Raw genomic sequence first — 56850 nt, 5'->3', positions numbered from 1 at the left:
ACCACGTTGGGATTGATCAGGCCACGCCCGGCCTCGCTTTCGTGGAAATTCTCGCCGAGCGCCTTGACGATGTCGGCGCGTGCCGCACATTGGCCGGCTGCATTCGCCGGCCCTATCGATAGCGCCGCCGCGGCGCATAGCAGCATGGACATGAGACGTTGTGCCATCGGACACCTCCTTGCGCCCGACGATGCGATGCTAACGGTCAGCCGTCGGCGCTCTGGTTGCCTGCCATGCCTCCTCCAAGGGCAGGATCGTAGCTCTAAGTCCTGGCGCCCTCGCCGGTTCCATCACATTAGCGTTTGCAAAATAAACGGCCCGAGCCAGGGGACTCGGGCCGTAGATTTTTGGGTGGTCAGTTCATCGTGGGGATGACGAACTCGGCCCCGTCCTTGATGCCGGACGGCCAGCGCGAGGTGACCGTCTTGGTCCTGGTGTAGAACCGGAACGCGTCCGGACCGTGCTGGTTGAGATCGCCGAAGGACGACGCCTTCCAGCCACCGAACGTGTAGTAGGCGATCGGCACCGGGATCGGCACGTTGACGCCGACCATGCCGACCTGCACTCTGGAAGCAAAGTCTCGCGCGGCGTCGCCGTCGCGCGTGTAGATGGCGACGCCATTGCCCATCTCGTGGTCATTGGCGAGCTTGATGGCGTTCTCGTAGGTCGGCGCGCGCACCACCGACAGCACCGGCCCGAAGATCTCTTCCTTGTAGATGCGCATGTCCGACGTGACGTTGTCGAACAGGCAGCCGCCCATATAGTAGCCGTTCTCGTAGCCCTGCATCCTGAAGCCGCGACCGTCGACGACCAGCTTGGCGCCTTCCTTGACGCCGATATCGACATAGCCCTTCACCCGCTCCAGCGCCTGAGCGGTGACCAGCGGGCCAAAATCGGCGGCGGAATCCGTCGAGGGGCCGACCTTCAGGCTTTCGACGCGCGGCACCAGTTTTTCCATCAGCCGGTTGGCGGTGTCGTTGCCGACAGGGACCGCCACCGAGATCGCCATGCAGCGCTCGCCGGCCGATCCGTAGCCGGCGCCGATCAGTGCATCGACGGTCTGGTCCATGTCGGCGTCGGGCATGATGATCATGTGGTTCTTGGCGCCGCCGAAGCACTGCACGCGCTTGCCTGACGCAGTGCCGCGCGAATAGATGTAATGAGCGATCGGCGTCGAGCCGACGAAGCCGATAGCCTTGATATCGGGGTCGTCAAGGATGGCGTCGACGACTTCCTTGTCGCCGTTGACGACATTGAGGATACCGGCAGGCAGGCCCGCCTCGATGAACAGTTCGGCGATGCGGATCGGCACGCCCGGGTCGCGTTCGGAGGGCTTCAGGATGAAGGCGTTGCCGCAGGCGATCGCCGGCGCGATCTTCCACAGCGGGATCATCGCCGGAAAGTTGAACGGCGTGATGCCGGCGACGACGCCGAGCGGCTGGCGCATCGAATAGACGTCGATGCCGGGGCCGGCACCGTCGGTGAATTCGCCCTTCATCATGTGGGGCGCGCCGATGCAGACCTCGACCACTTCGAGGCCGCGCTGGATGTCGCCCCTGGCATCGGCGATGGTCTTGCCGTGCTCGCGCGCCAGGATGTCGGCCAGTTCGTCATAGTCGCGGGCGACCAGTTCAAGGAACTTCATAAGGACGCGCACGCGGCGCTGCGGGTTGGTCGCGGCCCATTTCGGCTGCGCCGCCTTGGCGTTCTCGACCGCCGCGCGCAGTTCCGCCTGCGAGGCCAGCGCCACCGTGCCGCGCACAGAGCCGTCCATCGGCTGCATCACGTCCTGCTTGCGACCGCTGGTGCCGGCGACACGCTTGCCGCCGATGAAATGACCGTATTCGATCATGATGTCTCTCCCTGGGTTTGTGATGGTGCATTGTCCGCCTTTGGCACGCCGATGGCAACGCGAGGGAGAACGCAACCGTTGTGCGGAAAATAGACAACGGTTGACGGGAGAGCATCAATTCTCGCAAATGGGAAGGATCACGAAGACGACGCCCAAGGATTGGCAGGTTGAGTTCCTTCACCACAGAACGCGACATTGAAAATTGTCATCCGGACCATCCCCATGAACTGGGATGACGTCCGCATCTTTCTCGCCGTGGCGCGCGCCGGGCAAATCCTTGGCGCGGCGAGGCGCCTGGAACTCAATCACGCCACCGTCTCGCGCCGCATCGCCGCACTTGAAGACGCGCTGCGCACGAAACTCTTTCGCCGGCTGACCACCGGCAGCGAGCTGACGCCCGCCGGCGAGCGCTTCCTCGACATTGCCGAGCGCATGGAGGGCGACATGATCGCCGCCCGCTCGACAATATCAGGCGAAGGCGACGACGTTTCGGGCACGGTGCGGATCGGCGCGCCGGACGGGTTTGGCGTCGCGTTCCTCGCCCGGCGCCTCGGCGCACTGACCGCGCTGCACCGTGAATTGACGATTCAGCTCGTACCAGTGCCGCGCTCCTTCTCCCTGTCTCGCCGCGAGGCCGACATTGCCATCACCGTCGAGCGCCCGACCGAGGGCCGGCTGGTAGCGGGCAAGCTGGTCGACTACTCGCTCGGCCTGTTTGCCTCACGTGCCTATGCTGAAGCCCACGGCCTGCCCCAGACCGCTGCCGAGCTGGGACGGCACACATTGATCGGCTATGTGCCGGACCTCATCGTCAGCCCATCGCTCGACTACGCCGCCGAATTCAGCGCGGACTGGCGCACCAGCTTCGCCATTTCCTCCGCGCTCGGGCAGGCCGAAGCGGTTCGGTCGGGCGCCGGCATCGGCATCCTGCACACTTTCGTCGCCCGCTCGATGCCGGAACTGGTGGCCGTCGACGTGGTGGCGCCCATCCGCCGTGCCTACTGGCTGGTCTATCACGAATCGGTCAGGCCGCTGCGCCGCGTCCAGATCGTTGCCTCCTTCATCACAAAGGCGGTGGAGCGGGAGAGAAATCTTTTCGTCTGACGCATGTCGGCCATCGCAGCTTCTTCCACGACACGGAGAACGGCATGATGGTGCTCGACCCCGCCTTCTACGCCAGGATGAAGCCGATTTATGACGAGTATCTCGCCCACTCCAACCCGGTCGCCACCGATGTGACGATCCCGTGGGCCTACCGGCTGCTGTTCGACGAGGGCTGGGTGAAACAGGCGTTCTGGCGCGATATCCCCCGGCCGCGCCCGCCGATGGCGAGCGGGCGGCGTCTATTTCAGATAGCGCTCCTGCGCCAGCGCGCGGGCGTCGATATCGGGCACTTTGTTCGAGATGATGTCGGCCAGCACCTTGGCCGAGCCGCAGGCCATGGTCCAGCCGAGCGTTCCATGGCCGGTGTTGAGGTAGAGGTTGGAAAGCTCCGTGCGCCCGATCAGCGGCGGCCCGTCCGGCGTCATCGGCCGCAGGCCGCACCAGAACGTCGCCTCCCGCATGGCGCCGGCTCCCGGGAACAGGTCGCCGACCGAGTGTTCGAGCGTGCGCCGTCGCGATTCGTGCAGCCGGAGGTCGAACCCGGAAATCTCGGCCGTGCCGCCGACGCGGATGCGGTCGCCGAGCCTCGTGATCGCGACCTTGTAGGTTTCGTCCATCACCGTCGACACCGGCGCGGCGGCGGCATCCTTGATCGGCACCGTGATCGAATAGCCCTTGACCGGATAGACCGGGATCGGCCGCTTCATCCGGCGCATGAAGTCCGACGAATAACTGCCCAGCGCCATCACATAGGCGTCGGCGGTCAGCCAGCCCTTGCTGGTGCTCATATTGTTGACGCGGTTGCGGCTGCGGATGACGCGCCATATCGTCGTGTCGTATTCGAACTTGACCCCGCGTGCCACGCAAAGCTCGGCCAGCCTGTCGGTGAACATCTTGCAGTCACCGGTCTCGTCGCCCGGCAGCCTCAGGCCGCCGACGAATTTTTCGCGCACCGCGGCCAGAGCCGGTTCCGCCGCGATGCAGCCGTCCTGGTCGAGGATTTCGTAGGGCACGCCATATCTCTTCAGCACCTCGACATCGCCTGATGTGCCGTCGAGCTGCTTTTGCGTGCGAAACAGCTGCAGCGTGCCCTGCGTCCGCTCGTCATAGGCTATGCCGGTTGCCTCGCGCAGCGCCTTCAGCGTGTCGCGGCTGTATTCGGCCAGCGGCACCATGCGCGATTTGTTGACCGCGTAGCGTTCGGCGGTGCAGTTGCGCAGCATTTTGACCAGCCACGTCCACATATGTGGATCGAAGGCCGGCCGCACCACCAGCGGACCATGCTTCATCAGCAGCCATTTGATCGCCTTGAGGGGGATACCGGGCCCGGCCCAAGGCGAGGCATAGCCGGGCGAAATCTCGCCGGCATTGGCGAAGCTGGTTTCCAGTCCCGGCCCTTTCTGGCGGTCGATCACGGTCACCTCGTGGCCAGCCTCGGCGAGATAATAGGCCGTGGTCACCCCGATCACGCCACTGCCCAGCACCATGATTTTCATTCATTCACTCCTTGCCGCGCCGAGCGTCCTCAGGACGCCCGTGGACGCGGCCGTATTTTCGATTTGCGCATGATCCCGAGCGAAAATCGATGTCGATCTTCGAGACCACGCGCCGTTGCCTATTCACGCCGCCGAGGGACCGGGGTCGTCTTCTTCTGTCTGCCGCATTCCGGCCGTCTCGCCAAGAGGCCGCCAATCGGCTGCGGCACTGTAGACGAGCCTGGGCCCGTGCGGTCGCCGCGCGTCAGCCTGGTCTTTCTGCTTGATCGTGCGCCGGGCAGCTTCAGGCTGGTAAAGCACGGCCTTGATCAGGATCGACTCCCGCCTGCCGTCGGCGTGTTCGACCGTTGCCGTCTGGCCTTGCGCCATGCCAAGCATGCAGAGCCCGCGCCTCGTTGCGACCGACAGGCTCGAGCCGACCGGCCCGCGCACCTCGTGCTGCACCAGGGTTCGCGTTTCGGCGGGACCGGCATCGACGCCGAACACCACCCTGCTGTTCAGCGTAACGATGTCGGGGCCGACCGAATCGATCGGCACGACATCGGCGCCTGAAAGCTTGTGTTCGAGCATGCGCACGATCGGATCCGCGAACGCCCGTCGGCGCTCCAGCATGACTTCGAGAACGGCGAAGTCCTTCGTCGTCAGGCAACAATTCGTGCTCGTCATCACCGCCTCGCCATCAAGCTCGTTGCGGGCCGGAAGCCGGCGCATCGACGGCCTCGACGGTCACTGACAGTTCCCGACCGCCACGACCGTTCCAGCAAACCGCCTGCCCAACACTCGCGCCAATGAGCGCGGTTCCCATCGGCGTCAGCACCGAGATGCGGTTCTCGGCTATGTCGGCCTCACCCGGGTAGACCAGCATGATGCGCTGGGCGTCGCCGCTTTCGCCGCGCACGATCACCGTCGAACCCATTCGCACCACACCGGCCGGCATCGCCGCCGCGTTCGTGACGACGGCCCTGTCCATTTCCGAAAGCAGCTCCTCGGCCGTCTCGGGCGCGCGATCGAGCAAAGCCCTGGCCAAGCCCGTCAGCCTGTCATGGTCGGCGTCGCTGATCAGAAGATGGCTGTTTGGACGCAGTTCTTTCGCGTGTTGCATGGCAAACCTCATGGACCGGCGCATCGAGCGGATGCGCGCCTGCCGGCGCGCTGGCGGCGGCGTGATGAAAGGCCGGCAGCCGCGAAGGGCTGTTCGGCTTGATGGCGATTGTGGATGTATGGATGCCCCGGTACGGACGGACGCCGGAAGGCGGCCGCGCCGGGGCTACGATCCCGCGATCGGGCAGACCCTGAAGAAGGTTTTGATATAAGCGAGCTTGCTCATGTGCCAAAGCTTGCCGAATGGCGCCCGCTTGTCAAGCGCGGCCAAACCGCTCAACCGCCCAGATAGCGCCGGTGAAAACGCGTTCCGAGGCTGGCCAGGATTTCATACCCGATGGTGCCGGCATGGTCGGCAGCATCGTCGACGCTCTGTGAGGGCCCTAGCAACTCCACCAGGTCGCCCTCTCCGAGCCGGCCGGGCGGCAAGGCGGAAATGTCGAGAATGATCGAATCCATCGACACGCGCCCGAGGAAAGGCAGGCGCACCGCCTCGAACCATGCGGCCGAAGCGGAGCGGCGCAGCCAGCCGTCCGCATAGCCGAACGAAATCGTCGCCAGGCTGAGCGGGCCCTGCGCATGGTAACTGTGGCCATAGCCGACGCCAGTGCCCTTTTGGACACTGCGCGTCTGCGCCACCTTGGCCTGCAGCCCGACCACGGGCAGCATCGGGTTGGCTTGGCCAGGCGTCGGGTTGATGCCGTAGAGGGCGGCACCGGGCCGGGCAAGATCGCAATGATAAAGCGGGCCTAGAAAGATGCCGGAGGAGTTGGCAAGCGAGGCCGGCGCCACGGGTAGCATGGCACGCAACCGCGCGAATGCCAGCCTCTGCTGTTCATTGGCCGGGTGGCGCGGTTCATCGGCGCAGGCCAGGTGGCTCATCACATATCTGACGTCGATGCCATCGAAAGCGCCGACATCCCCGGCCGCCGCCTCGACCTCGGCTGGCGCCATCCCAAGCCGCGACATGCCGCTGTCGACCTGGACGGCAGCCGGGAGCCGGCGCCCGGCGCGGTGTGTCGCTGCGCGCCAGGCTTGCAACTGTGCGCCACTGTTGATGACAGCGCACAAGCCAGCCGCCACCGCTTCCGGCTCGGAACCCGGCGGCAGCCCGTTCAGCACGTAGATGTCCGGTCCGGCCCCCAGCGCCTTGCGCAGCGCGATGCCTTCGGACAGCAGCGCGACGAAGAAGATGTCGCAGCCTTCCTTCATCAGCGCCGATGCCACTTGCGCGGCGCCGAGACCGTAGCCGTCGGCCTTGACCACGCCCGCGCAGCGCACGCCGCCCAGCCGCGCCTTCAGCCGCCGGTAATTTTCGCGGATCGCGCCAAGGTCGATGGTGAGGATGGCCCCGGCAGCAGCCTCGCTTGTGGCGTCGGCTTCCTCGGGCAGCGATCTTTTGGGGGCGTCGTGCATGGCGGCCCTTCTTGTGGCGGATGGACATCAATAAGACGGTCGAACCGGCGCGGCAACCGCTGGCGTTTGAACCGCGGCCTCGGCCCGTCCGGCTATGGCACAAGGTGACGGAACGCCGTCACCACGTCTTCATAGACCTTGCGCTTGAACGGCACGATCAGGTCGGGCAGCTCCTGCATCGGCCGCCACGACCATTTGTCGAATTCGGCGGTGTGGCCGCCGGGCGGCGGATTGATCTGGATCTCGCTGGTATCGCCATGGAAGCGGAAGGCGAACCATCGCTGCGTCTGACCCCGATAGCGCCCCTTGAAGGCGACGCCGACCAGGTGGTCCGGCAGATCATAGTTGATCCAGTCCGGCGCCTCGGCGAGCAGCGAGACGCTGCGCATGCCGGTCTCCTCATAAAGCTCCCGCTCCGCCGCCTGCAGCGGCTCCTCGCCCTTGTCGATGCCGCCTTGCGGCATCTGCCAGAGCTGCGTGGTGCCGGCGAATTCGCTGTCCGGCTCGGCGATACGATGGCCGACCCAGACCAGGCCCTCGGCGTTGAGGATCATCAGCCCGACACAGGGACGGTAGGGCAGCGTCTCGCGGTCGACCTTCTTCGTCTTCGGCATCATTCAGTCTTTCAAGCTGTTTCCCGGTGGCTAGCCCTTTTGCGGATCGATCGCCACCGCTGAAATCGGCACGATCTCGATGCCGCGTTTCTTGGCCTCGGCCGCCCATGACGACACCGTGTCGACCGTCAGGTCGAAAGCGGAGCCGATGCCGACCGCAGTGCCCTTGGCACGGGCGGTCGCCTCCAGGCTGTCCAGTTTCTTCAGGATGGCGCCGCGATCCTGCACGGCGTCTATCGCCGTGTCGCCGGCGACGAAGGGCACGCCGTCCTTCAGCGCCAGATCCGGCGCCAGGCTGCGCGCCGACGAGCCGTCGTCGATATAGGCGAGCCCGCGCTTGCCGAGCTCGGCCATGAAGGGCTCCATTGCCGCCGGGTCAGCGGAGAACCGCGCGCCCATATAGTTCATGACACCGGTATAGTTCGTCGTCCGCGACAGTGCCCAGCGCAGGTTCTTCAGGTTCTCTTCCGCGCTCGCCGCCACCGTCAGCGTGTTGCGCCCGGGGTTGACATTGGGATAGTCGAACGGTTCGAGCGGCACCTGCATGACGATCTCGTGGCCGCTCTGCCGGGCGGCCTGCATCCAGCGGCCGATGCTGTTGCCTTGCGGCGCGAACGCCAGCGTCACTTCCGCCGGCAGCTTGGCAATGGCCGCCTGGGTGCCGGTCTGTGAAACCGCGAGCCCGCCGATGACGATCGCCACGCGGGCGCCGCGCGCGCCTGACCACGGCCGCGCGTAGACATCGAAGGGCCGCCGCCCGTCTGCGGCGCGCACCGGCAAGGGGCCGGCATCGCCGGCCTCGATCAGCGCCCTGTCGGGAATATGCGCGATCTTTAGGTTTTGGCCGATGGTCGACGGATCACGGATGACGATTGCCGCCTTGGGCGGACCATCGCCTTCCTCTGTCTGCACATGGATGATCTGCGGGCCTCCAGCCTTGGCCGGCATTTCCGCCTTTGGCGTCGTGACCGGCGCTAGAGCGGACGGCGCAGCGGTCGGCTCCGGCACCACTTTCGGCGTCGAAACCGCGACTTCCTGCGGCTTGCGAAACGGCTTGTCCCTGAGCGCGATCGCGCCGGAGACGCCGACAACGGCCAGCACGACGAACGCAGCCACGAGCGCACCCACGCTGACCTTGCCGGCGGCGCGCGGCGGACGGACAGTCAGTCCGAGCGGTCGTTCGATGTCCTTGCCGATATCAGCCAAGCCCTGTCCCCGTCCGCATGGCTTCGAACATGGAACCTTTCGAAGAGACATGCGCGAATTCTTCATGCCGGCGCACCCCTGGCGCCCTGTATCGAGGGATTCGCGTTACCCCCGAATCAAACTGCCGGAACCTTTCGGTCCCGGCAGCATCGCATTGCTTCCATCGGGCGGCCAGACCCGTTGTTGGCCGCCACCTGTTACTGGTTGAGGACAGCCTTCTGCGGATTGGGCGGGAAGGACGGATCGGTCTTCTGGCCGCGCAGAAGCTGCTCGGCATAGATGAGCTGGAGGTCGTTCTTCGGATCCGGCGGCACATAGGCTGCCGAGCCCGAACCGGTCGAGCTCTCGTCGGCACCCTTGATGTGGCCCTTGAGGTCGGATTCGCCGCGCGTCAGGTCCCTGCCCTGCAGTTCCGGCGGCAGCGGCTGGTCGACCTTGATGTCGGGCGTGATGCCCTTGCCCTGGATCGACTTGCCGGACGGCGTGTAATAGAGCGCCGTCGTCAGCCTGAGCGCGCCGTTCTCGCCAAGCGGGATGATGGTCTGCACCGAACCCTTGCCGAAGGACTGCGTTCCGACCACCGTGGCGCGGCGTAGGTCCTGCAGCGCGCCAGCGACGATTTCGGACGCGCTCGCCGATCCGCCATTGACCAGCACGATCAGCGGCTTGCCGCCGATATCGTCGACCTGCTTGGACTTGGCGTCGAAGCGGGTGACATCCTTCGGATCGCGACCGCGCGTCGACACGATCTCGCCGCGGTTGAGGAAGGCATCCGATACGCTCACCGCCTGATCGAGCAGACCGCCGGGATTGAGGCGCAGATCGAGCACATAGCCCTTGAGCTTGTCGTTCGGCACCTGCTTCTTGATGGTGTCGATGGCATTCTCGAGGTCGTCATAGGTCTTTTCGGTGAAGGAGGTGATCTTCATGTAGCCGATGTCGTTCTCGACCCGGAACTTGACCGCCTTGACCTTGATGATGTCGCGCACCACCGTCAGCTCGATCGGCTTGTCGGCGCCCTGGCGCAGGATGGTGAGCTTGATCGGCGTGTTGACCAGGCCGCGCATCTTGTCGACCGCGTCGTTCAGGGTCAGGCCGCGAACCTCCTCGCCATCGATCTTGGCGATGTAATCGCCTGCCAGTACGCCCGCCTTGGCGGCCGGCGTATCGTCGATCGGCGTAATCACCTTGACCAGATCGTTCTCCATGGTGACCTCGATGCCGAGGCCGCCGAATTCACCCTTGGTCTGCACGCGCATGTCCTGCGCCTGCTCGGCGTTCATGTACGAGGAGTGCGGGTCGAGCGAGGCAAGCATGCCGTTGATGGCGTTCTCGACCAGCGATTTGTCGTCGGGGGGCGTCACATACTGCGCCCGCACGCGCTCGAAGATATCGCCGAAGATCGCCAGTTGCTTGTAGGTCTCCGACCCCGCAGCGTTCGCTGCCGAGCCGGGCGCGCCATAGACCAGGCTCATGGCGGACGCGCCCATCAGCGCACCGGCAAACAGAAGCGACAGTTTCCGCATCATTTCACGTCCTTCCAGAAAAACGGTCCGCCCACCATGGGGCCGGATCGACGGGTTTTCCATCCTTGCGGAACTCGACATAGAGCTCCGGCATGGCATTTCCATTCTTCGAAGCCGAGGTGCTTGCCACCCGGGCCTCTCCCATCGCACCGACCGGCTCTCCTGCGAGCACTGATTGGCCGGTTGCGACGCTGATTCTGCTCATCCCCGCCAAGACGACATGATAACCGTCGCCGGCATTCAGGATCAAGAGTTGACCGTAGGAGCGAAACGGCCCCGCATAAAGCACATTCCCATCCGCCGGTGCGGTGACGATGGCGCCCGATTGTGTCGCAACCATGTCCCCAAGCATCACCGCGCCGTTACCGTCTTCGGCGCCGAACCGGCGTTTGATGCGGCCGATGACCGGCAGCGCGATCTGTCCTTGCAGCGCCGAGAAGGGTGCCGCAGCGGCAAGCCGGTTGGCCTCGGGAACCGGCAGCGACGCCGTCATGTCGCCGCCCGCCTTATCCCTGCCCGCCTTGTCGCCGCCCGCCTTGTCGCCGCCGGCTTGGCCGGCCTCCGCGGCCTTTGCGGCATCCGCGGCCTTGCGGTTGCGTTCGGCCTGGGCTTCGAGCGAGGCGATCAATTCCTTCAGGCTGCTGGCCTTGGCCGCGAGCGCCTCGGAATGCTGTCGCTCGGCCGACAACTGCGCCTGCGTGTCGGCTTCGAGCTTCTGCTTGGCTTCCAGCAGCATGCCGAGCCGCTTCTTTTCCGCAGTCTGCTCGCCGACTGCCGCCGTCAGCCGTGCCCGCTCGGCCTCGATCGAGGCCGTCACTCGTGTCTGCTCCTTGAGGTCGGCCAGGAGCCTGTCGGTCTGCTGGCGCAATTCAGGCACCACGGCGCCAAGCAAGATGGCGCTGCGCACCGACGACAGCGCGTCCTCCGGCTTGACCAGGATCGCCGGCGGCGGGTTCAGCCCCATGCGCTGCAATGCGCCCAGCACCTCCGCCAGCACGTCGCGCCGCGCCATCAGCGAGGCGCGGATCTTCTGCTGCTGGGTCTTCAGCCCCTCCAGCTTGGCGCCGATGTCCTCGATGTCCTGCCCAAGCTTTTGCTCGGTCATTGCCGACTGGATCAGCGCGGCGGTGATCGAGGCGTGGTCCTTCTTGACCGCGGCGATGTCGGCGGCCAGCTTGGCCAGCCGCTCGGACGACAGGCTTATCTCCTTGGAGATCTGTTCGTATTCGGCGCGGCTCTGGTCCGGATCGGGGGCCATGTCGAGCGTGTTCTCGGCCCATGCGGCATTGAGCGAAAGGATGACCACCGCCGCCGCGATGCCGCAGCGCGCGCGCCAGGAGCCCGCTGTCGATGAGCCCGTCGTCGATTTCCAGCCTTCAGCCATGCGGGATGGACTCTATCTGCGGCTTCGTTAACGAACCATCAACCATATTAATGCGCATCGCCCAAAACTGTGCAGCGGTTTCGCACACCGGTGAGCAAAATAGGGAAAGCCGGCCCGAAGCCGTGATCTTGCGCGGCATTGGGGCGGAATTCGGTGCGATGCGACCTTCAGGTTCTGTGATAGGGGTGGCCGGACAGGATCGTCGAGACCCTGTAGAGCTGCTCTGCCAGCATCACCCGCACCAATTGGTGCGGCCATGTCAGCGCACCGAAAGACATCACCAGCTCGGCCTGGGCGCGCAACGACGGATCGTGGCCATCGGCGCCGCCTATGGCCAGCGCCAGCGCCTTGCGGCCAGCGTCGCGCAATTGGCCGATGCGGCCGGCGAAATCTTCCGAGGACAGGTTCTTGCCGCGCTCGTCGAGCAGGATCAGCGCCGAGCCGGGCTGCAACTGCGCCTGCAGCCTTGCGCCTTCATCGCGCCGGCGTTCATCGGCGTTCTGGGCGCGGCCTTCGGCGATCTCGGCGATGCCGGAGAATTCGAGGCCGACAGCCGGGCCGCTCTTGGAGAAACGCTCGAAATAGCGGTCGGCGAGTTCTCTCTCGGGGCCGCTTTTCATCCGGCCCACGGCATGAACGGTAATCTTCATCCTCGCCTCAGAGGGCGGCCGATGCGTGTCGCCCGAAAATCGTCAATGGGCCAGGAACCACGGCACGCATCCAAACCAACCGGCTCAGTGCAAGGTCTCTTCCTCGAGGTCCGGCGCCTGCCACATCTTTTCGAGATTGTAGAATTCGCGGACTTCGGGGCGGAAGACATGGACGATGATGTCGCCTGAATCGATCAGGACCCAGTCGGCGCCGGACAGCCCCTCGACACGCGCCGTGCCGAGGCCGGCATCCTTCAACGCCTTGAGGAGATGATCGGCAACAGCCGAGACATGACGGTGCGATCGACCCGACGCGACGACCATGTAGTCGCCGAGGCTCGATTTTCCCTGAATGTCGATTGAGACGATGTTTTCGGCCTTGGAGTCTTCCAGACTGGCAAGGACTGTCTTGATGGCGCGGGACACGGCGTCGTTTACGCTGATCCCGGCCGGCGAAGGCACGATGTCGGCCTTCTTCCGCAGTGCTGTTCTCAGTGTATTTCCTTTCGCAGCAAGAACAACCAAATCACCCCTGAAAGCGGGTGACACCGCTTAGATAGGCAGAGTTCCGTTGCAGTTTCAAGACGGAGCCCCGCTTCCATGCGAACTCATTGAGGCTCCGCTTGTTCCGCGCGACACGCAAAAGATCGGAACCCAGGCGTTCCGCAGGGGTTATCGGCTGATTGATCAACCGGAATCCCATTATGCCGATCGACCCGCAAAATGCCCTCCTGACCGTGCAGGCGGGGCTCTCTCAGCTCAGCGCGCTCATTGTCTCCTATTCCCTTTCGGCGGTCGGCGCCGTCATCCTTCTGGTTGTCGGCTACATCGTCGCCGGCTTTGCCGAGCGCTCGATTTTTGCCGGCCTGGGCCACATCCATGGCTTTGACCAGACGCTGCGGCACTTCTTTTCCAAGATCGTCCGCTATGCCATCCTCGTCCTGGTCGTCATCATGGTGCTCGGCCAGTTCGGCGTGCAGACGGCCTCGATCATCGCCGCGATCGGCGCCATCGGCCTGGCCATCGGCCTGGCGCTGCAAGGCACGCTGCAGAACATTGCCGCCGGGATCATGCTTTTGGCATTGCGGCCGTTCCGCATCGGCGAATCCGTCGAAGTCGGGTCCATTGCCGGCTCGATCGAGGAAATCGGCCTTTTCGCCACCAAGCTCCGGAGCGCCGAAGGCGTCTACATCCTGGCGCCCAACTCGACGCTGTGGAACCAGCCGGTGCGCAATTTTTCGCGCAACGGCGTGCGGCGCGGCGACATCACCCTCTCGATCGGCTCCTGGAACGACATCGACCGCGCCCAGAAGACGCTGCTTGCGATCGCCGCCGCCGAGCGCCGCGTCAAGCGTGAGCCGGCGCCGACCGCCTTTGTCGCGGCATTGGGCGAAAGCACCGTCTCGATCACCTTGCGTTACTGGACATCATCGGTGGATTTCTTCGCCGCCCAGGCCGATCTCACCAAGCGGGCCAAGCAGGAATTCGACCGCGAACGCATATCGATCCCGCTGCCGCCACCGCAGGCCCCGGCGCCGGAAACCCGCCGGCAATAGTCAATCGCCCCTGTGCCGGTGCTGTTCGTCCGGCGCGAAGGCGAGTTCCACCGGCAATGGCGCTTGCGCCGTCATCGGCGCGAAGCTGCCGGTTTCGGTTGCCGGCACCGGCCGCGCGGTGAACACGCGCAAAAGCACGAACAGGCAGAAGACGCAGGCGATGACCACTGTTACATAGATGAAGGCCTGCGTGCCGAAGACGGCTGACAGCGCGGTCACGATGCCCGGCACGATGAAGCCGGACAGCGACCAGGCAAACAACAAGGAACTCGACAGCGCCACCATGTCGTCCTTGCCGGCGCGGTCGGCGGCGTGCGCACTGGCCAACGAGTAGATCGATTCCGAGGCGCCGTCCCACATCACATAGATCACCAGCAGCACCGCCAGCGTACCGCCGTCGAAGCCGAGCGCAAACATCCCTGCCGCCGCGGCGATCGCGGATGCCGCGACCAGCACATAGCGGCGATCGGTGCGGTCGGAAATCCAGCCGAGCGGAACCTGCAGGATCAGCGTGCCCAGCGGCATCACCGAAAGCAGCAGCGCCACGTCGGCCTGGCTGTACCCCTTCGCGGTGGCGTGGATCGGCGCAAAACCGGAAATCGACATGGACAGGCCACCGACCGCCAGCATGCCGGCGACGCCGACCGGCGAAATCCGCCAGGCCCGGCGCAGCGCCACCGATGCCGCCTGCGGCGCCGGCGGCTGGGCCAGCCGGGTCATCCCGACGGGCAGGATGGATAGCGCGGTGAAGGCTATGCCGATCAGCGATGCATCCGCCGTCCTGATGTCGACCAGCGCCAGCGTCGCATAGCCGATGCCGAGCCCGCCGACATAGGCGACGTAGAAGACGGCCATTACCCTGCCGCGTATGGCGTTGGCCACGGCATCGTTGAGCCAGCTCTGCGCGACGATGAAAAGCCCGCATATGGCAAAGCCGTAGAGAGCGCGCGCCGCGATCCACAACAGGGGGTGCGGCCCGGCGCCGATTGCGGCATTCGACAGCGCGATCAGCGCCGACAGCACCATGAAGGCGCGGGCATGGCCAACCCTGCGCACCAGCGGTCCGGTCAGGATGCAGCCGGCGAGACCACCCGCCGACAGACCGGTGACGATCAGACCGGCCCAGGTCGGATCGAAGCCTTCCACGCCGAGCCGGACGGGGATGTAGGCGAACATCAGCCCGTTGCCGATGGCGATCAGCGCCATCGACACCACGACGCTGGCAATCGCGATCAGCGGCGTGGGCGTGTCGCCGTGCCTCGGTTCCGCTTCGGTTTGGTTTTTCACGAGAGTGGTCATATCAGCGCAAGATCATCCATTCGATGACGAAAGGCCGCCGCAAAAGCGACATTGCCGGACTTGCCTTCCTCCTTGCGAAGAAAGGGCGCTGTGCGTACCGATCAGCCCTTCGCCTGCTCGCGGATAGCCGTCGACGACAGCGACGAGCGCGGGCCGTGGATGAAGGTCCACGCGGGCGCCTTCATACGGGCGAGCCTTGGCGCATCGCCTTCGTCGATGCGGGCATAGTCGAAGGTCTTGGCCACGACCGACGACAGGAACGACAGCGTCGCGCCCGGACGATCGATGACCGCGATCGGGAAGGTCATGACGATTTCGCGCCAGCGCTGCCAGCGGTGGAAATCGCGCAAGCTGTCGGCGCCCATGATCCAGACGAAGTCGACGCCGGGATTGCGCGCCTTGACCAGCGCCAGCGCGTCGGCGGTGTAGCGCACATGATGCGCCGCTTCGAAGGCGGTGACCTTGATCTTCGGGTTCTTGGCGATCTTCTCGGACAGGCGCAGCCGTTCGGCCAGCGGCGCCAACTCGTGCGTGTTCTTCAGCGGATTGCCCGGGGTGACCATCCACCACAACTGATCGAGCGCCAGCCGCCTGAGCGCGATCTCGGCGACCAGCGCGTGGCCGGCATGCGGCGGATTGAACGAGCCGCCGAACAGGCCGACGGCAAGGCCTTTGCCGGCATGCGGCATTTTGAGGTAGCTGGACGGGATAGGTTGCTCAAGCAGGGAAAGCATTCGCTAGGCACCCCCCTCTGTCCTGCCGGACATCTCCCCCGCAAGGGGGGAGATTAGCAGCTTCGGTGAAGGCACAAATCTTGCAGCATTGAAGATCGGCGAAACCAAAAATGTCAGCCAATCTCCCCCCTTGCGGGGGAGATGTCCGGCAGGACAGAGGGGGGTGGCTGGGCGCAAGCTTCAGGCCCTTTGGACGAAAAGCGTCAAGGCCTCACCTGTCCCGAGCCGCGCACGCGGTATTTGAACGAGGTCAGTTGCTCGACGCCAACGGGCCCGCGCGCGTGCATCTTGCCGGTGGCGATGCCGATCTCGGCGCCCATGCCGAACTCGCCGCCATCGGCGAACTGCGTTGAGGCGTTGTGCAGCAGGATCGCCGAGTCGATCTCGTTGAAGAACCGTTCCACCGCCTGCGCGTCCTCGGCGACGATCGCCTCGGTGTGATGGGAGGAGAAAGTCTCGATATGCTCGATCGCGTCATCAACGCCGTCGACCAGCTTCACCGCGATGATGGCGTCGAGATATTCGGTGACCCAGTCGGCATCGGTCGCCGGCTTGGCGTCGAAGAACAGCTTCATCACCTCGGCATCGGCATGGATCTCGCAGCCGGCGGCGCGCAAGGCGTCGAGGATCGGCACCAGGTGGGTGGAGGCAACCGCACGGTCGACCAGCAGCGTTTCGGCCGCGCCGCAGACGCCGGTGCGCCGCATCTTGGCGTTGACGGCGATGCCGACTGCCATGTCGAGCTTGGCCGAGCGGTCGACATAGAGATGGCAGATGCCTTCGAGATGCGCGAAGACCGGCACCCGGGCCTCGGTCTGCACCCGCTCGACCAGGCTCTTGCCGCCGCGCGGGATGATGACGTCGAGATTGCCGCCGAGGCCTTTCAGCATTTCGCCGACGGCGGCGCGGTCGGCGGTCGGCACAAGCTGGATGGCGTCCTGCGGCAGGCCGGCTGCCTTCAAGCCGTCGACCAGGCAAGCGTGGATCACCGACGACGAGTTCAGCGAATCCGAGCCGCCGCGCAGGATCACCGGGTTGCCGGCCTTGAGGCAGAGCGCGCCGGCATCCGCCGTGACGTTCGGCCGGCTCTCGTAGATGACGCCGATGACGCCGAGCGGCGTGCGCACGCGTTCGATCCTGAGGCCGTTCGGCCGCTCCCAACTGGCGATCACGTCACCGACCGGATCGCCGAGTTCGGCAATTTCGCGAATGCCTTCGGCCATGGCGCGGATGCGGGCGGGATTGAGTTTCAGCCGGTCCATGGAGGACGCCGAGAGGCCGGCTTCATGCCCGTTCGCGATGTCGTTGGCGTTGGCGTCGAGTATGGCTCGCTCGCGGGCGATGATCGCCTGCGCCATGGCGGCAAGTGCCGCGTTCTTGGCGGCTGTCGTGGCGATGGCCAGCGGTCGTGCGGCGGCGCGGGCACGGCGGCCGAGGTCGGCCATGGTCGCCACTGTATCGTTCCGGGATTTTTCATGCAGCTTCAGCATGGCTCATCCTCCGCTCGTTACTTGGTCGCCCGCGAGGCTGACCACAAGGTCGTCGCGGTGGATCATCGCCGAACGCGCCTCGTAGCCGAGCACGGTCTCGATTTCGGTTGTCTTCAGGCCTGCGATCCTTACGGCATCCGCGGCATCATAGGCAACCAGCCCGCGGGCGATCTCGCGACCCTCGGGCGACAGGATCGCCACCGTATCGCCGCGCGAGAAATTGCCGCTGACCAGCTTGACACCGGCCGGCAGCAGCGACTTGCCCGATGTCAGCGCCCCGACGGCGCCGGCATCGACGGTGAGCCTTCCCGCCGGTTCGAGCTGGCCGGCGATCCAGCTCTTGTAGCCTTTCACCGGGTTGGCGCTCGGCCGGAAGAAGGTGGCGCGCTCGCCGCGCTCGATCGCCATCAGCGGCGAAAGCCGCGTGCCGGCGGTAATGATCATGGCCGTGCCGGCCGCGGTGGCGATCTTGCCGGCGTCGAGCTTCGTGCGCATGCCGCCGCGCGACAGTTCGGAAGCCGCGGCACCCGCCATCGCTTCGATCTCAGGCGTGATGCGATCGACCACCGCGACGAATTTGGCCTCCGGGTCACGCGCCGGCGGCGCGGTGTAGAGACCGTCTATATCCGAGAGCAGCACCAAAAGGTCGGCGCCCATCATCGTCGCCACCCGCGCGGCCAGCCGGTCATTGTCGCCATAGCGGATCTCGGAGGTCGCCACGGTGTCGTTCTCGTTGATGACCGGCACCGCCTTCATCTTCAAGAGCGTCGAGATCGTCGCCCGGGCGTTGAGGTAGCGGCGGCGCTCCTCGGTGTCGCCAAGCGTGAGCAGGATCTGGCCCGATTTCAACCCGCCCTTGCCAAGCGCATCCGACCAGGCGCCGGCCAGCGCGATCTGGCCGACGGCTGCGGCCGCCTGGCTCTCCTCGAGCTTCAGCGCCCTTTTTCCAAGATCCAGAATGGTACGGCCCAGCGCGATGGCGCCCGACGACACGACCAGGATTTCCGCGCCGCCTTGAGCCAGCACGGCGATGTCGTCGGCCAGCGACGCCAGCCAGTCGCGCTTCAGCCCAGCGGTGCGGTCGACCAGAAGCGCCGAACCGATCTTGACGGTGATGCGTCGGTATTTCTTCAGCGACTGCACGGTCATGCTATTTTTCCCAGCGCGTGTCGACCGGCGCCGCGATCGCGTCGCGCGCTTCGGCCACCACCGCCATCAGCGCGCGCAGCACCGCTTCGACCCCTTCGCCGGTGACCGCCGACAGAAGCATCGGCGCACGGCCGGCGGCGCGCTTCAGCGACGCGACCTTCTTCTTGCGCTCATCCGCATCAAGCGTGTCGACCTGCGAAAGGGCCAGTATCTCGGCCTTGTCGGTCAAGCCATGGCCATAGGCTTCGAGTTCGGCGCGCACGGTCTTGTAGGCCTTGCCGGGGTTCTCCTCCTGCGCCGACACCAGGTGCAGCAGCACGCGCGTGCGCTCGACATGGCCAAGGAAGCGATCGCCGATGCCGACGCCCTCATGCGCGCCTTCGATGAGGCCGGGAATGTCGGCGATGACGAATTCGCGCGCATCGATGCGTGCCACCCCCAGGCCGGGATGCAGCGTGGTGAAGGGATAGTCGGCGATCTTCGGCTTGGCGGCGGTGACGGAGGCGAGAAAGGTCGATTTGCCGGCATTGGGCAACCCGACCAGCCCGGCATCGGCGATCAGCTTCAGCCTGAGCCAGATGTTGAGCTCCTCGCCGGGCTGACCCGGATTGGCGCGGCGCGGCGCCTGGTTGGTCGAGGTCTTGAAATGCTGGTTGCCGAAGCCGCCATTGCCGCCCTTGGCCAGCAGGAAGCGCTGGCCGACCACGGTGAGGTCGCAGATCAGCGTCTCGTTGTCCTCTTCGAACACCTGCGTTCCAGCCGGCACTTTCAGCGTGACGTCGGCGCCCTTGGCGCCGGTCATGTTGCGGCCCATGCCATGAGTGCCGGTCTTGGCCTTGAAATGCTGCTGGTAGCGGTAGTCGATCAGCGTGTTCAGCCCGTCGACCGCTTCCAGCCAGACGTCGCCGCCGCGGCCGCCATCGCCGCCGTCCGGTCCGCCGAACTCGATGAATTTCTCGCGCCGGAACGACACGGAACCCGCGCCCCCGTCGCCGGAGCGGACATAGACCTTGGCTTGATCGAGAAATTTCATCGGACAGCAGTTTCTTTATTGGCCTTGCGGCATTGCTCTAAACCTTGCGCCTTGCTCTAAACCAAGGCGCGGCGAAGGGCGAGGCCGTTTTGTGACAGTGGCCGCGTGGGGTTGGCCGGAGATGTCGGCATGAAGCTTGTAACCTACAACATCCAGTACGGCATCGGCCTCGATGGGCAGTACGATGTCGGGCGTATCGCCGACGCCGTGCGCGGCGCCGATGTCATCGCGCTGCAGGAGGTCACCCGCAACAATCCCAGGAACGGCGGACGCGACATGGTCGCCGAGATCGGCGAGGCGCTGCCCGACTATTTCGCCGTCTATGGCAGCAATTTCGAGGCCAATATCGGCTCGCGCATCGAAAACGGCCGCGCCATCACCACCACCTTCCAGCTCGGCAACATGGTGCTGTCGAAGACGCCCATTCATCTGTCGCGCAACCTGCTCCTGCCGCGAAGCCGCAGCTTCGAGATGATGAACTTCCAGCGCGGCGCGCTGGAGGCGCTGATCGAGACGCCGCTTGGTTTCATCCGCTTCTATTCCATCCATCTCGATCACCGCAGCCCGGTCGAGCGCGCCAGCCAGATCCAGTTCCTGCGCCGGCGCCTGTTGAACTATGCGCTTGAAGGCGGCGCGCTGTCCGGCGTCGCCGAGATCGGCCTGCCGGAACTGCCGCACCCCGAGGCCTTCGTCGGCATGGGCGACTTCAACATGCTGGCCGGATCGCCCGAATATGTCGAACTCGCCGGCCGGCCGGACCACGAATTCGGCATGCCGCTGACCGCCGACTTCGCCGTCGATGCCGCCCTGCGCCTCAATGTCGCCGGCGACGATCTCGTCAGCTGGGTCGACCCCAAGGACCCCGGCAATACCGACCGCCACAAGCGTATCGACTATATCTTCACCAGCGCCTCGCTTGCCCGGTCGCTGAAGCGCCTGTGGGTCGACCGAAAGGCTGTTGGCTCGGACCATCTGCCGGTATGGGCCGAACTGGGCTGAGCCCAAATCGATGCACGTTTCTTTCCGAACCTTTGACCAGAGGCCCAGCGCCGATGTGTGCTGAGATTCAGGTCAGGCCGAGCCGAAAACGTTGGTTTTCGAGAACCGGAGCGGAGCGTACTTAAGGTACGCGAGCACCGGAAGCGCAGAAAATCAGCGTTTGCAGGCCGGCCTCACCTGAATATCGGCACACATCAAAAATGTACCCAGTTGCGCAGGCTGGTCCATGTCTTCCGGTCGAGGCGGTAACGCTCGACGGGCACCTGGCCGGCGACGATCGAGTTCAGCATGCCCTGGCCCGCATACTGGAAGCCGCATTTGTGGATCACCCGGCGCGAGGCCGGATTGATGACCCGCGTCGAGGCATGAAGCACCTGGATGTTTGTCCGCTGGAACGCGAGATCGACCAGGGCGTGCGACGCCTCGGTGGCGAAGCCGCGCTTCCAATAGGGCTCACCGATCCAGTAGCCGAGCTCCAGTCCGCGGTCGGTGGTATTCAATCCGGCGCAGCCAACGAAGGTTTCGGTGCCCGCCAGCGTCAGCGCATAGGCGATACCGGCGCGGCGCGACTTGGCCATGGCCAGGAAAGCGCGTGCCTCGGCCTCGCCATAGGGATGCGGCATGCGCGCCAGCATCTCGGCGACATGACGGTTGTCGGCGAGCTCGACCAGTTGCGCGATGTCGCTTTCGCGCGGAGCCCGCATCACCAGCCGCTCGGTGACCAGCACCGGGCAATCGATCGCATAACTTTCGTCTTCTGAGTCTTCCGCTTCGGCAACCATGTCAAAGTCCTCCAGGCACAAGAAAAAAGGGAGATGGAAACCCATCTCCCCTGATCCTTTTCCTGGCTTTGCCAAACCTTCTGGCTTCCAGACACCGGTTCCCGAGATGGGCTGCCGGTGTTGTGGCGCGGAACCGGCTACTCCGCTGCTTTGGTAATCGGGTTGACCGATACGTAGGTTCGGCCGTTGGCTTTTTTGTTGAACGTCACGGCGCCGGCTTCGAGCGCGAAAAGCGTATGGTCGGTACCCATGCCGACATTGACGCCGGGATGCCAGGTGGTGCCGCGTTGACGAATGATGATGTTGCCCGGGATGACGGCTTCGCCGCCGAACTTCTTCACGCCCAGACGCTTGGAATGCGAGTCGCGACCGTTGCGCGACGAGCCGCCAGCTTTCTTGTGTGCCATCTAACTAACTCCGATGCGCCCAGGGGCGCTTGAATGGTCTTATGAACGCGTTCGCGTTCCGTTTCAAGTCCGATCCGGCGACGTTTCGCGCCGGTTCGCCTTACTTCTTCGCCAGTTCCTTGGCCTGCTCGCGCCAGTCCTTGATCTGGTCGGCGCTGAACGGCATGTTCTCGTCGATCTTGGCCACATCCTTCTCGGTCAGCTTGGCGAGCTGCGCGAAGGTGATGATGCCCTGTTCGTTGAGATCCTTGGCGGCGACCGGGCCGATGCCCTTGATCACGGTCAGATCGTCCGGCTCGCCCTTCGGCGCCTTGAACAGCGGCGCTGCCGCGGTCTCGGCCTTTGCCTCTTCCTTCGGGGCGTCCTTCTTGGCCTTGGCTTCCTTCGGCGCCGCGTCGGCGGCTACCTCGGCCTTGGCAGCGGCCTTCTTGGCCGGCTTGGCGCCACCCAGCAGGATCTCGGAGATCCTGACCGTGGTCAGCAACTGGCGATGGCCGATCTTGCGGCGCGAATTCTGGCGGCGGCGCTTCTTGAAGGCGATGACCGTGCGGTTCTTGCCCTGCTCGACGACCTCGGCGGTGACAACCGCGCCGTCGACGAACGGTGCGCCGAACGTGACATTCTCGCCCTCGCCATGCGCGAGCACGTGGCCGATCTCGACGATATCGCCGACATTGGCTTCGACTTTTTCGATCTTCAGGAGATCGTTGGCGGCGACGCGATACTGCTTGCCGCCCGTTTTGATGACTGCGAACATTTTTTGCCTTTCGCTGTTCGGTCGGCCTCGATGAACCGCCTGTGGCGGTTCGGCCGTCTTTTTGTCAGTCTGCGGGTTCAAAAAACAAGCGGCGCGGAAGAACCCTCCACGCCGATTGCGCGCTGTCCCTAACCGAAGGTTTGTTGCGAGTCAAGGCAAACGGCCAGATTCTCAGGGCAACGAATCCGGGCTAACGGGTTCCTTCGGAGCTTTCGTCTGCGCGCTGTTGATGGAGCCTTGAACGGAAAAACCCGCCTGTGCGGCGGGTCCCTGGCGCAACTCAGCACCATAACCAGATCTCTACCATAGTTGCCTTCACCCAGTCAAGAAAAAATTCCTATCAGGAGGTCGCCGGCACCGCCGGACCGGCGTCCTCAGGCCTCGTTAACCCGAGTTCGAAATCTTGGCCGGATTGCTGGCCGGCGAAGTGGCTGGCATCGTCTACCGCGGTCGGGACCGCGTCGCTCCGGGCCAGCCTCTGACGCAAGCTGACTTTCCGGCGGATTTGGCCTTGTAACCTGCCCGTTCAGCCGTTATCTAGTGCGCCGCGCCGGCAACGGCCGACCATGACCGCGGAGAGGTGGCAGAGTGGTCGAATGCACCGCACTCGAAATGCGGCATGGGTGCAAGCCCATCGGGGGTTCGAATCCCTCCCTCTCCGCCAGTCCGAATTGATTTCCTTACCTTATTTGGCTTTTCCCGCCCAGCCATAAACGTTTGCTAAAGCGAAGCAGCCGCACCGGGGGAGTGCGTGCAGCCCTGAGCTCCTGCGGCGCTGTAATTGTCTGGCATCGGGATTGCCGTGTAATCATCTGACGATGAGCTTCGCCAGCGAGCCCGGTGCCGAAACCCACGGGTCATCGAGGCACGAAATAGCGGGCGCGGCCACCAGCTGCGTCCTCTCTCGCCAGTCCGGTCGCAACCAGCGTTTCCAAAACCTGGGCCACACGTCCGCTGCGCTTGCTGGTGTTCCTGCCATCGAACGATAAGGAAACATCATCCAAATGCGCCGGCGCCGGGAGCTTGGCGAACAGGTCACGCACGAGCCTAATTTGTTCCAACCGTCGGACGGCCATTTGGCCAGTCCGAAATCTCGATCACGGTTGCGTCCGCCTCGATTTGTTCTTCCCTCGCGCCGGGCCGACCAGCTAAAGCCGGGATCAAGTCCTCCCACCCATAGGCTGCAAGCACAGCCAAGACTGATTGAACGATTTCGGACCTGGTCGACACGAAAAGCGCCGTCCAAGCGGCGATGCAGGTCTATAGGGCGGGCACGGCGACGGCCGTTGCGCACTGCGCACTGACTGCCCCCATTTCGACGGTCTCGCCGCGTCTGGTAGGCTCGGCGGCTTACGGTACTGGCAAGCTCGCCAAGCAGTTGACAGGCTGACGCCGACACAGCGTCGCCTACTCAGTCGTCTGCTCGTCCAGGCGGGCCGCGTGACAGCGCCAGTCAGCGACGAGCAACGGAGGCAGCGCGGGTACTGATCGAAGCAACCCCGCTGTTAGGGCAGCGTAGCTGGGGCGTAGCAGCTCACAAAAGGCGCTTTTCCAGTGCCTGATATCATTGCGCAATGATAGGCTTTCCTCGACGCGGAATTGAACACCATCATACCGTCGCCGGGTGCCACTAACCAATCGGCTGGCGACGCCGCCAGCGGAGCTTGCGTCCTGGCGAGCATTCCACTGCCCAACAGAATAGCCGCTGCTATTATCAAGGTATCGGCTCGGATTTGCATTGGTTGTTGCCTCCCTTTCGTCGTTCGTCAGGGCGGTGCCTGCCTTGACGACTGCCAATCTAGCACCAGTGTCAAGGCATGGAAGACAGTCGAGAGGATGGTTATCGTTCTGGCGCACGGTCTTCCGTGATCTCGCCGGAACGAAGGAAGTCGATCATTGACGCGACGAACGCACCAGCCGCCACGGCAAGCGGCACCGAAAAGCAGACGGTGCCATATTGATCAGCTCAGACAGCGAGGTGACGTCACGAAGGCACTTCTGTCTGGATGGCCGCTGTAGCCTGTGCGTGACGCGTCGACCGGTTCAGCTCAATTCGGATGATGCCCGGCAATCGCGGCGAGAAAAATCTCCCCGAATTCCCTAAGCTTCGCCGCTCCCACGCCATTCACCTCGGCGAAGGCGTCGAGGTCGCGCGGGCGGCGTTCGGCCATGTCGATCAGCGTGCGGTCCGAGAACACGACATAGGCCGGCACCTGCCGCTCCTTGGCCAGCCGCAGCCGCAGCGCCTTGAGCGCGCCCAGCAGCGATGCATCCACACCCTCGGCGCTGGCGGCGGAGCCTTCCCCGGACCGCTTCCTGCCGCGCGCGAGAGGGTCCCGCATCTCGACGCGATAATGGAACGCAACCTCGCCGCGCCCGAGGGCGCGGCCGCTTTCGGAAATGGCGAGGCCGCCATGGCCGTCCGGATCCGGCACAAGGAATCCGCCGGCGACCAGTTGCCGGATAAGTGACAGCCAGACCGTTTTCCTGTGCGCCGCGCCGGCCCGGAAACTGGTCAGCGCTTGATGGCCTCTCGCCAGTACTTTCTCCGTCTCGTGGCCGAGCAGTATGTCGATGACATGGGCGGCGCCGAAGCGCTCGCCGGTCTGCGCGACTGCCGTCAGGATGATCCGCGCTTCCGCTCCGCCATCGGCGCGCGGCACCTGGTCGAGGCAATTGTCGCAATTGCCGCAGGGCGCTGCCTGTTCGCCGAAATAGCCGAGCAGGATCTGGCGGCGGCACTGTACCGCCTCGCAGTAGCCGATCAACGTATCGAGCCGGCGATGCCCGCGTCTCTTGTGTTCAGGTGATGATTCTTCGTCGTCGATGAACAGGCGCCGCATGCGGATATCGCCGAGCCCGTAGAGCATATGCGCCTCGGCTGCCCGCCCGTCGCGGCCGGCGCGGCCGATCTCCTGATAGTAGGCTTCGAGGCTGCCCGGCAGGTCGGTGTGGAAGACATAGGCGACGTCGGGCTTGTCGATGCCCATGCCGAAGGCGATGGTCGCCACCATGACGACGCCGGAGAGCGTCATGAAGGCGTTCTGATTCGCCTCACGCGCCTCCTTGCTCATCCCGGCGTGATAGGCGAGCGCGGTCACGCCGTTCTTCTCGAGGAAAGCCGCCATCTCCTCGGTCTTCTTGCGCGACAGGCAGTAGACGATGCCGCTTTTGCCCGCGTGACGCTCGACGAAGCGCAGCAACTGGCGCTTGCTGTCCTGCTTGGCCTCGAGGGCAAGCTTGATGTTCGGCCGGTCGAAACCCAGCACCACGGTTTCGGCGCGCCCGGCGAACAGACGCGCTTCGATATCGATGCGGGTAGCCTCGTCCGCCGTCGCCGTCAGCGCGATGATCGGCACTTGCGGGAAAATGGAGCGCAGCCGCGACAGATCCTCATATTCGCGCCGGAACGCCGGACCCCATTGCGAGATGCAATGCGCCTCGTCGATGGCGATCAGGCTGACGTCGAGCCTGGCCAGCGCGTCGAGCATCCGCTCCGTCATCAGCCGCTCCGGCGCGAGGTAGAGCAGGCGCGTCTGGCCGGAGGCGACACGGCGCCATGCCGCGACATTGGCCTCGCGCTCGATCGAGGAGTTGATCGTATCGGCTGCCACGCCGGCAAGGCGCAACGCCGCGACCTGATCCTGCATCAGCGCCACCAGCGGCGAGACGACGATGGCAAGGCCGCCCAGGACCAGCGCCGGAACCTGGTAGCAGAGCGATTTCCCCGCACCCGTCGGCATGACGGCCAGCACATGGCGTCCGCCCAGCAGCGCGTCCATGATTTCGGCCTGGCCGGGACGAAAATCGTCGAAGCCGAACACGTCCTTCAACACGCGTTGCTTGGGGTCTGGTACATCCGGCGGAACGCTCGCCGTCGATATTGCCATCTCGCAATGGTCCCCTGGTTTGGCTGAGGCAACGTTCTTAAAGCGAAGATCGCCGGAACGCTATCCGCGATGCGCGGGGTGGCATGTCCACCGGCTCCAATTCGCGCCTTCCCCTGCGACATCAGCACCCCTGCTGGATTCGCTCACGCGCTGCGATGTAAGCTTGCCCGGCGCGATCAGGGAGGGAGCGATGCTGCAGACCAGACAGGACGCTCTCGGCGAGCGCTTCAAGCAGCAGCGCGCCGCATTCGAGGCGCAGCCCTTTCCGGGCCTCGATGTCCGCAAGGATCGCCTCGTCCGGCTGCTGGCGCTCACGGAAAAGCATGAGGCCGACATCTGCGCGGCAATCGACACCGACTTCGGCGGCCGCTCGGCTCATGAGACCCGCCTTGCCGAGCTGTTCGTGGTGCGGGCCGGCATCCGCCACGCGCTGTCTCACCTGAAAGGCTGGATGCGGGAACGCCGCGTCGCCACCACCTTGCCGTTCCTGCCGGGCAGGAACCGGCTCGTCGCGCAGCCGCTCGGTGTCGTCGGCATCGTATCGCCCTGGAATTATCCTTTCCAGCTCGCCGTCGCGCCGGTCACCGCGGCGCTCGCCGCCGGCAATCGCGTGCTGGTCAAACCATCCGAATTGACGCCCGCCTTTTCAGCACTGCTGGCGCGCCTGGCCGCCGAGCATTTCGCGCCGGACGAACTCAGCGTCATCACCGGCGACGCTGAGGTCGGCAAGGCATTCGTGTCGATGCCTTTCGATCACCTGCTGTTCACCGGCTCGACGGCCGTCGGCCGCCAGGTCGCATTGGCCGCCGCGGCCAACCTGACCCCGGTCACGCTGGAACTCGGCGGGAAGTCGCCGGCGATCTTCGACCCCTCATGCGACCTCGATGCGGCGGCGGCCAGCGTCGCCTATGGCAAGCTCCTCAATGCCGGGCAGACCTGCATCGCGCCGGACTACCTGCTGGTGCCCAAGGGACAGTCAGGCATCGTGGCAGAGAAACTCGCGGCGGCTATGGCGAAGCTCTACCCCAGCCTGCGCGACAATCCGGACTATACCGCCATCGTCAGCGACCGGCATTATCAGCGCCTGCGGGCCATGATCGCGGAAGCCCGCGACGCCGGCGCCGATGTCATCGAAATCAACCCCGCCGGCGAGGCGTTCGGCGCCACAGGCCGCAAATTGCCGCCGACCCTGGTCAGGAACGCCGATCCCAACCTGCGGCTGATGCGCGAGGAGATTTTCGGGCCGGTGCTGCCGATCCTCGAATATGCCGGGATCGACGACGCCATCGCTCACGTCAACCGGGCCGACCGGCCGCTGGCGCTCTACTGGTTCGGGCGAGACGGCGGCAACCGGCAACGCATTCTGCACGAGACCATCGCCGGCGGCGTCACCATCAACGATTGCATGCTGCATCTGGTGCAGGAGAACCAACCCTTCGGCGGCGTCGGCGCCAGCGGCATGGGCGCCTATCACGGCGAATGGGGCTTTCGCACCTTCAGCAAGGAGAAGCCGGTTTTCCTGCAGTCGCGCTTGAGCGCGGGAAGCCTTCTGCGTCCGCCCTATGGCAAGACCTTCGAACGGCTTTTCGGCCTGCTCAGGCACATGACTTGAACGCCGTGCACCGCCCGCCGGTGCTATTATATGGCGGTCCGCGTTAAGCCTATCTTCACCATGATTCGGCAGGCTCCATCTCCTGCGGCCACGTTTCGAGTACCGCGGCGCGCAAGCGCCCAGGCAACAGACCCGCGCCTCTCCGGAGGCGCGGGTTTTTCATTTGGAAACAGCGCGCCGAAACGAGCGTCCATCGCTCATCGCATGGCCGCCCCTCAGGCAAGGAAATCGGCCCGGTGCGGCGTAAAGCTGTCGACCAGCCGGCCGGCTTCGAGCGCCTTGACGCCATGCACCAGGCCTGACGGCACGATGAAGCTGCCGCCTGTCTCGATGATTTCGGTCCGGCCGTCGATGGTCACTTCGAAGCGGCCTTCGGCGACGTAGCTTGCCTGTACATGCGGATGCGAATGCAGGGCGCCGACGCCGCCCCTGTCGAATGCGAACTCGACCATCATCAGTTCATCCGTGTGCAGGAGAACGCGCCGCCTGTTGCCATCCGGCGTCGCCGTCCAGGCGCCCGCGCCGGCCTGGGAGAAGATTTTCGTTTCGCTCATCGCAATATCCTCATCGCGCCAGCCAGCCGCCGTCCACCGGCACCACCGCGCCATGCATATAGTCCGACGCCGGCGCCAGCAAGAAGGCCGCCGCATCGCCAATATCTTCCGGCCGGCCCCAGCGGCCGGCCGGAATGCGCGCCAGGATCGAGGCGCTGCGGTCGGGATCGGCGCGCAGCGCCTGCGTATTGTTGGTTTCGATATAGCCCGGCGCGATGCCGTTGACGTTGATGCCTTTCGCTGCCCATTCGCAGGCGAGCAGCCGGGTGATGCCGAGCACGCCATGCTTCGAGGCGGTGTAGGACGCGACCCGGATGCCGCCCTGGAAGCTCAGCACCGAGGCGATGTTGACGATCTTGCCTTTGCGTCCGCCGGCAAGGACGCGCCTGGCAAAGCCTTGGCAGAGCAGAAAAGCCGTCTTCAGGTTGAGGTCGAGCACCTCGTCCCAATCGGCTTCCGAGAGATCGACGGCATCGGCGCGCCGGATGATGCCGGCATTGTTGACCAGCCCGTCGAGCGGCCCGCTTTCGTCCCACACGCGCTCCAGCATCGGACCTGCGGCGGATGTGTCGGCAAGGTCGGCCGCGACCGCCTCGAACCGCCCGCCCGCCGCGGCGATCCTTGCGGCCGTCTCATCCATCGAGGAACGGCCGACCCCGACGACCATGCCGCCGGCGCGCGCGATCGAAACGGCGATGCCCTGGCCGATGCCGGTGTTGGCGCCGGTGACGAGGATGCGCCGACCGGTCAGGCTGAAGGCGGAAAGATCGCTCACCGCAGGTCTTCCATCGCCACCGGATCCACATCGGTGTAGTCGACGTTGTCGCCGGCCATCGCCCAGATGAAGGCATAGCTGGAGGTGCCGGCGCCTGAATGGATCGACCAGCCGGGCGACAGCACGGCCTCCTCGTTGCGCATGACGATGTGTCGGGTCTCGTCCGGCTCGCCCATGAAATGGAAGACGCGCGCCGCCTCCGGCACGTCGAAATAGAGATAGGCCTCCATGCGCCGGTCGTGCACATGGCACGGCATGGTGTTCCAGATGGAGCCCGGCGCAAGTTGCGTCATGCCGACGACGAGCTGGCAGGTCCTGGCCCCGTCGGCATGGATGAACTGGAAGATGGAGCGTTCGTTGCAGGCCTCCTTGCTGCCGAGATCGAGACGCCGGGCGTCACCGATGCGGATCAGCCGGCTGGGAAAGGTTTGATGCGCCGGCGCGCTGAGCAGATAAAACTTTGCCGGCGCCGCCTTGTCGACTGAGGCAAACGACACATCCTGCGTGCCCATGCCGAGATAGAGCATGTCGCGTACCTGCAACTCATGGAGCTGGCCGCCGGCTTCGATCGTGCCGCCGCCACCGATATTGACGGCGATCAACTCGCGGCGCTCGAGAAAGCCTTTCGTTCCAGTCGGCTTGATTGCCTCCAGCCGAAGCGGCGCGCCGGCCGGCATCGCGCCGCCCACGATCATGCGGTCGTAATGTGTGTAGGTCAGGCTGACGCGGTCGGGCTGGAACAGGTCTTCGATGTGGAAATTGTGGCGCAACTCGTCGGTCCCCATGGCCGCGGCGGCGGCGGGGTCGATGGCAAAACGCGATGTATAGTCGGTATGGTTCTGGCTCATTGCTGTCCTGACTTGAGATGGATCATTCGCCGCCGGCCGCCTTGACCGAGTCGGAATAATAGACCTGCCGCGCATGCAGGCGCTCGCGATAGCGCTGCTGGCTGGCCGAGAGATGCGTGCGCATCGCCTCGCGCGCGGCTTCGGCATCGCCCGATGTGATCGCGTTCAGGATCACCAGATGCTCGCGCTGCAGCCCGCGCTGATAGCTGTCGGACTGCACAAGCTCGGTCGACCAGGGCGAGGTCACGTCGCACGGAATGGCACGCCGGCCGAGCACGTCGAGCATTTCGACATAGAACGGGTTATTGGTGGCGCTGGCGATGGCGCGATGGAAGGCGAGATCGGCCGGACCGGTCGGCTCGCTGGCGAGCAGCAGCCGTTCGAAGTCGAAGAAGGCTTCCTGGATCGCCGCCTCCTGGGCCGCGTTGCGGCGGATAGCGGCGAGCCCGGCCGATTCGATCTCGATGGCGAGCCGCACTTCGAGCACGTTGAGTGCGATCGAATCCTTGCTGCCCATATCGGCCGCGAGCGCGCCGAACATCGTCGAGATGTGCTCTGTGACGAAGACGCCGGCACCCTGCCGCGGCTCGACCAGGCCATCGGCGGCGAGCTTGGCCAGGGCTTCGCGGATGACGGTGCGGCTGACGCCGAAGGTTTCGGTCAACTGGCCCTCGGTCGGCAGTTTGTGGCCGGGCAGGATCTCGCCTGCCTGAAGCTGCCTGCGAATTGCCGCGACGACGGTTTCCGACAGTTTGGGTTTTCTCTCGACCCTGAGGTCGGTTGCGCTATCCAATGCCATGTCGTCCTCTACTTGAACACGCTCGGCAACCAGAGCGAGATGGCCGGAATATACGTCACCAGCCCGAGAACGACGATACCGGCGCCATAGAACGGCCAGATCGAGCGCATCGCTTCCCAGACCGTGATCTTGCCGACGGCGCAGGCGACGAACTGCACCGTGCCGACCGGCGGCGTGTTCAGCCCGATGCCGAGATTGAGGATGGTGATGACGCCGAAATGCACGGGATCCACGCCATAATGTGTGACCAGCGGCAGGAAGATCGGCGTGCAGATGATGATCATCGGTCCCATGTCCATGAAGGTGCCGAGCACCAGCATCAGGACATTGAGCAGCAGCAGCACGACGAGCGGATCGGTGGAGATCGCATTCATGCCGGCGATCAGCAGCACCGGCACTTTGAGATAGGCCATCAGCCAGCTGAAAGAAGCCGCCGTACCGATGATCAACAGCACCATCGAAGTGGTGCGCACGGCGCCCTTGGTGGCGTGGACGAAATCGCTCCAGCCCATCGAACGGTAAACGAGGACGGTAACAAGCAAGGCGTAGAGAATGGCGATGCACGAACTCTCCGTCGCTGTGAAGATTCCGGAGCGGACGCCGCCGAAGATGATGCCGATCAAGAGCAGTCCCGGAATAGCGATGAGCGCCAGCTGCCCGACACGCGAAAAACCGGGGAAGGCCTCGACCGGGTAGCCGCGGCTGCGGGCGACGAAATAGGCGGTGACCATCAGCGAGGCGGCGAACAAAAGGCCCGGTAGTATGCCGGCGGTGAACAGGTCGGCGATCGAAATCTTGCCGCCCCCTGCGATTGAATAGATGATCATGTTCTGCGATGGCGGCAAAAGCAGCGCGATCAGCGCCGCCATCGAGGTGACGTTGACGGCATAGTCGGCGCCGTAGCCGCGTGCCTTCATCTGCGGGATCATCAGCCCGCCGACGGCCGCGGCCTCGGCCACGGCCGAGCCGGAAATGCCGCCGAACAGCGTGCCGGCGATGATGTTGACCTGACCGAGGCCGCCCCGGACATGGCCGACCAGGGAGCCGGCAAAGGAAACGATGCGCTGCGCGATGCCGCCGCGCACCATCAGATCGCCGGCATAGATGAAGAACGGGATCGCCATCAGGGAGAACGCGCTCATGCCCGATTTCATCTGCTGGAACACGACCAGGGGCGGCAGGCCGAGATAGAGGACGGTGGCGAAGGAGGCCGCACCAAGACAGAACGCGATCGGCGTGCCGCCGAACATCAGCAGTGTGAAGACGCCGAACAGGATCCAGAGCTCCATCTAGGCCTCCTGCACCGCCGGCATCTCCGGCACGTCCTCGAGATTGATGTCCTTGTCGATATCGACGCCCGACCAGCGCAGCGCGATGCGCTCGGCCGAGAACAGGCAGATCAGCACGCCGCCGGCGACCAGCGGCAGATAGTCGAAGCCACCCGGCAGCTCGAGCGCCGGGATGATGGTGTGCCAGGTCAGGCCGACAAGCTTGCAGCCGTACCAGACCATGCCGAACCCGAAGCCGAGCACGATCAGGTCGGACAGCGTGCGCAACGCTCCCTTGCTGCCTTTCGGCAGGATATAAAGCAGCACGTCGAACCCCATATGGTAGTTCTCCCGCACGCCGACGGCGGCGCCAAGGAAGATGAACCAGTTCATCAGCATGATGGCGCTGGTTTCGGTCCAGCTCGGCGACGAATTGAGCACGAAGCGGAAGAAGACCTGATAGGCGACGAGCGCGGTCATGGCGACCAGCCCGATGCCGGCCAGATAGAGCGCCCCGTCGCAGATCCTCGAAAGCACGACGCTGAACCGTGGCGGCGCCGCGCTGCTTGTCATTGTCGCCATCTGATCCTCCCGATCTCCGGCCGGTCACGAAGGCGCGGGACGGCATGCATTGCCCGCCCCGCGGCCGACTTCACTTGGTTGCCTGGACGCGGGCGGCGAGATCCTTCAGCGCCGGCGTCGACAGATATTTGTCATAGACCGGCTTCATCGCGTCGATCAGCGGCTGCTTGTCGATCTCGCTGACCTTGACGCCTGCCTTCTCCACGATGTCGCGGGATTTCTTCTCCTGCGCGTCCCACAGTTCGCGCATCTTGACGACGCTGTCCTTGGCCGCCTGGCGCACGACCGCCTGGTCTTCCGGCGAGAGCTTGTCCCAGCTCGCCTTCGCCATCACCAGCACCTCCGGAACGATCTGGTGCTGGTCGAGCGTGTAGTGCTTGGCGACCTCATAGTGCTTGGCGGATTCGAAGCTCGGCCAGTTGTTTTCCGCGCCGTCGATGACGCCGGTCTCAAGTGCCGAATAGACTTCGCCATAAGCCATTGGCGTGGCGTTGGCGCCCAGTGCGTTGACCATGTCGACGAACACGTCCGACTGGATGACGCGGAATTTCATGCCCTTCAGGTCGGCGATCGAGGCGATGTCCTTCTTGGTGTTGTAGAAGGAGCGCGCGCCGGAATCGTAGAATGCCAGACCGACCAGGTCATGTGCCTCGAAGGCTTTCAGTATGTCGTCGCCGATCGGCCCGTCCATGACATGACGCATATGTTCGACCGAGCGGAATATGTAGGGCAGCGACGGCACCGCGGTTTCCGGCACGATGCCGTTGAACGGCCCCATCGAGACACGGTTGAGGTCGATGACGCCGGTCTGGGTCTGCTCGATCGTGTCCTTCTCCTCGCCGAGCTGCGCCGAATGATAGACCTCGACCGAATAGCGGCCATCGGTGCGCTGCTTGATCAGCTCGCCCATGTATTTTACCGCCTCGACCGTCGGATAGCCGTCGGGGTGCGTGTCGGCCGACCGCAGCACGGTTTGCGCGTTGGCGATGCCGATCAGCAGCGAGCCGAACGCGAATGTAGCCGCCGTCAATTTCGAAAAATGCAACATGACTTCCTCCCTTTTCAAAAATCAAGGCGCCGGCTCAGAGCCGGCGCATCACCAGCCCGTCATCCCTGCTCAATCTTGGCCATTTCGGTCAGCATCCGGTGCGGGCGAGCGAGCGTGGACGCGCGTCGGTGCTAAGCAGCAAATCCGCATCGGTCACTGCCACGGTGATCCTCCCCATGAGGCGTTATCGGTAGGGTCGCAAGGAAATAATGTCAACATACAAAAAATGGATTGTTGTATGATGACTTTGGATCGGCAACCGGCCATTGTGTGGGACGGCAGTGGATGTTACGCCGCTGCCGTTTTCCTTCGCCGACCCTACGGGGCGGCTCCCAAAGGCCAATCGGGGACTTCGCACAGCAATGAACAGGCGTCTTTCGAAGGATACGATCGCGACGTTGCCGGCCAGGATCGCCGTGCCGCGTTTTGATCGCGCATCGGTCACGCAAGGCATCGTGCATCTGGGGGTCGGCGCCTTTCATCGCGCCCACCAGGCAGCCTATGTCGACGATTGCCTGGCTGCCGGAGAGACGGATTGGGGCATCGTCGGCGTGTCGCTGCGCAGTGCCGACACGCGCGATGCGCTGGCGCCGCAGGACGGGCTCTACACGCTGGCGATCCGCAGCGGGGGCGAGGAAAGTCTTCATGTCATCGGCTCCATCGGCGCGATGCTGGTGGCGCCGGAAGATCCCGCCGCCGTGCTGGCCGCGCTGACCGATCCGCGCACCCGCATCGTGACGCTGACCATCACCGAGAAAGCCTATCTGCGGGCCGCCGGCGGCGGGCTCGACGCAGCCCACCCTGATATCGCCCACGATCTGGCGAACCCGCATCTGCCGAAGACCGCGCACGGTTTTCTGGCCGAGGCGCTTGCACGCCGTCGCGCGGCCGGCGTGCAGCCCTTCACCGTGCTCTGCTGCGACAACCTGCCTGCCAACGGGGCGACCTTGCACAGGCTGCTGGTGGAATTCGCCACGCTGCGCGATGCCAGCCTCGGTGAGAAGGGCGCTACCAGGCTTGCCGGCCATATCGCCGACGAGGTCGCGTTTCCCTCGAGCATGGTCGATCGCATCGTGCCGGCCACGACCGATGCCGACCGGGCGCGGATCGCTCTCGAGCTCGGCGTCGACGACGCCTGGCCGGTCATGACCGAGCCGTTCCGCCAGTGGGTGGTCGAGGACAATTTTCCGGCAGGCCGCCCGGCCTGGGAAAAGTTCGGCGTCACCATGGTCGGGGATGTCAGGCCCTTCGAGGACATGAAGCTGAGACTGCTCAACGGTGCGCATTCGGCCATTGCCTATCTCGGCCTGCTCAGCGGACACGCCACCGTCGACCGCGCCTTCGCCGATCCGGCGATCAGGCGCTTTGTCGATGCGCTGTGGGCCGAGGCAATCCCGACGCTGCCCACCGATGCCGGGCTGGATACCGCGAGCTATACGGCAGAGCTTGCCCAGCGTTTCTCCAACACAGCACTTGCCCACCGCACCGCGCAGATCGCCAATGACGGCAGCCAGAAACTGCCGCAGCGCATCATGGCCTCCGCGATCGAGCGCCTCCATTCAGGGGCCGCGCCCGGACATCTCATGCTGGCGGTTGCCGCCTGGATCGCCGCCTGCGAAGCGCGCGGCAAATCCTTGCCCGACGGCCATTTTACCGATCCGCTCGACATGCCGATGACGGCGATCATTGACCGGAATCTGCCCGCTGCCGAAACCGTCGCGGCAGTGTTCGATCTCGCCGGCTTCGCGACCGGGGCGCCTGAGCGGCCAGGATTGATGGACCTTGCGGCCGTCCATCTCGAGCAGTTGCGCCGTGGCGGACCGGCTCAGGCCTTCGCGGCATTGGGCATTTAAAAACAAAAAAGCGAGGCAAGGCCCCGCTTTTCAGTCGACTACTGGTGCCAGCCTCAAGCCGGCAGGATGGCGCCTTCCAGCGTGGTGAGCTGGCTGAGGAATTGTTCGGCCTTCGTGCGCGACCGGTCGTCCTTGGCGTCGGCGGCGTCTTCCCTGGCTTCCTGGATGCGGCGCGCGAGATCGGCGCGGTCGACATCCTTCACCGCGACAGCCGATTCCGCCAGCAGCGTGCAGCCGGCCGGAACGATGTCGGCGAAACCGCCGAAGACGACGTAACGCTCTTCACCGCCCGATGCAGCCTTCACCGTGACGACGCCCGGCTTGATGGTTGTCATGACCGGTGCGTGATGCGCCATCACGGTCATCTCGCCTTCCGCACCCGGAATGACGACTGCCTCGACCTCTGCGGAAACCAGCAGGCGCTCCGGCGAGACCAGTTCGAACTTGAAAGCTTCTGCCATGTCGATTTAGCGAGTAGGGAATAGTGAGTAGGGAAGTAGGGGAAAGGGCAATTGCGCCCGGTCACCTGCCTGCCATTCACTACCGACTACTGACTACTCCCTATTCCCTTGATTAAGCCGCTTCAGCCGCGAGACGCTGTGCCTTCTCGACCGCTTCCTCGATGCCGCCGACCATGTAGAAGGCGGCTTCCGGCAGGTGGTCGTAGTCACCGTTGCAGAGGCCCTTGAAGCCCTTGATGGTGTCGGCGAGGTCGACCAGCTTGCCCGGCGCGCCGGTGAACACTTCGGCGACGAAGAAGGGCTGCGACAGGAAGCGCTCGATCTTGCGGGCGCGGGCCACCGTCTGCTTGTCCTCTTCCGACAGCTCGTCCATGCCCAGGATGGCGATGATGTCCTGCAGCGACTTGTAGCGCTGGAGGATCGACTGCACCTGGCGCGCGACGGCATAATGCTCTTCGCCGACCACCAGCGGGTCGAGCATGCGCGAGGTCGAGTCCAGCGGATCGACGGCCGGATAGATGCCCTTTTCGGCGATCGAGCGGTTGAGCGTCGTCGTCGCGTCGAGGTGGGCGAACGAGGTCGCCGGCGCCGGGTCGGTCAAGTCGTCGGCCGGCACGTAGATGGCCTGCACCGAGGTGATCGAGCCCTTGGTGGTGGTGGTGATGCGTTCCTGCAGGGCGCCCATGTCCGTGGCGAGCGTGGGCTGGTAGCCCACGGCCGACGGGATACGGCCGAGCAGCGCCGACACTTCCGAACCAGCCTGCGTGAAGCGGAAGATGTTGTCGACGAAGAACAGCACGTCCTGGCCCTGGTCGCGGAAATATTCGGCGACCGTCAGGCCGGTCAGGCCGACGCGGGCACGCGCGCCCGGCGGCTCGTTCATCTGGCCATAGACCAACGCCGCCTTGGAGCCTTCGCCGCCGCCCTTCTTGTTGACGCCGGATTCGATGAACTCGTGATAGAGGTCATTGCCCTCGCGGGTGCGCTCGCCGACGCCGGCGAACACCGAATAGCCGCCATGCGCCTTGGCGATGTTGTTGATCAGTTCCTGGATCAGCACCGTCTTGCCGACGCCGGCGCCGCCGAACAGGCCGATCTTGCCGCCCTTGGCGTAGGGCGCGAGCAGGTCGAGCACCTTGATGCCGGTGATTAGGATCTGTGCTTCCGTCGACTGTTCGATATAGGCCGGGGCCGGCTGGTGGATCGAGCGCAACTCGACCGCGTCGACCGGGCCTGCTTCGTCGACCGGCTCGCCGATGACGTTGATGATGCGGCCGAGCATGCCCGGACCGACCGGCACGGCGATCGGGCCGCCGGTGTCGCGTACTTCCTGGCCGCGCACCAGGCCTTCGGTGGAATCCATGGCGATGCAGCGCACGGTGTTTTCACCCAGATGCTGGGCAACTTCGAGAACCAGGCGGTTGCCGACATTGGTGGTCTCGAGCGCATTCAGGATCGGCGGCAGGTGATCGCCGAACTGCACGTCGACCACGGCGCCGATGACCTGCCGGACCTTGCCGACGATGCCGGTGGCCTTGCTGGCCAAGGCCGGGGTTTTTACCGCGGCGGCCCTGGTCGGCGCTGCCGCTTTCTTGGCCGGAGCCGCCTTCGCTGCTGCGGCCGGAGCCTTTGCCGGTGCCGCCTTGGCCGGGGCTGCCGCCTTGGGAGCCGCCGTCTTGGGGGTCGCTGCTTTCGCCATCGTCTTTACCCTTTTCGTCCTTTGTTTCTCGCGCGGTCGGATCGAGGTCGTTGACCCCGGGAAACCGCGCCTAGAGCGCCTCGGCGCCCGAAATGATTTCGATCAGTTCCTTGGTGATCTGCGCCTGGCGCTGGCGGTTGTAGGTGATCGACAGCTTGTTGATCATCTCGCCGGCGTTGCGCGTGGCGTTGTCCATCGCACTCATCTTGGCGCCCATTTCGCCAGCCGCGTTTTCGAGCAGCGCGCGGAAAATCTGCACCGCGATGTTGCGCGGAATGAGCTCGGACAGGATTTCACCCGGCTCGGGTTCGTATTCGTAGACGGCGCTGGCGCCGTCAGCAGCCTCGGCCGGAGCGGACGAAGCAGCGGCCGGAATGATCTGCTGCGCGGTCGGAACCTGGCTGATCACCGACTTGAACTGCGAATAGAACAGCGTGCAGATGTCGAAGCCGCCCTCGTTGAACAGGTGGATGACCTTGCGGGCGATCGTGTCGGCATTGACGAAGCCGAGCGTCTTGACCTCGCGCAGGTCGATCCGGTCGAGGATCATCGACGCATAGTCGCGGCGCAGGATATCGAAACCCTTCTTGCCGACGCAGATGATCTTGACCTGCTTGCCGTCGGCCAGGAGCCTGCGGATGTGGTCGCGGGCAAGACGGGCGATCTGAGAATTGAAGCCGCCGCACAGGCCGCGCTCGGCCGTGCAGACAACGAGCAGGTGCACGTCGTCCTTTCCGGTGCCGGTCATCAGCGCCGGGGCATCGCCACCGCCGCCGATCGCCTGGGTGATGTTGGCCAGCACGGAACCCATGCGCTCCGAATAGGGGCGCGCCGCTTCCGCGGCCTCCTGTGCACGGCGCAGCTTCGCCGCGGCGACCATCTGCATCGCCTTGGTGATCTTCTGCGTCGCCTTGACCGAGGCGATACGGTTACGAAGGTCTTTTAATGAAGGCATGCTTCAAACCTGATCCCGTCTTGTCTCATCCGGACTGGCGCTTCGCTCAGGCGAAGGTCTTGGCGAAAGCGTCGATCTCGGCCTTCAGCTTGCCGCGCAGATCGTCCGACAGCGCCTTTTCCTTGCGGATGGCGTCGAGGACGTCCTTGCCGGCCGAACGCATGTGGCTGAGCAGACCATGCTCGAACTTGCCGACCTGGTTGACCGGCAGCTTGTCGAGATAGCCGTTGACGCCGGCGAAGATCACCGCGACCTGCTCTTCCGTCTTCAGCGGCGAGAACTGCGGCTGCTTCAGGAGCTCGGTCAGGCGCGAACCGCGGTTGAGCAGGCGCTGCGTGGCGGCATCGAGATCCGAGCCGAACTGCGCGAAGGCCGCCATTTCGCGGTACTGCGCGAGCTCGCCCTTGATCGAGCCGGCGACCTGCTTCATCGCCTTGATCTGCGCCGAGGAGCCGACGCGCGACACCGACAGGCCGACATTGACGGCTGGACGGATGCCCTGGAAGAACAGGTTGGTTTCGAGGAAGATCTGGCCGTCGGTGATCGAGATCACGTTGGTCGGGATATAGGCCGACACGTCGTTGGCCTGGGTTTCGATGACCGGCAGCGCCGTCAGCGAACCGTTGCCCATGTCGTCATTGAGCTTGGCGGCGCGCTCGAGCAGGCGCGAGTGCAGGTAGAAGACGTCGCCCGGATAGGCTTCGCGGCCCGGCGGGCGGCGCAAGAGCAGCGACATCTGGCGATAGGCGACGGCCTGCTTCGACAGATCGTCGTAGCTGATCAGCGCATGCATGCCGTTGTCGCGGAAATACTCGCCCATGGTGCAGCCGGCGAACGGCGCCAGGAACTGCATCGGCGCCGGATCGGAAGCGGTGGCGGCGACGATGATCGAATATTCGAGCGCGCCGCGCTCTTCCAGCACCTTGACGAACTGCGCCACGGTCGAGCGCTTCTGGCCGACGGCGACGTAGACGCAGTAGAGCTTTTCCTTCTCGGGGCCGTTGTCGTGCACCGACTTCTGGTTGAGCATCGTGTCGAGGATGATGGCGGTCTTGCCGGTCTGGCGATCGCCGATGACCAGCTCGCGCTGGCCGCGGCCGACCGGGATCAGCGCGTCGATGGCCTTGAGGCCCGTCGACATCGGCTCATGCACCGACTTGCGCGGAATGATGCCGGGCGCCTTGACGTCGACGCGCTTGCGTTCGGTCGCCTTGATCGGGCCCTTGCCGTCGATCGGGTTGCCGAGCGCGTCGACGACGCGGCCGAGCAGGCCGGGACCGACCGGAACGTCGACGATCGCGCCGGTGCGCTTGACGGTGTCGCCTTCCTTGATGTCGCGGTCGGCGCCGAAAATGACGACGCCGACATTGTCGGCTTCGAGATTGAGCGCCATGCCGCGGATGCCGCCGGGGAATTCGACCATCTCGCCGGCCTGGACATTGTCGAGGCCGTAGACGCGGGCGATACCGTCACCGACGGACAGCACCTGTCCAACTTCGGAGACCTCGGCCTCCTTGCCGAAATTCTTGATCTGGTCTTTCAGAATTGCGGAAATTTCCGCGGCGCGGATGTCCATCAGCCGACCTCTTTCAGTGCAAGCTTGAGCGAATTGAGTTTGGTTTTGAGCGACGTATCGATCTGGCGCGAGCCCATCCTGACCACCAGCCCGCCGAGCAGCGACGGATCGACGGTGACGGAGATGGAAACGTCCTTGCCGGCAACGCTCTTCAGCGCCGCCTTGAGTTCAGTCTGCTGGGCAGCGCTCAATTGGTGAGCCGACGTTACCTCGGCGGTCGTCTCGCCACGATGTTCGGCGGCGATCTGGCGGAATGCCCTGATCATGCCGGGCACGGCGAACAGCCGGCGGTTCTTGGCGACGACGCGCAGGAAATTGCCGGTCAGGCCGGTGATCCCGGCCTTGTCGGCGATCGCCGCGATGGCCTTGGCCTGGTCCTCGCTGGAGAACACCGGGCTGTTGATCAGCCGGGTCAAGTCGGCGCTGCCCGCGAGCATCGCCTCGAAACTGTTGAGGTCGGCTTCGACCTTGGCGACGGAATTCGCCTGCGATGCCAGTTCGAACAGCGAACCCGCATAGCGTTCTGCGACACCTGAGATTGGCGATGACGATTGGGCCACGGACCGTCTTTTCTCTTGTCTGACAGGCCGCAGATTGTTGGCGCGAGCGAAAACTCTGGCTAAATCTTTGACCTTACTGCATTTTTTCAAGCACGGAGGCGCGGCTTCCGCTATCCCCGGCCGAAAGTCGATTGCCGTCTAGCACAGGCCTTTTAAGACCGCAATGCGTCGTTCCGCATGGTTTTCAGGCACTATTGTCGCATCCGGGGACGAAGTCCCTGGATTGCCTGCGGATTCAGGGCAGGAAGCCGAAGGCAAAGGCAAGCGGCAACGCCGCCAGCGCCAGTTCCACGACGATGGAAACCCAGTTGAAGGGCGTGTTGGCGCCATCCGACATCATCGACAGCAACCGGCCGAAGGCGGTGAACAGCCAGGAGAAGCCGAGCGCCATGTAGATCAGCGGCTGCGCCAGCAGGATGCAGCACAGGCCGACGCCGAGATAGAAGCCCGACATGCGGCCGCGCCCTTCGGCGATCGCCGCCGCCTTCTCCGGCTTGACCTGCAAGCGCAGAATGCGGAAGGCAAGCCCCGGCGCCAGGAAAAGCACCAGGCCGAGCAGCACTGTGACGACGGCGCTCGACCAGGCCAGCCATTCGCCCTGGCTCACCGGCCATGGAAACGCAAAATCCATAGTGTCCCCTCGTAAATGCCGCTCTGAAATCGCGGGCATTCTAGCGGAGGAAAAGCCGCGCGCCAGATGGCGGCCAGCACTTTAGGCCAAACGCATCAGGAGAGCGCGAAGGCGACCGCCGCTTCAGCATGGATGCGCGTCGTGTCGAAGACCGGAATGTCGAAATCCTGCTGGCCGATCAACATCGTGATTTCGGTGCAGCCCATGATCACGCAGTCGACATTTTCATCGCGCCGCAGGCGGTTGATCTCGGCGATATAGGCGGTTTTCGATGGCTCGGTGACGATGCCCTGGCAGAGCTCGTCATAGATGATGCGATGGACCATGTCGCGTCCTGCCTGGTCCGGCACGATCGGCTGCAATCCATATGTGTCGGCAAGCCGGCGCTTGTAGAAATCCTGCTCCATGGTGAACCGCGTTGCCAGCAGCGCCGGGCGCCGCATGCCGGCCGCCTTGACCGCGGCTGCGGTGGCGTCGGCGATGTGGGTCAGCGGGATCGATACCGAGGCCTGCACCTGGTCGGCGAGCTTGTGCATGGTGTTGGCACACAAAAGCAGGCCTTCCGCGCCAGCTGACTCGAGCTTGCGCGCGGCATCGACCAGAAGCGCGCCGGCGCCGTCCCAGTCCCCGTGATGCTGCAGCTCGGCGATCTCGGCGAAGTCGAAGGACCACAGCAGCAATTTCGCCGAATGCAGCCCGCCGAGACGCTGCCTCACGAGATCGTTGAGCAGGCGATAATAGATCGCCGTCGATTCCCAGCTCATGCCGCCCAGAAGGCCAAGGGTTTTCAAAACGGTTTCCTTTCCTTGCAGCGACTTATGATACAGTCCAAGGCGATGTTGAGGGCTACTCGATGAAAACAAAATCCAGCAGCAAAGCACGCAGCGAACTGTGCGCCGTGGTCGCTGAAGCCAGCAAAGGCAGCCCGACAACAATCACCAAGCGGGGACGCCCCGTGGCCATAGTGATATCGATCGAGGACGCCCGTCGACTCTATCCTGAAGAGTTTAGGCAACGTCCCGAACTGAAGGACACGACCAGCAATCCGCGCGAACGCTGAGCGACCTTACAAAAAGCTCTGCGGATCGATGTCGACCTGCACCCGGACCGAGCCGCGCTGCTTCGGCCCGTTGGCGAGCATGGTCCGGATAAACCTTTGCATGTCGGCGCGGCGCTCGCCCTGGATCAGCAGGCGGAAACGGTGACGGCCGCCGAGCAACGACAGCGGCGCTTCGGCCGGCCCGAGCACGAACAGGTCGGATGCCTCGGGCGCGGCACGGCGCAGGGCGCGGGCATGGCCCTCGGCTTCCGCCCGCGTCACCGCGCTGACGATGACGCCGGCGAGCCGGCCGAAGGGTGGCAGAGCCGCCCGCTCGCGCTCGGAAATCTCGCGCTCGTAGAACGCATCGGCATCGCCGGAGACGATCGCCCGCATCACCGGATGGTCGGGCTGGAAGGTCTGCAGCAGGCCGAGACTCTTCTTGCCGGTGCGCCCGGCGCGGCCGGTCACCTGGCTGAGCAGCTGGAAGGTGCGTTCGGCGGCGCGCGGATCGCCATTGGCAAGGCCGAGATCGGCATCGACGACACCAACCAAGGTCATGTTCGGGAAATTGTGGCCCTTGGCGACGAGTTGCGTGCCGATGACGATATCGGCCTCGCCATTGGCGATGGCTTCCAGCTCCAGCCGCAGCCGCCGCACGCCGCCCATCAGATCCGACGACAAAACGATGGTGCGCGCATCCGGGAAATGTGTGACGACTTCCTCGGCGATGCGCTCGACGCCCGGCCCGCAGGCGACCAGATGATCGAGCGTGCCGCATTCCGGACAGGCTTCCGGACGGCACTCATTGTGCCCGCAATGGTGGCAGACGAGCTGGCCGCGAAAGCGGTGCTCGACCAGCCAGGCCGAGCAGACCGGGCAACCGAAGCGGTGACCGCAGACGCGGCACAGCGTCAGCGGCGCATAGCCGCGCCGGTTGAGGAACAAAAGCGATTGTTCCTTCCTCTCCAGCGTCCGTCGCATATGGTCGAGCAGCACCGGCGACAGGAAGCCGCCGCGCGCCGGCGGCGCGCGCCGCATGTCGATCGCTTTCAGGTCGGGAAGTGCCGCCTCGGCGAAGCGGGCGGACAGCACCGCCCTGGCGTAGCGGCCCTGGCTGGCATTGACGCGGCTCTCGACCGATGGCGTCGCCGATGCCAGCACCACGGGGAAGCCACCTATATGGCCGCGCACGACAGCCATGTCGCGGGCATTGTAGAAGACGCGGTCTTCCTGCTTGTAGGCGGGGTCGTGCTCCTCGTCGACGACGATCAGGCCAAGCTCCTTGAACGGCAGGAACAGCGCCGAGCGTGCGCCGGCCACGACCCGCACGCCGCCTTCCGCCACCTGCCGCCAGACGCGTTCGCGCATCCTCGGCGGCAGGTCGGAGTGCCATTCGGCGGGCTTGGCGCCAAAACGCTGCTGGAACCGTTCGAGGAAAGCGTGGGTCAATGCGATTTCGGGCAGCAGGATCAGCACCTGCTTGCCCCGGTCGAGTGCCGCCGCCACCGCCTCGAAATAAACCTCCGTCTTGCCCGAACCAGTGACGCCGTCGAGCAGTGCGACGTTGAAGCCGCTGCCCGCGACATTGGCGCGCAGCAGCCGCGCGGCTTCGTTCTGGTCGGGCATCAATTCCGGCGCGGCGTAGGCTGGGTCGGGCTCCGCCACCACGGGCCGCGGCGGGATCATCACCGTTTCGAACACGCCTTGCGCCTTCAGCCCTTCGATTACCGTCGACGACACGCCGGCCGCATGGGCAAGGCCGGATCGCGTCCAGGCCAGTCCGCCTTCGGCCGTCTCCAGCACGCGGGCCCGCGCATCCGTCATCCGGTCCGGAACGGCCGCGGTTCGCTGCAATCCCTCGATCCACGGTTCCGGATCGAAGGCCTCCGGCGCCCTCAGCAGCATGCGCGCCACCATGCCCGGCGCCGACAGCGTATACTGCGCCACCCAGTCGACGAAACGGCGCATCGCCCGATCGATCGGCGGACAGTCGAAGACCTGTTCGATCGGGCGCAGCTTTTTCGCGTCGACCGTCTCGACCGCGCCGTCCCACACGATGCCGGCGACCTGGCGGGGGCCGAGCGGCACGCGCACGATCGAGCCCGGCACCACCCGCATGCCGGCGGGCACGGCATAGGTGTAGGGGCGTTCGGCCGGCATCGGCACCAGCACCGGTGCGGCTGCGACAAAGGGCGAATCTTCGATCATGAGGCGTGACCTTGCCCCGACTTTGCTCTAGATCAAAGGGCAACGCTGAACGTGCCTTCCCAAGCACGAGGAAATCGTCAGGAGACCGCCATGAAATTTTTTGCCGACACCGCCGACATCAAGGAAATCCGCGAACTGATTGATCTGGGGCTGCTCGACGGCGTCACCACCAACCCGTCGCTGATTCTCAAATCGGGCGGCAAGATCTCCGAGGTCACCAAGCAAATCTGCGACATCGTCGAAGGTCCGGTTTCGGCCGAGGTCGTAGCCACCGAATACAAGCAGATGATGGCGGAGGCCGAGGTGCTGGCCAAGATCGCGCCGAATGTCGCCATCAAGGTGCCGTTGACGCTGGATGGATTGAAGGCCTGCAAGACGATCCGCACCCAGATGAACCGCATGGTCAATGTCACGCTCTGCTTCTCGGCCAACCAGGCGCTGCTCGCCGCCAAGGCAGGCGCCTCCTTCATCTCGCCCTTCGTCGGCCGCATCGACGATACCGGCTCCGACGGCATGGAAGTGATCCAGGAGATCCGTCAGATCTACGACAATTACGATTTCCAGACCGAGATCCTGACCGCTTCCGTGCGCACCGTGAACCACGTCAAGCAGGCGGCGCTCATCGGCGCCGATATCGTCACCGCGCCGCCCGCGACACTGAAGGCGCTGGTCAATCACCCGCTGACTGACAAGGGTCTTGCCGCCTTCCTCGCCGACTGGGCCAAGACCGGCCAGAAAATCGGCTGAGCGAGCTTATATCCGACACGAAAAAAGGCCGGGCAACCGGCCTTTTTCATGCGCTGCGGATCAAGAGGCCCGGTCAATCCGTGCCGTCATCCTCAACTGCGGTTACCGGCGGGCGCCGGCCCATGATGATCTCGCGCTTGCCGACATGGTTTGGTGCACCGACCAAACCCTCCTTCTCCATGCGCTCGACCAGGGACGCGGCGCGGTTGTAGCCGATGCCGAGGCGGCGCTGAATGTAGGACGTCGAACACTTCTTGTCGCGCAACACCACCTTGACCGCCTCGTCATAGCTGGTATCGCCGTCCTCCGACGCAACGGCGCCCTTGTCGAAGACCGCGCCCTCATCGCCTTCGTCTTCCTCTTCATCCTCGTCGGCCGTCACGGTTTCCAGGTATTCGGGGCGACCCTGCGCCTTCAGATGCGCCACGACATGCTCGACCTCCACGTCGGAGACGAAGGGGCCGTGCACGCGGGCGATGCGCCCGCCGCCCATCATATGCAGCATGTCGCCCTGACCCAGCAGCTGCTCGGCGCCCTGCTCGCCAAGGATGGTGCGGCTGTCGATCTTGGAAGTGACCTGGAAGGAAATCCGGGTCGGAAAATTGGCCTTGATCGTGCCCGTGATGACATCGACCGAGGGGCGCTGCGTCGCCATGATCAGGTGAATGCCGGCCGCGCGCGCCATCTGCGCCAGGCGCTGGATGGCGCCTTCGATCTCCTTGCCGGCGACCATCATCAGGTCGGCCATCTCGTCGACGATGACGACGATGTAAGGCATTGGCGCGAGGTCGATTTCCTGCTGCTCGAAGAGCGGCTCGCCGGTGCCTTTTTCGAAGCCCGCCTGCACGGTCATGACGACCGTCTCGCCGCTTTCGCGGGCTTGGGCGGCGCGTTGATTGTAGCCGTCGATATTGCGCACGCCGAGCCTCGCCATCTTGCGATAGCGGTCCTCCATCTCGCGCACCGCCCATTTGAGCGCGGTAACGGCCTTTTTTGGATCGGTGACGACCGGGGTCAGAAGATGCGGGATGCCGTCATAGACGGAGAGTTCGAGCATCTTGGGATCGACCATGATCAGCCGGCATTCCTCCGGCTTCAGCCGGTAGAGCAGCGACAGGATCATCGTGTTGATGGCAACCGACTTGCCGGAACCGGTGGTGCCGGCAACGAGCAAGTGGGGCATCTTTGCCAGTTCGGCGATGACAGGCTCACCGCCGATCGTCTTGCCGAGGCAGAGCGCCAGCTTGCAGCCGGTCTTGCGGAAGCCCTCCGATTCGATCAGCTCGCGGAAATAGACGGTTTCGCGCGCCTCGTTCGGAAGCTCGATGCCGATGACGTTGCGGCCCGGCACGACGGCGACGCGCGCCGAGATCGCCGACATGGAGCGGGCGATGTCGTCGGCGAGACCGATGACGCGGGAGGATTTGACGCCCGGCGCCGGCTCGAATTCATAGAGAGTGACGACCGGACCGGGGCGAACATGGATGATCTCGCCGCGCACGCCGAAATCCTCGAGCACGCTTTCCAGAAGATCGGCATTCTGCTCGAGCCGCTCCTGCGACATGTAGAAGCCTTGTCCCTCCGGCGGCTGCTGCAACAATTCTTCTGAGGGGAGTTCGTACGTCTCGCCCGTCGCGGTCGGCACGATCCTGCCGACCAGTGGCGCTCGCGACGATGCGCGCGCAGCCGGAGCCGGTACGGCTTGCTCCAAACTTTGCGTGACCAGTGCCGGAACGGCATTGCTTGCGACGGCGGGAATTGCGGCCGGAGCCCGGGCTTGCTGCGGCACGCGGTTCGCCGCCGGCTGAACCGCGGCCTGGTTGGAGTTGGCCGGACGGACATCCGGCACGGCGGACGGAGCTGGCGACCCGGGAAGGCATTCGATGACACGGAACAACGCGGTCGGATCGGCCGTTGGCGCGGGGCGGTTGTCGATCCGCTCGGTGACCACAGGCGCGGTCGTGCGTGCAACCGAAACGGCCCGAGGCGCGGGTGACGGGCCTTCGACCAAATAGGGCGCCATGACCTCGAAAAAGACGTGATCCGACAGATAGGGCCAGCGCACATTTTCGCGCGCCGTCGTCTTGACCGGGGCTGTCGCTGCTTGGGCGGACGCTGCCGGTGCGGACGCCCGCGCCGCCGCAGTCATCCTGTGGCCCGCAGGCGTAGCGGCGGCCCGCGCCTTTTCGCCGGCATGCCCTGACGGAACGGGGGCCGGGGCCGGTTGCACCACCGCTCTGTTGCCGACGGGCGGCCTGGCGGCGCCCGAAGAAAGGTTTCGGCTTGGTATCGGCGCCGATGAAGACGTCCCAGCCGCGGTGGATTGGCCAGGTGCCTGCGGTGCTGGTGATTCGCTTTGCTCGACGGCAATCGCCTCGTCCCGCGGACGGCGCGTGCTGGCTTCATAGTCCGGCGTGCGCGTAAACCGCACATTGGGCGCCAGGAAGAAATAGTCTTGCCAGGCAGGGCTTTCGTTGCCGCCGAGATCGACAGGGGATGGGGAAGGGCCGGCTCCTGCTGCTCTTGCCCGCTGGCTGTCCGCCTTGTTGTCCACACCCGTGAAACGCTTCACCCCGGGGTCATCGGGCGACGCTGCCTTCAATGAACTGACCCGAGGAAAACGCTTGGATTCCATGCTCAAGACTCACGCTGAAATGTCTGCTGAGCAATAGAGAGCGAGTGGTTAACAGTTGCTTCCCGTCGGCCCCCCAAGAGCGGCGAAGCGTGACTTTCACAGCGGTGTCGGACGATCGGACCCGTGCGGCCGATCGTCATCCCACGATCGTCAACACACCCGCGTGCTTCGGCTAAAGGCGAACGGAGAACCGGCTCCGGAGCCGTGGCAAAGGCGGCCTTCAGGCACCAGATTGTTATGCCACCTGAAACGGAGAGCGGCGCTAACCGGCCGTCTTGCCGTGCCGTGCGAGATCCTGGGCGATGGACAGTTGCAGCGCGTTGGCAAGCTCGCGCGCGGCGCGGTTCTCGGCATCGATCTGTGCCCGGTACGCGGCGAATTCCTGGCGCGGCCTGTCGAAAGACGAAGTGATCGCCCGCCTGCCGGTCGCGATCACCGCGCCGGTTTTGGCATCGGTCAGCGTGTAGCCGGCGGTCAGCGTCACCGAACCCGCGGTCGGCTCGTCCTGGTCGGTTCCGACCTGCACGAGCGCCGAGGATTCAACGGCTTCGGTCACGCCGAGATCGAGCGAGTAGGCCGGCGAGGCCGGTTCGCCGGCGCCGCGCCCAAATCCGAAGATCAAATTGTTGCGCACCTGCTGGCCGTAACGCGTCCTGACCGGTTTGATGGCGATCGACGCCAGTTCGGCATTGGCGCTCGAGCCGGTCGACAGCGGCGCGCTCGAGTAGAGCGGCCGCACCTGGCAGGCCGAAACGAGCGCAAGCGAGCCGACAAGGCCGGCAAGCGCGGCACGGCGCAGCAAACGGCTCAGCTCTGTCTTTTCCCGATCAGGCAACGACATTGACGATCCTCTGCGGCACGATGATCACCTTGCGCGGAGCCTTGCCTTCGAGCGCCTTCTGCACGAAGTCGAGAGCGAGCACGGCTTTTTCGACCGCACCTTGGTCCGCGTCGCGGGCAATTGTCAAATCCCCGCGCTTCTTGCCGTTGACCTGGACCGGGTAGGTGACCTCATTGTCGACGACCAGCGCCGGGTCGAAGATCGGCCACGGCCGTTCTGCGACCAGATCGGCACCGCCGAGCGCCTCCCAGCATTCCTCGGCCAGATGCGGCATGATCGGCGCGATCAGGTGCACGAGCACCTCCACGGCCTCCCGGCAGGCGCCTTTGAGCGCGGTATCGGCCTTGCCTTCGGCCACCTCATTGAGCGGCGTGGTCAGCACGTTGGCGAGTTCGTAGATGCGGGCGATGGCGCGGTTGAATGCGAGTTTCTCGATGTCTTCGCCGACCGCTTTCAGGATCTTGTGCGTGGCCTTGGAAACCGCCCCGGCTTCACCGCCACCGCCCGCTATGGGTGCGATGCCGGCCAGCGATTCGGCCGCGGTCGAGACCAGGCGCCAGATGCGCTGCATGAAGCGATGCGCGCCGGCGGCGCCATCGTCGGTCCATTCGACGTCGCGTTCGGGCGGCGAATCCGACAGCATGAACCAGCGCGCGGTGTCGGCGCCGTAGCCGTCGGTGATGTCTTCCGGGCTGACCGTGTTCTTCTTCGACTTCGACATCTTTTCCAGGGAGCCGATCTCCGCCGTCTCGCCCGTGGCGATCTCGACGGCGCGGCGCTTGCCGTCGACGTCCTCCAGCCGCACCTCGGTCGGCGCCAGCCAGCGCCCGTTCGATGCCGATCCCACGCGATAGGTCTCGTGCACCACCATGCCTTGCGTGAACAGGCCCTTGAACGGCTCGGCCAGGTCGAGATGGCCGGTCTCGCGCATGGCCCGGGTGAAGAAGCGCGAATAGAGCAGATGCAGGATCGCGTGCTCGATGCCGCCGATATACTGGTCGACGGCCAGCCACTCGTTCGCCGCCTTCGGGTCGGTCGGCTCATTCGCCCAGGGCGCGGTGAAGCGGGCGAAATACCAGGACGAATCGACGAACGTGTCCATCGTGTCGGTTTCGCGCCGCGCATCCTTGCCGCATTGCGGGCATTTGACATGCCGCCAGGTCGGGTGGCGGTCCAGCGGGTTGCCTGGGCGGTCGAACTCGACATCGTCGGGCAGCTTCACCGGCAGGTCTGCCTTCGGCACCGGCACCACGCCGCAATCCTCGCAATGGATCATCGGGATCGGACAGCCCCAGTAGCGCTGGCGCGAAATGCCCCAGTCGCGCAGGCGGAAGTTGACCTTGCGCTCGGCCATCGGCCGGTTGCCGATCGTCTTCTGCTCCAGCAGCTTCGCCACCTCGTCGAACGCCCGCTCTGGCTTCATGCCATCGAGGAAGCGCGAATTGATCATCACGCCGTCGTCGACATAGGCTTCGTCGATGACCTGGAAGGTCTTGGGATCAGCACCTTCCGGCATCACCACCGGGATCACCGGCAGGCCGTATTTGTTGGCGAAATCGAGGTCGCGCTGGTCGCCGGACGGGCAGCCGAAGATGGCGCCGGTGCCGTAGTCCATCAGCACGAAATTGGCGACGTAGACCGGCAGCGTCCAGTTCTCGTCGAACGGATGCACGACGCGGATGCCGGTGTCGAAGCCCTTCTTCTCGGCCGTCTCCAGCGCCGCCACCGAAGTGCCCATATGGCGGACTTCGTCAATAAAGCTCGCCAGCGCCGGATTGGTCTCGGCGGCCTTCCGGGCCAGCGGATGGTCGGCGGCGACCGCCATGAAGGAGGCGCCGAAGATGGTGTCGGGCCTCGTCGTATAAACTTCCAGCTCCTGCTCGCCGGCGACGGGAGCCGCCAGCGGCCAGCGGATCAGCAGGCCTTCCGAACGGCCGATCCAATTGTGCTGCATCAGCTTGACCTTCTCGGGCCATTCGTCGAGGCGATCGAGCGAATCCAGGAGATCCTGCGCAAAGTCGGTTATCCTGAAGAACCATTGCGTCAGCTCGCGCTGTTCGACCAGCGCGCCCGAGCGCCAGCCGCGCCCGTCGATGACCTGCTCGTTGGCGAGCACCGTCATGTCCTCCGGATCCCAATTGACCTTCGAGGATTTGCGCGTCACCAGGCCCTTCTCGACAAAGTCGAGGAACAGCATCTGCTGGCGGTGGTAGTAGTCGACATCGCAAGTCGCGAATTCGCGCGCCCAGTCCAGCGACAGGCCCATGACCTTGAGCTGTTCGCGCATGGTGGCGATGTTCTGGTAGGTCCATTCCTTGGGATGGACCTTGTTCTGCATCGCCGCGTTCTCGGCCGGCATGCCGAAGGCGTCCCAGCCCATCGGATGCAGCACGTTGAAACCCTTGGCCCGCTTGTAGCGCGCCACCACATCGCCCATCGTATAGTTGCGCGTATGCCCGATATGGATGCGTCCCGATGGATAGGGGAACATCTCCAGCACGTAGTATTTCGGGCGCGGATCATCGTTGTGCGCCTCGAACAGCTTCCTGTCGGCCCAGGCCTTCTGCCATTTGGGCTCTGACGCGCGCGGATTGTATCGTTCGGTTGCCATGGGACGTTTTTCACTTAAAAAGCATGCGGACTGCGGGCGACAGCTCGGCAGTCCATTGGATGTGGTCCGGGTGTTCACCATGGTTTGGCAAACCCGTCAACCATATGGGTATCGCGTCTGGAAAAAACGCGGTCAAAACAGCGGGATTTGGACATGGGCGACGCCGTTCAGCAGGTTTTAGCGGTCAAGGCGAAGATCGCCGCCGCCGAGCGCGAAGCCCGGCGCGACGCTGGCGCGGTGACGCTGGTCGCCGTTTCCAAGACCTTTGACGCCGCCGACATCAGGCCCGTCATCGAGGCCGGCCAGCGCGTCTTCGGCGAGAACCGGGTGCAGGAAGCGCAGGGCAAGTGGCCGGCGCTGAAAGAGGCTTTCCCCGATGTCGAACTGCATCTGATCGGACCGCTGCAATCGAACAAAGCCAGGGAAGCCGTGGCGCTGTTCGACGTCATCGAGACGGTCGATCGTGAGAAGATTTCCGCCGAACTCGCCAAGGAGATCGCCCGGCAAGGCCGGGCACCGAAACTCTACGTCCAGGTCAACACCGGCTCCGAGCCGCAGAAGGCCGGCATCGAGCCGCGCGAGGCCGTGACCTTCGTCGCCCGCTGCCGCGATGTCCACGGCCTCGCCATCGAAGGCCTGATGTGCATTCCGCCGGCGGACGAGAACCCTGGCCCGCATTTCGCCCTGCTGCAAAAATTGGCGCGGGAGGCAGGCGTCGCCAAACTGTCGATGGGCATGTCCGGCGATTACGAGACGGCCATCGCCTTCGGCGCCACCAGTGTCAGGGTCGGTTCGGCGATCTTCGGCAGTCGATAAAGCCGTCCGCCCTGGGTTGGCCCTGTCGTCTGTGAGTTCTAAGCCCATGATACACAGACGGACTGAACACATCTTGCGAGTTAAGCGAGGAGTAGTCTTCTTGAGCTGGCAGCTGCGGGACGCAAGAAACAACCTCTCGAAGCTGGTAAGACAGTCGCGCGAAAAAGGGCCGCAAACCATTACGGTGCGAGGGCAGCCATCTGCCGTGGTGCTAGCGGTTGAGGACTACGAACGGTGGGTTGGCGCAAAGCCCTCCCTTGCGCAATATCTTCTCTCCGTCCTCGTCTGGGATGACGAATTTGTCGAGGAGGTCAATCGCCGCCCGAACACAATGATCCGAGCGGTCCATCTCTGACAAGTTTCTGTCACCGGCAAGATGGTCCAGTTCTACCGGCTGATTACGCCAGTGCTGGAAACGAAACGTACCGTTCCTATTTGATCTGTGTCATCACAAATCTCTGGAGCTTTCGCCATGCATTACAACCAGCTTGGAAATACGGGGATGTTCGTCTCCGAACTCTGCCTCGGCACCATGACCTTCGGTGCAGCCGGCCAGAATGCCCAATGGGGCCTGATCGCCAGTCTCGACCAGAAAGGCGTCAACGAGATCGTCGGCCGCTCGCTCGCCGCCGGGGTCAATTTCTTCGACACGGCCGATGTCTATTCCTTCGGCGAATCCGAGCGCCTGCTCGGCCAGTCGCTCAGGGATCTCGGCGTTGACAGGTCGAGCGTGGTCGTCGCCACCAAGGTTCACGGCGCCATGGGCGAAGGCCCGAACCAGCGCGGCTCCTCGCGCGGCCACATCATGGACTCGGTCGATGCCAGCCTGGAACGGCTGCAGCTCGATCATATCGATCTCTATCAGTTGCACGGAACCGACGCGGTGACGCCGATCGATGAGACGCTCAGGGCACTGGACGATCTCGTCGCCAGCGGCAAGGTCCGCTATGTCGGCGTATCCAACTGGCAGGCCTGGCGCATCGCCAAGGCGCTTGGCATAGCCGACCGCAAGGGCTTTGCCCGCTTCGAGACCATCCAGTCCTATTACTCGATCGCCGGTCGTGATCTCGAGCGCGAGATCGTGCCGCTGATCAACGAGGAGAAGCTCGGTCTTATGGTCTGGTCGCCGATGGCCGGCGGACTGCTGTCCGGCAAATACGGCCCTGGTGCGCCCGGCAATGGCGAGGGCCGCCGCGCCTCCTTCAACTTCCCACCGGTCAACGAGGACCGCGCCTGGGCGGCGGTCGCGGTCATGCGCGAGATCGCCAAAAAGCATGACGTCAGCGTCGCTACCGTGGCACTAGGCTATGTCCTGGCCAAGCCCTTCGTGATGAGCGTGATCATCGGCGCCAGCCGCATGGATCAGCTCGAACAGAACCTTGCCGCCACGAACCTCAAACTTGATACCGATGATCTCGCCAGACTGGACGAGGTGAGCGCGCTGCCGGCCGAATATCCCGGCTGGATGCTGGAGCGGCAGGCCGTCGGCCGGCGTCCGGCGCCGTTCGTGCCGAAGGCCTGATCGTTTTTCGAGCCTGCTTCGAAGCCGCGTGCCTTAGGTACGCGGCTTCTCAGTTAGTCTAGAGGCGAACGGCCTCTGAGAGAAAATCGAGAAAGGCCCGCACCCGCGCAGGCAGATGCTTGCCCTGGCCGACATAGACGGCATGGGTGGCCTCCTCGTCGCCCGGGTTGAATTCCTCCAGCAACGGGACGAATGCCCCCGCGTCCATGTCCGGCTGGACATGCCAGCGCGCCAGCCGAGCGATTCCGCCTCCCGCCAGCGCCATCCGCCGCATCGCCTCGCCGTCGGTCAGCGTTGCGTTTCCGACAACCGGGACGATGACCGGCGCACCTGCCGCATCGACAAAAGGCCAGCCGTCTATATGCCGCGCAAAGCCGAAGGCCAGCATATTGTGACGCCCGAGATCGGCCAGCGTGCGCGGCGTCCCACGCGCTTCGACATAGGAGGGTGCCGCGACCAGCACCATCCGGCTCTGCCCCAGTTTGCGCGCTACCAGCCGTGACTCGCGCAAGGGTCCAGCGCGTATCGCCACATCGGCGCGCTCCTCCAGAAGGTCGATCACGCTGTCTGTCAGCACGGCGTCGACGGAAATCTCGGGATAACGCTCCAGAAACCGAGGCAGCAGCGACATCAGCCGGTGGTGGCCGAACGGCACGTAGCTGTTGACCCTCAACCGGCCGCGCGGCGCCGCCCCGGCGGCCGCCTCGCGCTCGGCCGCGTCCATGTCGGCGAGGATGCGCATGCCGCTGTCGTAGAAAGCAGTGCCTTCCGGCGTCAGTTGCAGCTTGCGCGTCGAGCGGGTGACCAGCCGCGCGCCGAGCCTGGCCTCCAGCCGCGCGATCAATTTGCTCACCGCGGACGGGGTCATGCGCAAGGCACGTGCCGCCGCCGAAAAGCTGCCCGCCTCGACGACGCGCACAAACACTTCGATCTCGCCGGAACGATTGATGTCGGATCTCGCCATCTGTGAATCTATTTCACAGAAAGTATGCCTGGAGCAAGTCTGGTTCACATCGCATGGCCACACGATCTTCCCGGTCGGGGCGCGGCCTGGACAGGGCGCCCGTCACCGCCGAAGTGGAAACATCATGCCTCTCGCTCTCTATGCTCTCGCCGCCGGCGCCTTCGGCATCGGCGTCACCGAATTCGTCATCATGGGCCTGCTCATCGACGTCAGCAAAGATCTCGGCGTCTCGATCTCGGCCGCCGGCCAACTGATTTCCGGCTATGCGCTGGGCGTCGTCATCGGAGCACCTCTGCTGACGATCGCCACCGGCAACTGGCCGCGCAAGACGGTGCTTCTGGCGCTGATGGCGATCTTCACCATTGGCAATCTGGCCTGTGCGCTGGCGCCTGATTATTGGACGTTGATGGGCGCGCGCGTCATCACCGCCTTTGCCCATGGCACCTTCTTCGGCGTCGGCTCGGTGGTCGCCACCGGATTGGTCGCGCCCAACAAGAAGGCGTCGGCGATCGCGCTCATGTTCACCGGCCTGACCATCGCCAACATTCTCGGCGTTCCCTTCGGCACCTGGCTCGGCCAGGCTTTCGGCTGGCGCGCCACCTTCTGGGCGGTGACCGCGGTCGGTCTCGCGGCCTTTGCCGTCATCCTGGCATTGGTGCCGCGCAATCGGACAGCTCCCGAGAAGAGCGACCTGCGCGCCGATCTCGCCGTGCTGCGCCGCACGCCCGTCCTGCTCGGCTTCGCCATCACCGTGCTCGGCTATGCCGGCGTCTTCGCCGTCTTCACCTACATCGCCCCGTTGCTGACAGAGATCAGCGGCTTCCAGGAAGCGGCCGTTTCGCCGATCCTGCTCGTCTTCGGCGGCGGCCTCATCGCCGGCAATATCGCCGACCGCTGGCTGGTGCCGGCGGTGCTCGGCAGCCTCGTGGTGCTCGCCCTGGTTCTGGCGACCATGAGCTTTGCTATCCACAGCCAGGTGTTGGCCGTGATCTATGTCGGCCTGCTGGGCGCCGCCGCCTTCGCCACCGTGGCGCCTTTGCAGATGTGGGTGCTGGAAAAGGCCCAAGGTGCTGGCCAGAGCCTCGCCTCGTCCTTCAACATCGCCGCCTTCAACCTCGGCAACGCCGCCGGCGCCTGGCTCGGCGGCGCGGTCATTGCCCAAGGTCTTGGCCTGGGTTCGCTCACCTGGGTCGCCGCGCTGCTGCCGGTCGCGGCACTCGCCGTGGCGGGACTGGCCCTGCGTCTCGATCGCGGCACCGCGCTCGGCGCGCCTGTCTGCGTCCGGTCGTGAAGCTCGCCGGCAAAGCCGGATCGATTCGACTTCTTTCAAAATCACAAGGAGTAAGAAAATGGACTATCGAAATCTTGGCGCATCGGGCCTGAAAGTGCCGGTGCTCTCGTTCGGAGCGGGAACCTTCGGCGGTTCCGGCCCGCTGTTCGGCGCATGGGGCAACAGCGACGCCAGGGAAGCGCGGCGGCTGGTCGACATCTGCCTCGAGGCCGGCGTCAATCTGTTCGACACCGCCGATGTCTATTCGAACGGCGCCTCGGAAGAGGTGCTCGGCGAGGCGATCAAGGGCCGGCGCGATGCCGTGCTGATCTCGACCAAGACCTCGCTGCCGATGGGCGACGGGCCGGCCGACTATGGTTCCTCGCGTTCGCGGCTGATCAAGGCCGTCGACGCCGCGCTGAAGCGGCTCGGCACCGATTACATCGACCTGTTGCAGTTGCATGCCTTCGATGCCGGCACGCCGATCGAGGAGGTGCTGTCGACGCTGGACGGCCTCGTGCGCGCCGG

52 protein-coding genes and 1 tRNA gene (2 of these 53 cut by a window edge) are annotated in these 56850 nt (G+C 64.7%); 13 read left to right on the top strand and 40 right to left on the bottom strand.

What is annotated here, in order from left to right; genetic code table 11:
• Together FJ953_RS20625 and FJ953_RS20620 are read right to left on the bottom strand one after the other, a co-directional pair.
• Positions 1–167 carry the 5' portion of a hypothetical protein gene (locus FJ953_RS20625; protein ID WP_140517526.1) on the bottom strand. It extends 133 nt beyond the left edge of the window, so 167 of the gene's 300 nt are visible here — the first part of the coding sequence; it begins with the start codon at positions 165–167; the stop codon falls past the left edge of the window.
• A gap of 188 nt (positions 168–355) precedes the next feature.
• Positions 356–1852, bottom strand: a complete 1497-nt coding sequence (locus tag FJ953_RS20620) for a CoA-acylating methylmalonate-semialdehyde dehydrogenase (protein ID WP_140624964.1) — start codon at positions 1850–1852, stop codon at positions 356–358.
• Positions 1853–2074: 222 nt separating this feature from the next.
• On the opposite strand from FJ953_RS20620, the gene FJ953_RS20615 reads away from it, so the two are divergent.
• Positions 2075–2956 (top strand): LysR family transcriptional regulator, encoded by an 882-nt coding sequence (locus FJ953_RS20615; protein WP_140517524.1) that lies wholly within the window; start codon positions 2075–2077, stop codon positions 2954–2956.
• Positions 2957–3195: 239 nt separating this feature from the next.
• Here FJ953_RS20615 and FJ953_RS20605 read toward each other — a convergent pair whose 3' ends face one another.
• The 10 genes from FJ953_RS20605 to rsfS all read right to left on the bottom strand — a co-directional run bounded on the left by FJ953_RS20605 (position 3196) and on the right by rsfS (position 12811).
• Positions 3196–4452 (bottom strand): D-amino acid dehydrogenase, encoded by a 1257-nt coding sequence (locus FJ953_RS20605; protein ID WP_140493047.1) that lies wholly within the window; start codon positions 4450–4452, stop codon positions 3196–3198.
• A gap of 123 nt (positions 4453–4575) precedes the next feature.
• Positions 4576–5163 carry a nucleoside-diphosphate kinase gene (locus tag FJ953_RS20600; RefSeq protein WP_224646535.1) on the bottom strand — a complete coding sequence of 196 codons (588 nt, stop codon included), beginning with the start codon at positions 5161–5163 and terminating at the stop codon, positions 4576–4578.
• A complete protein-coding gene (rnk, locus tag FJ953_RS20595; RefSeq protein WP_140493045.1) occupies positions 5132–5554 on the bottom strand; it encodes a nucleoside diphosphate kinase regulator in 423 nt (140 codons plus the stop codon). The genes FJ953_RS20600 and rnk overlap by 32 nt, the downstream gene beginning before the upstream one ends.
• Positions 5555–5829: 275 nt before the next feature.
• The gene (alr, locus tag FJ953_RS20590) at positions 5830–6969 is read right to left on the bottom strand and encodes an alanine racemase (RefSeq protein ID WP_140493041.1); all 1140 of its coding nucleotides are present in this window, start codon (positions 6967–6969) and stop codon (positions 5830–5832) included.
• Positions 6970–7061: 92 nt separating this feature from the next.
• Entirely contained in the window at positions 7062–7583 is a 522-nt protein-coding gene (locus FJ953_RS20585; RefSeq protein WP_140493512.1) for an RNA pyrophosphohydrolase, read from the bottom strand.
• A gap of 30 nt (positions 7584–7613) precedes the next feature.
• Positions 7614–8789: a divergent polysaccharide deacetylase family protein gene (locus tag FJ953_RS20580; RefSeq protein ID WP_140493038.1), complete on the bottom strand. Its 1176-nt coding sequence runs from the start codon at positions 8787–8789 to the stop codon at positions 7614–7616.
• Positions 8790–8986: 197 nt separating this feature from the next.
• On the bottom strand, positions 8987–10318 hold the full coding sequence (locus FJ953_RS20575; RefSeq protein ID WP_181165202.1) for a S41 family peptidase: 1332 nt from the start codon (positions 10316–10318) through the stop codon (positions 8987–8989).
• Position 10319: 1 nt separating this feature from the next.
• Complete coding sequence (locus FJ953_RS20570) at positions 10320–11699, bottom strand: murein hydrolase activator EnvC (RefSeq protein WP_140624963.1); 1380 nt, start codon at positions 11697–11699, stop codon at positions 10320–10322.
• A 167-nt stretch (positions 11700–11866) separates the two neighbouring features.
• Entirely contained in the window at positions 11867–12349 is a 483-nt protein-coding gene (gene rlmH, locus FJ953_RS20565; protein ID WP_140517517.1) for a 23S rRNA (pseudouridine(1915)-N(3))-methyltransferase RlmH, read from the bottom strand.
• Positions 12350–12433: 84 nt separating this feature from the next.
• On the bottom strand, positions 12434–12811 hold the full coding sequence (gene rsfS / locus FJ953_RS20560) for a ribosome silencing factor (RefSeq protein ID WP_135902362.1): 378 nt from the start codon (positions 12809–12811) through the stop codon (positions 12434–12436).
• 242 nt (positions 12812–13053) lie between these two features.
• Between rsfS and FJ953_RS20555 the strand changes: the two genes are divergently transcribed.
• Positions 13054–13905, top strand: a complete 852-nt coding sequence (locus FJ953_RS20555) for a mechanosensitive ion channel domain-containing protein (RefSeq protein ID WP_140554892.1) — start codon at positions 13054–13056, stop codon at positions 13903–13905.
• On the opposite strand, the gene FJ953_RS20550 is transcribed toward FJ953_RS20555, so the two are convergent.
• The 5 genes from FJ953_RS20550 to obgE form a co-directional block, all read right to left on the bottom strand.
• Positions 13906–15204 (bottom strand): MFS transporter, encoded by a 1299-nt coding sequence (locus FJ953_RS20550; protein ID WP_140624962.1) that lies wholly within the window; start codon positions 15202–15204, stop codon positions 13906–13908.
• Positions 15205–15305: 101 nt separating this feature from the next.
• Positions 15306–15893 (bottom strand): nicotinate-nucleotide adenylyltransferase, encoded by a 588-nt coding sequence (locus FJ953_RS20545; RefSeq protein ID WP_140493506.1) that lies wholly within the window; start codon positions 15891–15893, stop codon positions 15306–15308.
• Between the two features lie 248 nt (positions 15894–16141).
• Entirely contained in the window at positions 16142–17428 is a 1287-nt protein-coding gene (locus FJ953_RS20540) for a glutamate-5-semialdehyde dehydrogenase (RefSeq protein WP_140624961.1), read from the bottom strand.
• Positions 17429–17431: 3 nt separating this feature from the next.
• The gene (gene proB, locus FJ953_RS20535) at positions 17432–18571 is read right to left on the bottom strand and encodes a glutamate 5-kinase (protein ID WP_140517608.1); all 1140 of its coding nucleotides are present in this window, start codon (positions 18569–18571) and stop codon (positions 17432–17434) included.
• 7 nt (positions 18572–18578) lie between these two features.
• Positions 18579–19610, bottom strand: a complete 1032-nt coding sequence (gene obgE / locus FJ953_RS20530) for a GTPase ObgE (RefSeq protein ID WP_140493021.1) — start codon at positions 19608–19610, stop codon at positions 18579–18581.
• Between the two features lie 129 nt (positions 19611–19739).
• Here obgE and FJ953_RS20525 point away from each other — a divergent pair, with 129 nt between their 5' ends.
• The gene (locus FJ953_RS20525) at positions 19740–20609 is read left to right on the top strand and encodes an endonuclease/exonuclease/phosphatase family protein (protein ID WP_140525012.1); all 870 of its coding nucleotides are present in this window, start codon (positions 19740–19742) and stop codon (positions 20607–20609) included.
• Positions 20610–20803: 194 nt separating this feature from the next.
• On the opposite strand, the gene FJ953_RS20520 is transcribed toward FJ953_RS20525, so the two are convergent.
• From FJ953_RS20520 to FJ953_RS20510, 3 genes are all read right to left on the bottom strand, one after another.
• The gene (locus FJ953_RS20520; protein ID WP_181167602.1) at positions 20804–21391 is read right to left on the bottom strand and encodes a GNAT family protein; all 588 of its coding nucleotides are present in this window, start codon (positions 21389–21391) and stop codon (positions 20804–20806) included.
• Positions 21392–21528: 137 nt separating this feature from the next.
• The gene (rpmA, locus tag FJ953_RS20515) at positions 21529–21798 is read right to left on the bottom strand and encodes a 50S ribosomal protein L27 (RefSeq protein WP_140493012.1); all 270 of its coding nucleotides are present in this window, start codon (positions 21796–21798) and stop codon (positions 21529–21531) included.
• 100 nt (positions 21799–21898) lie between these two features.
• Positions 21899–22555: a 50S ribosomal protein L21 gene (locus FJ953_RS20510; RefSeq protein ID WP_140566774.1), complete on the bottom strand. Its 657-nt coding sequence runs from the start codon at positions 22553–22555 to the stop codon at positions 21899–21901.
• 574 nt (positions 22556–23129) lie between these two features.
• Between FJ953_RS20510 and FJ953_RS20505 the strand changes: the two genes are divergently transcribed.
• A tRNA-Ser gene (locus tag FJ953_RS20505) sits at positions 23130–23219 on the top strand.
• A gap of 1384 nt (positions 23220–24603) precedes the next feature.
• On the opposite strand, the gene recQ is transcribed toward FJ953_RS20505, so the two are convergent.
• The gene (gene recQ / locus FJ953_RS20500; protein ID WP_140624960.1) at positions 24604–26445 is read right to left on the bottom strand and encodes a DNA helicase RecQ; all 1842 of its coding nucleotides are present in this window, start codon (positions 26443–26445) and stop codon (positions 24604–24606) included.
• Between the two features lie 190 nt (positions 26446–26635).
• Between recQ and FJ953_RS20495 the strand changes: the two genes are divergently transcribed.
• Positions 26636–28057, top strand: a complete 1422-nt coding sequence (locus FJ953_RS20495; RefSeq protein WP_140624959.1) for a coniferyl aldehyde dehydrogenase — start codon at positions 26636–26638, stop codon at positions 28055–28057.
• 215 nt (positions 28058–28272) lie between these two features.
• Here the strand turns inward: FJ953_RS20495 and FJ953_RS20490 are convergent, their stop codons facing one another.
• From FJ953_RS20490 to FJ953_RS20460, 7 genes are all read right to left on the bottom strand, one after another.
• A complete protein-coding gene (locus tag FJ953_RS20490; RefSeq protein ID WP_140566765.1) occupies positions 28273–28611 on the bottom strand; it encodes a cupin domain-containing protein in 339 nt (112 codons plus the stop codon).
• A gap of 10 nt (positions 28612–28621) precedes the next feature.
• A complete protein-coding gene (gene kduD / locus FJ953_RS20485) occupies positions 28622–29386 on the bottom strand; it encodes a 2-dehydro-3-deoxy-D-gluconate 5-dehydrogenase KduD (protein WP_140624958.1) in 765 nt (254 codons plus the stop codon).
• Positions 29383–30234 carry a 5-dehydro-4-deoxy-D-glucuronate isomerase gene (kduI, locus tag FJ953_RS20480; RefSeq protein WP_140624957.1) on the bottom strand — a complete coding sequence of 284 codons (852 nt, stop codon included), beginning with the start codon at positions 30232–30234 and terminating at the stop codon, positions 29383–29385. The genes kduD and kduI overlap by 4 nt, the downstream gene beginning before the upstream one ends.
• A gap of 22 nt (positions 30235–30256) precedes the next feature.
• Positions 30257–31033, bottom strand: a complete 777-nt coding sequence (locus FJ953_RS20475) for a FadR/GntR family transcriptional regulator (protein WP_140525004.1) — start codon at positions 31031–31033, stop codon at positions 30257–30259.
• Between the two features lie 8 nt (positions 31034–31041).
• On the bottom strand, positions 31042–32322 hold the full coding sequence (locus FJ953_RS20470; protein ID WP_140560745.1) for a TRAP transporter large permease: 1281 nt from the start codon (positions 32320–32322) through the stop codon (positions 31042–31044).
• Positions 32323–32874: a TRAP transporter small permease gene (locus FJ953_RS20465; protein WP_140550947.1), complete on the bottom strand. Its 552-nt coding sequence runs from the start codon at positions 32872–32874 to the stop codon at positions 32323–32325.
• Between the two features lie 79 nt (positions 32875–32953).
• On the bottom strand, positions 32954–33931 hold the full coding sequence (locus tag FJ953_RS20460; protein ID WP_140624956.1) for a TRAP transporter substrate-binding protein: 978 nt from the start codon (positions 33929–33931) through the stop codon (positions 32954–32956).
• A gap of 362 nt (positions 33932–34293) precedes the next feature.
• Between FJ953_RS20460 and FJ953_RS20455 the strand changes: the two genes are divergently transcribed.
• Complete coding sequence (locus tag FJ953_RS20455) at positions 34294–35784, top strand: mannitol dehydrogenase family protein (RefSeq protein ID WP_140624955.1); 1491 nt, start codon at positions 34294–34296, stop codon at positions 35782–35784.
• A gap of 53 nt (positions 35785–35837) precedes the next feature.
• Here the strand turns inward: FJ953_RS20455 and FJ953_RS20450 are convergent, their stop codons facing one another.
• The 7 genes from FJ953_RS20450 to FJ953_RS20415 form a co-directional block, all read right to left on the bottom strand.
• A complete protein-coding gene (locus FJ953_RS20450) occupies positions 35838–36245 on the bottom strand; it encodes a F0F1 ATP synthase subunit epsilon (RefSeq protein WP_140492977.1) in 408 nt (135 codons plus the stop codon).
• Positions 36246–36357: 112 nt separating this feature from the next.
• Complete coding sequence (atpD, locus tag FJ953_RS20445; protein ID WP_181175036.1) at positions 36358–37944, bottom strand: F0F1 ATP synthase subunit beta; 1587 nt, start codon at positions 37942–37944, stop codon at positions 36358–36360.
• Positions 37945–38014: 70 nt separating this feature from the next.
• Entirely contained in the window at positions 38015–38899 is an 885-nt protein-coding gene (locus FJ953_RS20435; protein ID WP_140492974.1) for a F0F1 ATP synthase subunit gamma, read from the bottom strand.
• Positions 38900–38945: 46 nt separating this feature from the next.
• Entirely contained in the window at positions 38946–40475 is a 1530-nt protein-coding gene (gene atpA, locus FJ953_RS20430; RefSeq protein WP_140492971.1) for a F0F1 ATP synthase subunit alpha, read from the bottom strand.
• Complete coding sequence (locus FJ953_RS20425) at positions 40475–41035, bottom strand: F0F1 ATP synthase subunit delta (protein WP_140492968.1); 561 nt, start codon at positions 41033–41035, stop codon at positions 40475–40477. The genes atpA and FJ953_RS20425 overlap by 1 nt, the downstream gene beginning before the upstream one ends.
• 235 nt (positions 41036–41270) lie before the next feature.
• Complete coding sequence (locus FJ953_RS20420; protein WP_140518245.1) at positions 41271–41666, bottom strand: DUF4345 family protein; 396 nt, start codon at positions 41664–41666, stop codon at positions 41271–41273.
• Positions 41667–41761: 95 nt separating this feature from the next.
• Positions 41762–42457, bottom strand: a complete 696-nt coding sequence (locus FJ953_RS20415) for an aspartate/glutamate racemase family protein (RefSeq protein WP_140624954.1) — start codon at positions 42455–42457, stop codon at positions 41762–41764.
• 62 nt (positions 42458–42519) lie between these two features.
• Here FJ953_RS20415 and FJ953_RS20410 point away from each other — a divergent pair, with 62 nt between their 5' ends.
• Positions 42520–42726: a type II toxin-antitoxin system prevent-host-death family antitoxin gene (locus FJ953_RS20410; protein WP_140492958.1), complete on the top strand. Its 207-nt coding sequence runs from the start codon at positions 42520–42522 to the stop codon at positions 42724–42726.
• A 6-nt stretch (positions 42727–42732) separates the two neighbouring features.
• On the opposite strand, the gene FJ953_RS20405 is transcribed toward FJ953_RS20410, so the two are convergent.
• Positions 42733–44916 carry a primosomal protein N' gene (locus FJ953_RS20405; RefSeq protein ID WP_140554877.1) on the bottom strand — a complete coding sequence of 728 codons (2184 nt, stop codon included), beginning with the start codon at positions 44914–44916 and terminating at the stop codon, positions 42733–42735.
• Between the two features lie 90 nt (positions 44917–45006).
• Here FJ953_RS20405 and fsa point away from each other — a divergent pair, with 90 nt between their 5' ends.
• The gene (fsa, locus tag FJ953_RS20400) at positions 45007–45663 is read left to right on the top strand and encodes a fructose-6-phosphate aldolase (protein ID WP_140518241.1); all 657 of its coding nucleotides are present in this window, start codon (positions 45007–45009) and stop codon (positions 45661–45663) included.
• Positions 45664–45736: 73 nt separating this feature from the next.
• On the opposite strand, the gene FJ953_RS20395 is transcribed toward fsa, so the two are convergent.
• From FJ953_RS20395 to leuS, 3 genes are all read right to left on the bottom strand, one after another.
• On the bottom strand, positions 45737–48298 hold the full coding sequence (locus FJ953_RS20395; RefSeq protein WP_140554876.1) for a DNA translocase FtsK: 2562 nt from the start codon (positions 48296–48298) through the stop codon (positions 45737–45739).
• Positions 48299–48560: 262 nt separating this feature from the next.
• Positions 48561–49139: an LPS assembly lipoprotein LptE gene (gene lptE / locus FJ953_RS20390; RefSeq protein WP_140624953.1), complete on the bottom strand. Its 579-nt coding sequence runs from the start codon at positions 49137–49139 to the stop codon at positions 48561–48563.
• Entirely contained in the window at positions 49126–51750 is a 2625-nt protein-coding gene (gene leuS / locus FJ953_RS20385) for a leucine--tRNA ligase (protein WP_140624952.1), read from the bottom strand. The genes lptE and leuS overlap by 14 nt, the downstream gene beginning before the upstream one ends.
• 153 nt (positions 51751–51903) lie before the next feature.
• Here leuS and FJ953_RS20380 point away from each other — a divergent pair, with 153 nt between their 5' ends.
• From FJ953_RS20380 to FJ953_RS20370, 3 genes are all read left to right on the top strand, one after another.
• The gene (locus FJ953_RS20380; protein ID WP_140624951.1) at positions 51904–52566 is read left to right on the top strand and encodes a YggS family pyridoxal phosphate-dependent enzyme; all 663 of its coding nucleotides are present in this window, start codon (positions 51904–51906) and stop codon (positions 52564–52566) included.
• 100 nt (positions 52567–52666) lie between these two features.
• The gene (locus tag FJ953_RS20375; protein ID WP_140492937.1) at positions 52667–52921 is read left to right on the top strand and encodes a type II toxin-antitoxin system Phd/YefM family antitoxin; all 255 of its coding nucleotides are present in this window, start codon (positions 52667–52669) and stop codon (positions 52919–52921) included.
• A gap of 117 nt (positions 52922–53038) precedes the next feature.
• Positions 53039–54088 (top strand): aldo/keto reductase, encoded by a 1050-nt coding sequence (locus FJ953_RS20370; RefSeq protein WP_140624950.1) that lies wholly within the window; start codon positions 53039–53041, stop codon positions 54086–54088.
• A 58-nt stretch (positions 54089–54146) separates the two neighbouring features.
• Here the strand turns inward: FJ953_RS20370 and FJ953_RS20365 are convergent, their stop codons facing one another.
• Positions 54147–55052, bottom strand: coding sequence for a LysR family transcriptional regulator (locus FJ953_RS20365; protein WP_140518234.1), 906 nt, complete (start codon positions 55050–55052; stop codon positions 54147–54149).
• A 124-nt stretch (positions 55053–55176) separates the two neighbouring features.
• Here FJ953_RS20365 and FJ953_RS20360 point away from each other — a divergent pair, with 124 nt between their 5' ends.
• Together FJ953_RS20360 and FJ953_RS20355 are read left to right on the top strand one after the other, a co-directional pair.
• Positions 55177–56343 (top strand): MFS transporter, encoded by a 1167-nt coding sequence (locus FJ953_RS20360; RefSeq protein WP_140624949.1) that lies wholly within the window; start codon positions 55177–55179, stop codon positions 56341–56343.
• 58 nt (positions 56344–56401) lie between these two features.
• Positions 56402–56850, top strand: partial view of an aldo/keto reductase gene (locus FJ953_RS20355; RefSeq protein WP_140624948.1) — the 5' end (the start) only. Its footprint extends 586 nt past the window's final position; 449 of the gene's 1035 nt are visible here — the first part of the coding sequence; it begins with the start codon at positions 56402–56404; the stop codon falls past the right edge of the window.

The organism is Mesorhizobium sp. B2-3-6 (assembly GCF_006442305.1).
GTDB lineage: Bacteria > Pseudomonadota > Alphaproteobacteria > Rhizobiales > Rhizobiaceae > Mesorhizobium.
This window is presented reverse-complemented; position numbering and strand designations above follow the sequence as displayed.

Bases quoted from the DNA above. Each gene is read 5' to 3' on its own strand.
- FJ953_RS20620 (WP_140624964.1), bottom strand. From the start codon at position 1,852: ATGATCGAATACGGTCATTTCATCGGCGGCAAGCGTGTCGCCGGCACC.
- FJ953_RS20615 (WP_140517524.1), top strand. From the start codon at position 2,075: ATGAACTGGGATGACGTCCGCATCTTTCTCGCCGTGGCGCGCGCCGGG.
- FJ953_RS20605 (WP_140493047.1), bottom strand. From the start codon at position 4,452: ATGAAAATCATGGTGCTGGGCAGTGGCGTGATCGGGGTGACCACGGCC.
- FJ953_RS20600 (WP_224646535.1), bottom strand. From the start codon at position 5,163: ATGCGCCGGCTTCCGGCCCGCAACGAGCTTGATGGCGAGGCGGTGATG.
- rnk (WP_140493045.1), bottom strand. From the start codon at position 5,554: ATGCAACACGCGAAAGAACTGCGTCCAAACAGCCATCTTCTGATCAGC.
- alr (WP_140493041.1), bottom strand. From the start codon at position 6,969: ATGCACGACGCCCCCAAAAGATCGCTGCCCGAGGAAGCCGACGCCACA.
- FJ953_RS20585 (WP_140493512.1), bottom strand. From the start codon at position 7,583: ATGCCGAAGACGAAGAAGGTCGACCGCGAGACGCTGCCCTACCGTCCC.
- FJ953_RS20575 (WP_181165202.1), bottom strand. From the start codon at position 10,318: ATGATGCGGAAACTGTCGCTTCTGTTTGCCGGTGCGCTGATGGGCGCG.
- FJ953_RS20570 (WP_140624963.1), bottom strand. From the start codon at position 11,699: ATGGCTGAAGGCTGGAAATCGACGACGGGCTCATCGACAGCGGGCTCC.
- rlmH (WP_140517517.1), bottom strand. From the start codon at position 12,349: ATGAAGATTACCGTTCATGCCGTGGGCCGGATGAAAAGCGGCCCCGAG.
- FJ953_RS20555 (WP_140554892.1), top strand. From the start codon at position 13,054: ATGCCGATCGACCCGCAAAATGCCCTCCTGACCGTGCAGGCGGGGCTC.
- FJ953_RS20550 (WP_140624962.1), bottom strand. From the start codon at position 15,204: ATGACCACTCTCGTGAAAAACCAAACCGAAGCGGAACCGAGGCACGGC.
- FJ953_RS20545 (WP_140493506.1), bottom strand. From the start codon at position 15,893: ATGCCGCATGCCGGCAAAGGCCTTGCCGTCGGCCTGTTCGGCGGCTCG.
- FJ953_RS20540 (WP_140624961.1), bottom strand. From the start codon at position 17,428: ATGCTGAAGCTGCATGAAAAATCCCGGAACGATACAGTGGCGACCATG.
- obgE (WP_140493021.1), bottom strand. From the start codon at position 19,610: ATGAAATTTCTCGATCAAGCCAAGGTCTATGTCCGCTCCGGCGACGGG.
- FJ953_RS20525 (WP_140525012.1), top strand. From the start codon at position 19,740: ATGAAGCTTGTAACCTACAACATCCAGTACGGCATCGGCCTCGATGGG.
- FJ953_RS20520 (WP_181167602.1), bottom strand. From the start codon at position 21,391: ATGGTTGCCGAAGCGGAAGACTCAGAAGACGAAAGTTATGCGATCGAT.
- rpmA (WP_140493012.1), bottom strand. From the start codon at position 21,798: ATGGCACACAAGAAAGCTGGCGGCTCGTCGCGCAACGGTCGCGACTCG.
- FJ953_RS20510 (WP_140566774.1), bottom strand. From the start codon at position 22,555: ATGTTCGCAGTCATCAAAACGGGCGGCAAGCAGTATCGCGTCGCCGCC.
- recQ (WP_140624960.1), bottom strand. From the start codon at position 26,445: ATGGCAATATCGACGGCGAGCGTTCCGCCGGATGTACCAGACCCCAAG.
- FJ953_RS20495 (WP_140624959.1), top strand. From the start codon at position 26,636: ATGCTGCAGACCAGACAGGACGCTCTCGGCGAGCGCTTCAAGCAGCAG.
- FJ953_RS20490 (WP_140566765.1), bottom strand. From the start codon at position 28,611: ATGAGCGAAACGAAAATCTTCTCCCAGGCCGGCGCGGGCGCCTGGACG.
- kduI (WP_140624957.1), bottom strand. From the start codon at position 30,234: ATGAGCCAGAACCATACCGACTATACATCGCGTTTTGCCATCGACCCC.
- FJ953_RS20475 (WP_140525004.1), bottom strand. From the start codon at position 31,033: ATGGCATTGGATAGCGCAACCGACCTCAGGGTCGAGAGAAAACCCAAA.
- FJ953_RS20470 (WP_140560745.1), bottom strand. From the start codon at position 32,322: ATGGAGCTCTGGATCCTGTTCGGCGTCTTCACACTGCTGATGTTCGGC.
- FJ953_RS20465 (WP_140550947.1), bottom strand. From the start codon at position 32,874: ATGACAAGCAGCGCGGCGCCGCCACGGTTCAGCGTCGTGCTTTCGAGG.
- FJ953_RS20460 (WP_140624956.1), bottom strand. From the start codon at position 33,931: ATGTTGCATTTTTCGAAATTGACGGCGGCTACATTCGCGTTCGGCTCG.
- FJ953_RS20455 (WP_140624955.1), top strand. From the start codon at position 34,294: ATGAACAGGCGTCTTTCGAAGGATACGATCGCGACGTTGCCGGCCAGG.
- FJ953_RS20450 (WP_140492977.1), bottom strand. From the start codon at position 36,245: ATGGCAGAAGCTTTCAAGTTCGAACTGGTCTCGCCGGAGCGCCTGCTG.
- atpD (WP_181175036.1), bottom strand. From the start codon at position 37,944: ATGGCGAAAGCAGCGACCCCCAAGACGGCGGCTCCCAAGGCGGCAGCC.
- FJ953_RS20435 (WP_140492974.1), bottom strand. From the start codon at position 38,899: ATGCCTTCATTAAAAGACCTTCGTAACCGTATCGCCTCGGTCAAGGCG.
- atpA (WP_140492971.1), bottom strand. From the start codon at position 40,475: ATGGACATCCGCGCCGCGGAAATTTCCGCAATTCTGAAAGACCAGATC.
- FJ953_RS20420 (WP_140518245.1), bottom strand. From the start codon at position 41,666: ATGGATTTTGCGTTTCCATGGCCGGTGAGCCAGGGCGAATGGCTGGCC.
- FJ953_RS20410 (WP_140492958.1), top strand. From the start codon at position 42,520: ATGAAAACAAAATCCAGCAGCAAAGCACGCAGCGAACTGTGCGCCGTG.
- FJ953_RS20405 (WP_140554877.1), bottom strand. From the start codon at position 44,916: ATGATCGAAGATTCGCCCTTTGTCGCAGCCGCACCGGTGCTGGTGCCG.
- fsa (WP_140518241.1), top strand. From the start codon at position 45,007: ATGAAATTTTTTGCCGACACCGCCGACATCAAGGAAATCCGCGAACTG.
- FJ953_RS20395 (WP_140554876.1), bottom strand. From the start codon at position 48,298: ATGGAATCCAAGCGTTTTCCTCGGGTCAGTTCATTGAAGGCAGCGTCG.
- lptE (WP_140624953.1), bottom strand. From the start codon at position 49,139: ATGTCGTTGCCTGATCGGGAAAAGACAGAGCTGAGCCGTTTGCTGCGC.
- leuS (WP_140624952.1), bottom strand. From the start codon at position 51,750: ATGGCAACCGAACGATACAATCCGCGCGCGTCAGAGCCCAAATGGCAG.
- FJ953_RS20380 (WP_140624951.1), top strand. From the start codon at position 51,904: ATGGGCGACGCCGTTCAGCAGGTTTTAGCGGTCAAGGCGAAGATCGCC.
- FJ953_RS20370 (WP_140624950.1), top strand. From the start codon at position 53,039: ATGCATTACAACCAGCTTGGAAATACGGGGATGTTCGTCTCCGAACTC.
- FJ953_RS20365 (WP_140518234.1), bottom strand. From the start codon at position 55,052: ATGGCGAGATCCGACATCAATCGTTCCGGCGAGATCGAAGTGTTTGTG.
- FJ953_RS20360 (WP_140624949.1), top strand. From the start codon at position 55,177: ATGCCTCTCGCTCTCTATGCTCTCGCCGCCGGCGCCTTCGGCATCGGC.